Origin of the sequence: Streptomyces decoyicus (assembly GCF_019880305.1) — a bacterium.
GTDB lineage: Bacteria > Actinomycetota > Actinomycetes > Streptomycetales > Streptomycetaceae > Streptomyces > Streptomyces decoyicus.
The window spans coordinates 692060-748140 of the sequence record NZ_CP082301.1 but is presented as its reverse complement, the minus strand read 5'-3'; the positions used below and the strand labels follow the sequence as shown (position 1 = coordinate 748140).

Sequence of the window (56081 nt, the reverse complement as noted above, 5' to 3'; positions counted from 1 at the left end):
GGACGGCCACGCGTGGTGGCGATGCGGGGGCGGCGGTCGTGACGGCGGCCCCGGAAGACACGTCCTTGGACGCGGTGATGGTCTGCTCGACGGGGGAGTCCCCCAGAGCCTTGCCACCGGACCCGGTCGGGACCTGATGGCGCAGATGACAGGCCGACGCGTCGCACAGGCGACGGATGCCGCTGCCGGGGTGCTTTCCGCCGCCTCCGGTCGACGCCAGCACCGGCCCCGCGGAGAGACAGGGCGCCGCGGCCGGGCCCGGTTCGGCGGGAGCGTCGGCCCGGGGCGGGCAGCCGTGGGCATCGGGGGCCGGGCCATGGGGGGTGCTCGGGGTGAGTGCGGCGTGCAGCAGGGCCAGTAACGCGACGAACACCAGCACGCGCCAGCCGCCAGTTGCCGCGGCGCGGCCTGTGCTGACGGTGTTGCGCATGCGCATCTCCCAACCCTCTTCGAGGAGGAAATCCCCTGGAAGGTGTCGGGACACTCCCGATCCGCCGCAAGAGGCGACAAAACCACCCGTTACGGCTATCTCATCGCACACACGCTCCGGCCCTCGCACACACGCCCCAGGGGCGCGGCCCGTTCGCCGGTCGGCCCGCTCCGGCCGTCAGCGCCGCCGGGAAGTGGCACGCCCCGCGCCACCGTCGTCGTCACCGTTCGCATAACGGCCGTGGAAGTGCGAGAACCGCTCCAGCGGCTCGCCGTCCATGCCCCATGGCCAGGGGGTCGCCACGCCTCCGGTGGCGTGCAGTACGGTTCCGGCCTCGGCCGTCCGGCCGGCCTTGAGCAGGGCGTAGGCCAGCAGGTTGAGATCGGCCAGGGCCGCCGCGTGGTGGAGGAACCCCGGGCTCGGCCAGTAATGCGCGGCCTGGTCGAGGGCCCTGGCGGCGTCGGGGCGCCGCCAGATCTCGCCGGCGCCCAGGGCCGTCATCCCGCCCCCGGCGACCGCTCGCTGATGGCCGTGGACGAGCGCGGTGAGCTCCAGACCGGCGGCCGGGGCATCGGGCGGCATCAGGGAGCGGACACCGTCGAGCAGATCCAGCACCAGGGCGCTGGAGCCGCACTCGTCCGGCGACAGATAGCCCAGGGCCTGGAGGTGCGCCTCACGGTTCCACGGATCGCGGGCCTTGATCTCTCGCCAGATCGCTGCCAGCTCGGTGGAGGGGCTCCGCTCCAGGCGCAGCGTGGCCAGGTACAGGGTCCACGGCGTGGGGTCGGCGGGGAGCAGCTCGGCCGCCAGCCGGCAGGTCTCGCGGGTGGCGTGCAGATCGACGGCGGATTCCTGCTGCCGGGCCTGGATCAGGTCCGACCAGGCGTGCAGCAGCAAGGCTCCGTGGTCCTTGGGGCTGTGCTGCCGCCAGATACCGGGCAGCGACCGCCCGGCGGACCCGGCGAGCACCGCCAGGCGGTGGGCCTTGCGGTCCCAGTCCTGGCCGGCCTCGTCGATCACATCCGCCATCAGGGCCATGACGGCGGTGTCCAGGGAACCGCGGGACCAGCATGTCTCGACCCGTCGCCGGACCCGGCCCAGGGTGATGTCATCGAGCTCGGGCACCAGGCGGGGAAGGCTGCCTTTGCGGCGTCTGAAGACGGGCATGTTGTTCGGCGGCCTTCCGGTGGTGGGCTCGTGGGCGCAGGTGCGGAGCAGTGCGCGCTGGTCGGGCGGTCATGATGCCGGTGTGCCGTACGGCCAGCGGTGCAGGGCACACCGCCGACCGTACGGCACACCGTTCGGTAGCCGTTCGGCAGGTCCTCCGGTCAGCGGGAGGTGACGGCCGTCTTCTCGGCGGTGTTGCGGCCGAGCCGGTCGCGGACCAGGGAGATCGCGACCACCAGCACGGCGAGGAGCACCGACAGCAACACCTGGATGCGGCCGCCGCCCTCGCTGTCGTCGGTGAGCATGTAGACCAGCACGAACGAGATCATCGCGATCGTCGCCCAGGTCAGGTACGGGAACAGCCACATCCGGACGACCAGCTTGTCGGGGTTCTCGCGCAGGATGATCCCGCGCATCCGCAGCTGCGAGAAGCAGATGACCAGCCAGACGAAGAGCGCGACCGCGCCCGACGAGTTCAGCAGGAACTGGAAGACGGTGTCCGGCCACAGGTAGTTGAAGCCGACCGCGATGAAGCCGAAGAGGACCGAGGCGAGGATCGCGGCCTGCGGGACGCCGCGCGAGTTCGTCCGGGCGAAGGCCTTCGGAGCGTCACGGCGCTGGCCGAGGGAGAAGGCCATCCGGGAGGCGGTGTAGAGGCCGGAGTTCAGGCAGGAGAGCACGGCGGTCAGCACGATGACGTTCATGATCTGGCCGGCGTGCGGGATGCCGATGGAGTCGAGGGCCGCGACGTACGAGCCCTTCTTGGCTATCGAGGGGTCGTTCCACGGCAGCAGGGAGACGACGAGGAGGATCGAGCCGAGGTAGAAGATGCCGACTCGCCAGATGACGCTCTTGGTGGCCTTGGTGACCGCGCGCTGCGGGTCCTCGGACTCACCGGCGGCGAGGGTGACGATCTCGCTGCCCATGAAGGAGAAGACGACCATCAGCACGCCGGTGAGGATCGCGCTGGGCCCGTTCGGCAGGAAGCCGCCATGGGAGGTGAGGTTGGCGAAGCCGGTTGCCGCGTTGTCGGAGCCGGGCAGTACACCGAAGATCGCCAGACCGCCGAGGACGATGAAGGCCGCGATGGCGACGACCTTGATGCCCGCGAACCAGAACTCGAACTCGCCGAACGAGGCGACGGAGGCGAGGTTGGTGGCGGTCAGGACGACCATCACGATCAGCGCCCAGGCCCACTGCGGGACGGCCGGGACCCAGCCGGTGAGGATCGCCGCACCGGCGGTCGCCTCCACGGCGAGCACCACGACCCAGAAGAACCAGTACAGCCAGCCGATGGAGAAACCGGCCCAGCGGCCGAGCGCCCGGTCCGCGTAGGCGGAGAACGAACCGGAGGTCGGGTTGGCGGCCGCCATCTCACCGAGCATCCGCATCACGAAGACGACCAGCGCGCCCACCAGGGCGTACGACAGCAGGATGCCGGGGCCGGCCGCGGTGATACCGGAGGCGGAGCCCACGAAGAGACCGGCGCCGATGACCCCACCCACGGCGATCATGGACAGATGGCGGTTCTTGAGGCCCGACTGAAGCCCTGACTGCTCCGGAGCCTGCCCGTTCCCGGGCGGTGCGGGCGGAGCGGCCACGGGGCTGGGGGGAGGTGTAGTCATCTCGACATCCATTGAGGGTTGGAGGGGTCATGCATGTGGTGACTGCTGGGATCGCCTCGGTGGCCGGACGCACGTGGGGGCCGGGGCCGGCAGGCGGCGATCATGGCCCTGACGAGGTGCGAAGGCACGGCGAGCGGGCCGTTGCCTTCGGATGCCGTTGCGCGGGTGGGGGAGCGCTGATCGCGCCTCCGCGCTGTGGCCCGCCTCCTCGTGAGAGGTGAGCCGCATCACGTCCGGATTGGGATTTGCGTAAGCGTATGTGGCGGTGCGCGGTGGCGTATTTGTGAGAGAGGACAAATTCCCCTCCGAGAGCTGTTCGTCCGGCCAATGAAGATTGGCGGAAAAAGGGCTCGCGTTCCGAGGAAAGGAAGGTGGCGGAGGTCCGGTGGCTGCTATTCGAGCCCGTGCCGGCAGGCGTCCGGGCGGCTGCTGGTGCGGGCGGACAACGGCGTCGGCGAACCCTTGGTCACCGCGACAGATGCCTCAAGCCGTGTGCGCCCTAGCGTGAGTCCGGCCAGTTCACCGGCCGACGAGCAAGGGGACTCCATGGCCACCCTTCCCTCCGCCCGACAGACCCGTACCGCCCCGGGGCACGCTCCGCCGCCCACACCATCAGTGGCGGGCGACGGCACCGGGGCGGGGGAGGCAACACCAGGTGACGGAAGGGGTGACGCCGCGGTGGCGGATCCGCCGGAGCGTCCGGTGGACGAGGCCGAAGCAGCCGGGCTGAATCCGGCCACGGGCCCGGTACGCCAGGACGCCGGGATGGTCGTGATCGGGGCCACGACGCTGGCGCGCCGGGTCTGCGCCTCCCTGGGGGAGAGCGGGCATCCGGTCGACCACCTCGCCGCACCGGACGACCAGGACCTCCGGCGGGCCCTCGCCGCGCGGCCGGCCGGGGTGGCCGTCCTGGTGGGCGACGATCTGTCCGCGCTGCGCTATGCCCTTGCCGTACGGCATGTCTGCGACACCGTCCGGATCGTCGTCACCGTCTTCGACCGCACCGTGGCACAGCAGCTCCGGCTGCTGCTGGCCCACTGTGTGCCCGTCTCGCCCGCCGACCTCCTGGCGCCGACGCTGGCCGGCCTGTGTGTGGACCCCGACGCCCTGGCCGTATGGCACGACGGGCACGGCGCCGTGGCGGTCCGGCGGCCGGACCGCCGGCTGGAGGAGACGGCGTGGCGGGCGAGTACGGGCGCCCGGCGGCGCGCGCTGCTCGGACGGCTGCGGGGACAGTTGCAGCCGCATGACGCGGACGCCCGCCTGCTGCTCATCGGGCTGCTGGGCATCGTGGCCGTACTGGTGGCGGACTGGGTGTGGCTGGTCGGTGTGTTCCACGAGCCGGTCAGTACCGCCTTCCTGGAAGCCGCCCGGGTCGTCGCCGGGGTGGGGCCGGCCGTGCCGCACCCCGGCCACCCCGTGTACGAGGTGGTGTCCGCGGTCGCGATGCTGGTGACGGTGGGATTCACCGCGCTGCTGACCGCGGGCATCGTCGACCGGCTGTTCGGCCCCCGGCTGGTCGGCGTCCTGGGACCGCGGGTGCTGCCCCGGTCCGGTCACGTCATCGTGGTGGGGCTGGGGCAGGTGGGGCTGCGGCTGTGCCAGACGCTGCGTCAGCTGGGGGTCCCGGTCGTCGGCGTCGAGCGCGAGCCCGCCGCTCCGAATCTGCGCCTCGCCCGGTCGATGGGGATACCCGTGGTGCTGGCGCACGGTGAGGACCGGGCGGTGCTCGCGCGGCTCGGGCTGGGGCGGGCGCGGGCGCTCGCCGCCGTCGGCTCCCATGAACTGGACAACATCGCCGTCGCGGTCGCCGCCCACGGTGTGGCCCCGGACATCCGGGTGGTGCTGCGCGCCGGGGAGGACGAGGCGATCGCCGGGACCCGCTCGCTGCTTCCCCTCGGGCTGACCCGCGATATCACCAGGACCAGCGCGGCCTATGTGACCGCCCATCTGACGGCCTGCCCGTCCGGTGCGTCGCCTCGGCGCGTCGTGGCCGACACCGACTGCGACTATGTCGACCTGCCGGGACGCGGCCTCGTCGGCCGGCCCGTCGCGGCCGGGGACGACTGCGGCCATGTGCCCGGCGGGGGCGAGCGCGACAGCGTCCGGAGCGTGCTCGGGGCGGGCTGAGGCCGGTGCCCCGGAGGCGTCCGCCCGGTCCTCGTACGATCCGGGCTCAGTCCGCTCCGTCGGAGGGGCCGGTGTCGGACGGCATGCTCTGCTCGGTCCAGATGATCTTGCCGATCGGTGTGTAGCGGGTGCCCCACCGCCGGGTGAGCTGCGCGACGATGAACAGCCCGCGCCCGCCCTCGTCGGTGGTCCGGGCGTGGCGCAGCCGCGGCGAGGTGCTGCTGGCGTCGGAGACCTCGCAGATCAGGGCGTCCTGCCGGATCAGGCGCAGGGTGATCGGACCGGTGCCGTGGCGGATGGCGTTGGTGACCAGTTCGCTGACGATCAGCTCCGTGGTGAACAGCAGCTCGTCAAGGCCCCACTCCGACAGCTGCCGGCCGGCCAGGGCGCGGGCGCTGCCGACCACGGCCGGGTCGGTGGACAGGTCCCAGGAGGCGACCTGATGCGCGTCCAGGGCGTGCGTCCGGGCGAGGAGCAGCGCGGCGTCATCGGACGGCGGGCCGGTCATCAGAGCCTTGACCACATTCCCGCCGACCTCCTTGAGCGTCCGGCCGGGCACCGCGAGGGCGCCGCTCAGCCGGGACAGCCCGACACCGATGTCCCGGTCGCAGGTCTCGATCAGCCCGTTGGTGTAGAGCGCGATCAGACTGCCCTCGGCCAGTTCCAGTTCAACGGATTCAAAGGGCAGCGTCCCGAGGCCGAGCGGCGGTCCGGCAGGCACGTCGGGGCACTCCACCGCACCGCCGGGGCCGACGATCAGCGGTGGCAGATGACTGGCCCGCGCCATGCTGCACCGCCTGCTGACCGGGTCGTACACGGCGTACAGGCAGGTGGCCCCCATGAACGTCGAGGCCACGCTCGGATTCCCGGCGTCCGCCGGCGGATCGGTGCGGTGCGTCTTCACCAGGCCGATGACCAGGTCGTCCAGCCGGGCCAGCAGCTCATCGGGCGGCAGATCCAGGTTGGCCAGGGTGCGTACGGCGGTACGCAGCCGCCCCATGGTGGCCGCGGCGTTGATGCCGTGTCCGACCACGTCCCCGACGACCAGGGCGACCCGCGCCCCGGACAGCGGGATCACATCGAACCAGTCGCCGCCCACACCGCTGGGGGCATCCGCCGGGAAGTACCACGACGCCACCTCCAGCGCGGATCCGCCGGTCAGCTCGTGCGGCAGCAGGTTCTGCTGCATGACCCGGGCCGCGGTGTGCTCGCGGGTGAAGCGGCGCGCGTTGTCGACACACACCGCGGCCCGGGCGACGAGCTCTTCGGCGAGCTGGACGTCGTCCGCCACGAAGGGCCCCAGACGGCGGGAGCGGAAGAAGGTCGCCGCGCCCAGGGTGATGCCCCGGGCCTGTACCGGTGCCACCATCACCGAGCGGAATCCGAAGGCGCGGATCACGGCGGCGCGGACCGGGTCCTCGGTGACCCAGGAGCTGGTGGCGAAGTCCAGGACCGGCTCCACCAGGGACTCGCCCGTGAGCAGACAGCGGGCGATGGGCGACGACGGGGAACGCTGGACGGCTTCCCCGACGGCCAGGCCGGCCTCCGGGCAGCCCTCGTGGACCGACTGCTGACCGGAGCGGCGCATGGTGGGGGTGCTGTCGACCGGCCCGGGGACCGGCTCCGCACCCCTCAGGACCGAATCCAGCAGGTCGACGGCGACGAAGTCGGCGAGCGCCGGCACGGCGACATCGGCCAGCTCCTGGGCGGTGCGGGTGACGTCCAGCGTGCTGCCGATACGCACGCTGGCGTCGTTCAGCAGGGCCAGGCGCTCCTGGGCCCGCCAGCGTTCGGTGACGTCGATGACCATGTACCAGACGCCGATACGACGGCCCCGGGGGTCCTCCAGCACGAAGAAGGACGCCGAGTAGGCGCGCTCCTGGTGGGGGTCCGCGTAGGTGGGGCTGCGGAATTCGTAGTCCAGCACCGGATCCCCGCTCTTCAGGACCCGCTGCATCCGCTCCTCGAACGCCTCGGCCTCCAGCTTCGGCAGCACCTTCGTCACCCTCTTCCCCAGCCGCCGGTCGAGGGGGACCAGGCGCTCCAGTACGTCGTTCACCCAGACGTAGCGCAGACCGGTGTCCAGTACCGCCATGCCGACCGGCGCATGCGCCAGGAACGGTTCGAGCATCAGCTGGTTCACACCGCCGCCCGGCAGCCGCCACTCCTCCAGGGCGAGGACGGACCACCGTTCGTGGGCGGAGCCGTCGAGCAGGGGCGTGACCTGCACCGCCAGCTGGAGATCCCGGCCGTCGCGGTGGCGCGCCGCCACCGATCCGCCCCAGCCGTCCCCCGACCGGCACCACCGGGCCACGGCGGCCACCCGGGCCTCGTCGCCGGGCATCGCCAGCAGCTCCGCCGCGGGCCGGTGGAGGACCTCCTCGGCCGGATAGCCGAGCAGCCGCTCCGCCGCCCGGGTCCAGGCCACGACCAGCCCCTGTCCGTCCACTTCGGCCGTCGCGGACTGCGCCATGTCCCAAGCGCGGTCCGACCCGCCCGGCAGGGCATTCTCCGATGTCATCATCGCCAGCCCGTCAGCTCAATGGAGCAATATCGCCCAGTTTAGGAGAATCGTGGACCAACGGCGGTGCGTGCGGTCCGGGCCGCCGTTGGTCCACGGCGAGACGGCAGGGGGACGCCGTGCCCTCGGCCGATGAGGTCCGGCGGCCGCACCGTCGGGCGCCGCGCTCCGGCTCAGGGGGCGGGCGGCAGCCGCAGCTGGAGCATGGCCAGCAGCCGCTGATCCGGACGGCTGAGATCGAGACCGGTCAACTCCTCGGCCCGGCGGATCCGGTAGCGCAGCGTGTTGGGGTGCACATGCAGTTCTGCGGCGGCCGCCCGGACATCGCCGAACGAGTTCAGATAGGCGAGCACGGACTCGGCCAACTGCCCCTGGCTGCGGCTGTCGTGAGTGACCAGAGCGGTCAGCCGGGGGTCGCGCATCTCGGGGTGCGCGGAGAGCAGCGTCAGCACTTCGCTGACGAGCACCTCGGCCTGGATGTCCGGCAGCGCGGCGACCGTGGTGGTGACGCCGGCGCCCACCATGGCGTCGAGGATCCGGTCCGCCTCCCGGCGCGATTCGGGAACCTCTCCGAGCCCCGGCACGATGCAGCCGACGGACCCGCGCAACGACAGGCCCAGGTGCCGTCGGGCGGCCTCGGTGATCGCCTGCCCCCAGCCGCGCAGCGTGCCGGCGTCGATGCTGCGCGGCAGCTGCGGCAGCAGCACATAGATCCGCGAGTCGATCTGGGTGACCAGGGCGCTGCGGTGCCGGGCGGCGGTGTGCACCGAGATCAGGTTGCTGACCTCGGCGCGGGTCAGCTCCGGCAGGGTGGCCTCGGTGGCCCCGTACGAGAAGCCCAGGACGGCGGCCGGGCGGCCCGCGTCCAGGGCCAGATGGCCGGCCAGCGGCTGGGGTCCGGTGCTGCCTTCCAGCAGCCCGGCCGCGAGCGTACGGGTCAGTGTCAGGTCCGCGGAGAGCTCGCGGCGGCGGCGTACGAGGTGGAGCGCGGCGACCCGGGCCGCGCCCAGCAGCGCCTGGTCCGACTGCTCGGTCAGCGGCGCCGAGCCCTCCTGCACCCAGATGGTGCCCAGCTGCCGTTCGCCGGACCGGATGGCCACCGCGAGCCGGCGGCGGATGCCCAGCTCGGCGTGGGCCTCGATCCGGATCACCTCGTCGGAGGCGCGCAGCCGCTGGAACACGCCCCACTTCCGCAGCCGCGCCAGATAGGCCTCCGGGCCCTGCCAGCCCAGGATGGACAGCCGCCGCAGATCGTCGACCTCGTCGGAGTCGGCGGAGCGGGAGTAGGCCAGTACGCGGTTGGCGGTGTCCTCGATGCTGACGATGCCGCCGGTGAGGATCGCGGTGGTCTGGGCGAGCGAGAAGAGGTCGCCCTCCTCGGGCCCCTCGCCGGGGCGCCCCCGCGGCAGGCTCTCCAGCGCCGCGCGGGCCAGCGCGTCCACCTGCTCCCAGCGCGCCTCGCTCCGTACGGACAGCAGCGCGATGCCCGCCTCGGCAGCGGTCGCACTGAGCGCCTCGGCCTGTCCGGGAGTGTCCAGCTTGACCGCGACGGCGGCGGCTCCGTCGCGCCCGCCGGCCCGCAGCGCGGGGAATGCGGCGCGGCCGCGTGCCCCTATCGCGAGGACCAGCTCACCGGGGCGGGTGATCGGCGGATCCTCCGGGTCCAGCAGCGCGACGCTGCGGATCTCCACGTCCAGTCCGGCGGGCGCGGCCTGTAGCTCCACCAGGGGATCGCCCAGCGACAACAGCAGCTGGCGCAGGCTGATTCCGGTCGGGGGTGGCGGTGCCGCCGCAGCTGGATCCATGATCGGTGCCTCTGCCGGGTCCGGGTGGCCTGGGCTCATACGGCTGCTGGCCATCTCGCAGGCACTTCCGATCACGTCACGTCAAGCATTCGACCGGCCCAAGGTGAGCCACCACCGCGCGTATGAGCCATGCCCACAGTACTGATGCTATCCGGCAGGGCGATCGGGGCCGTGGTGGAAGCGGTGCCGCCGGAATATGTCTACACGTGGTGTAGACGGTGAGGCAGGGGTGCAGGCGTGGGGCTCCCGGTCTCCGAGCATGCCGATCCGGGCGGCGGCCGGAGTGCTGCCGCCGCCACGGCAACGGCCACGGTCACCCGAGCCCCGGTGTCGTCATGTCGCACGGCCTCGCGGCGCACCGGGGGAGGGTTCCTCTCTGAAGGCCCACTTCATCTTCGGCTCCATGGCGAAGCGCAGGGCACGTTGGACCGGTGGTGTGCACAGCAGCGTCACGATCGCCCCGGCGAGGAGCGTGATGGCGACGGCGCCCCAGGGGGTGTGGACCCAGTCGGCGTCGTACCAGTCCCACCAGCGGGAGGCCTTGGCGAGGAAGGCGTGCAGCAGATAGCCGTAGAGTGTGCCGGCGCCGAGTACGGTGCACCACGTCCGGCGGCCCGGCACCCAGGCCAGGAAACAGGCCGTGAGGACCAGCGAGCAGCCGAACATGGCCAGTTGCATCAGCACCCCGCACCACCACGGAACCCCCAGCTTCTGAGCGCTGTCGGTGTGGTAGAACCATGCGTCGTTCATGCGCGGCTCGGCCCAGTACGCGAAGGCCAGCGCGGCCGCGAGGACGGGCACCGCGGCAATGCGCGCCGCCCAGCAGCGCACGAGGTTGAAGTGCTCCGCCTTCAGGCACATGCCGAGGACGAAGAACGGCAGGAATTGCAGGACCCGTTGCATGTCCAGGTCGCTGCTGATCTCCGGGGACACGGAGGCCGCCAGGGCGATCGCGAGGGCCAGGGGCACCGGCCACCGTACGATCCGCCACAGCGGTGCGGTGAGCCGCCAGATGAACAGGGCGGCCAGGAACCAGGTGACGAACCACGGGTCCAGCAGGTCGACCGTGAAGCTCGGTATGTCGCCGGCCCAGTACCGGAACAGCGCATAGGCCGTCTGGAAGAGGATGAACGGGACGGCGACTCCGGTGACCAGCCGCTGTAGCCGGTCGCGGCGCATATCGAAACTGCGGGAGAAATAGCCGGATATGACGATGAATGCCGGCATATGGAACGCGTAGACGAAGATGTAGAGCGCGGCCGCACTGCGGCTGCCCGCGTAGAGCGGCTCCCAGGCGTGGCCCAGTGCCACCAGCACGATCGCCAGGTATTTGGCGTTGTCGAAGAACGCGTCGCGGGGTTTTACCGGGGCCGGCGGCCCCGGCTTGGCCACGGCGGCGGGGGAGCGCGCGGCGACGGCGGGCCGTTCGGCGGAGGGTGGCCGGGCGATGTCCTGCGGGGAGGCGGAGCGGAGAAGAGGTGTCACGACACGGCCTCCCAGTGGTCGGTGGGCCGCCGGGACCTTCTCCCTGTGGTGGTGGGGGCAACAACCGTGACGGTCATGGCAAGCGGCATCCTGGCTCTCCTTATGTGGATGGGGTGCGGGACGGGTGAAGGACCCTACAAGGCGTGGGGTTGACGACATGGCCCGGTGTCCAGGTGTCCGCCCCCTGTTCGTCTATACGTCGCCGGTCACGGGCACCGTTCAGCCGTGTTCATCCGTACCGAATCCCGGTGGCCCTCCGCCACCCGGGCCCGCGGCAGTTGCCGTCTCCCCGGCCCGTCTCCCCGGCCCGGCTCGCCGGGCCGAGCGCCCCGCGACGGCCGCCCACCGACCGGCCGGGCCGGTACCGCGGCGGCCCGCGAGGCCCTTCCGGCCGGCCGGCGCACCCCCAGTACAGTCGCTCACCGACCTGTGTGCCGAGGCATACGCACCGCGGCGCACCCGCGCCGCACGCCACACCGTCCGCAGAAATGGAAATTATGAGCGCGATCAGCATCGGCCAAGCCGTCGTCCTCGGAGCCGTCGAGGGGGTGACGGAGTTCCTTCCGGTGTCCTCCACCGGCCACCTCAAGATTGCCGAAGGCCTGATGGGGATCCCCGTCGACGACAGAACCGTGGTCGGCTTCTCGGCCGTCATCCAGGTCGGCGCGATCGCCGCGGCGCTCGTCTACTTCCTCAAGGACATCGTGCGCATCGTCGGCGCGTGGTTCCGTGGACTGCGCAATCGCGAGGAGCGCTACCACCACGACTACAAGTTCGCCTGGTGGGTGATCTACGCCACCATCCCGATCGTCGTCGTCGGCCTGGCCGCCAAGCCCCTGATCGAAGGCCCCCTCGCCTCCCTCTGGGTGGTGGCCGGTTCGCTGATCATCGGCAGCGGCGTGATGTGGGCGGCCGACCGGATGGGCCGCCACAAGCGCGGTGAGGACGACACCTCGCTCAAGGACGCCATGTGGGTCGGCTGCTCCCAGATCCTCGCCCTCCTCTTCCCCGGCTTCTCCCGCTCCGGCGCGACGATGTCCACCGCCCTGATCCTGGACCTGGAGCGCGTCGCGGCCACCCGCCTCTCCTTCTTCCTCGGCATCCCGGCCCTCACCGGAGCCGGTATCTACGAGCTGAAGGACGCCGTCGGCAGCGGCGCCGCCGTCGCGCCGCTGGCCATCGGCACCGTCGTCTCCTTCGCCGTCGCCTACGCCTCGATCTCCTGGCTGCTGAAGTTCGTGGCCAAGCACTCCTTCAACTCCTTTGTGATCTACCGGATCCTCGTCGGCGCACTCCTCTTCGGCCTGCTGGGCACGGGCGTACTCAGCTGACCCCCGCGGGAGGGGTCCGACGGGCCGTGGCCTCCGCCGCACGGAGGACCGGCGCCCCGGCCGCGGCGGGCCGTGAGGCTGCCGGGGGCCGGGGCGGCGGATCATGGCCGGGGCCGCACCGGAAGCGGGCCGCAGCGCCCTGGAGGTGACCTTGTCGAACCGGGATGGCTCGGATGCGGATCCGGAAGCCGATCATGCACGCCTACTGGCCCGTCTGCGCACGATGGAGGAAGCCGCCGAGCAGATCGGCACCACTTCGGACGAGCAGACCACGTGCGCCGAACTGTCCCGCTTCATGTGCCGGCACCTGTGTGACGCCGCCGCGGTGGACCTGCTCACCGAGGGCAGCGGGACCCGTCCCCCCTCCCCGGCGGCGCTGCGACGGGTGGCGACGGCGGGCCTGGTCAAGGTGCTGGAAGCACGGTTCCCTGACGAGGGTGCGGGCGGGCCGGAGGGCGGGGCCGCCGCCCTGCGGGCGCTGGACGAGGGGCTCCCCGTCGCCTCGGCGGCCACCTTGCCGGGCGGCCGCTCCGCCGGGGCACTGTCGGTGCCGCTCGTCGCGCACGACCGCCACTACGGTGTGCTGCTGGCCCTGCGCGCGGGCGGCAGTTTCACCGCGCACGAGACCGCCACCGCGCAGTACCTGGCACGTCTCGCCGCCGTCCAGCTCGCCCAGGCCCGCCGCTATGCCGCTGTACAGGGCACGGCGATGGACCTGCAACGGGCGCTCCTCGCGGAGCCCGGCCGGCCGCACCCCAACCTCGAACTCGCCACCCGCTATCTGCCCTCCGGCGGCCACGCCCTGGTCGGCGGCGACTGGTTCGAGACGGTGCGGCTCCACTACGGGCGCACCCTGCTGGTCATGGGCGACGTCATGGGACACGGGCTCGAGGCGGCGGTCGACATGAACGCCTACCGCTCCCACCTCCGCTATATCGCCTCCACCGATCTGCCGCCGCACCGTGTGCTGCGCCAACTCGACGCCGCCGTGGCCGGGGACGAGTCCCGGCGTCCGGCGGCCTGTCTGCTGGCCCGGGTCGATCCGGCGCGCGGGATCGCCGCCTTCGCCAGCGCGGGCCACCTCCCTCCGGCGGTCTTCAGCCGTGAGGGCGTCGCCGGCCTCGTCGATGTCCCCGTCGGCCCGCCCCTGGGCACCGGGGCCGGGGGCTACGAACTCGTCTCCCGCACCCTCACCCCCGCCGACACTCTGCTGATGTTCACCGACGGTCTCGTCGAGCGGCGCGGCGAAGACATCGACGCCTCGCTGGCCCGGCTGGCCGGGGTGCGGATGCCTGCCGGGGCGGGCGTGACGGAGGTGCTCGACGAGGTTCTGCTCCGCCTCGACGGCCTGCACGCCGAGGACGATGTCGCCGTCCTCGCCGCGCGTCTGCGCCACCATCCGGGGGCGGGGCCGGCCGAGCCCGGTGCGGTCTGACGCGTCGGCGCACCGTACTCCCACGAATCCGGAAACCGGCTGAATGATCCCGGGGCGCGGTCCGTACATAGGGGTGTGCCGCGGGATTTTCCCCGATTCCCGGCCTGGCCCGGCCTTCCTGTGGACCTGGGCCCGCGATCGCTCCGCCGGTGCTTCCCCTGGCCCCGGCGGAGCGGCCGCCTCACTACCGTGAGGGCTAGGTGTACGGACCCACGCCACCGGGACGCGGCCGAAGAGCGCCCCGGGGCGGGTGGCGGGCCGCCGCGGGCACGGCCCCGGCCGACGGCCCTCCGGCACCGTTGAGGTGACGGCACGTCAGTCGCTTCGGGATCGCACAAGGGGTGTGTGTCCAGGTCAGCGGCGCGATCGGTACGATTTCCTGCCGCTGCCGGCGAGCGCCGGCTCGGGCCGGTCCACGCCGACGTCTTACGGGGGTTTCCACATGTTCGGGATCGTCAGGCCATGCACGCATCGCCTGTCACAAGGACTCAAAGCGGAGTGGATGGCCCATCTGTGCGGTCTCTGTCTCGCGCTGCGCGGCGATCACGGGCAGTTCGCCCGCGTCGTCACGAACTATGACGGGTTGATCATCTCCGTGCTGACGGATGCTCAGTCCGGTCCCGCGGAGGCCCGCCGCCGCACCGCGGGGCCCTGCCCGCTGCGGGGTATGCGCACCGCCTCGGTGGCAAAGGGGGAGGGCGCCCGCCTCGCGGCATCGGTCTCCCTCGTACTCGCCTCGGCGAAGATACGCGACCATGTCGCCGACGGGAACGGAGCGCTGCGCCGCCGTCCCGTGGCCGCCGCCGCGCGCAAGGTCGCCGCGGGATGGGGCCGGGCCGGGGCGCGCACCGGCGCCACCGTCGGCTTCGACACCGCCGTACTCGTCGACGCGGTCGACCGGCAGCTGGGCATCGAGGAGTTGGCCGGGCCCGGCACACCGCTGACGGTCATCACCGAACCGACCGAGACGGCGACCGCCGCGGCCTTCGCCCACACCGCGGTGCTGGCGGGCCGCCCCGGTAACGCCGCACCGCTCGCCGAGGCCGGGCGGCTCTTCGGACGGCTGGCCCATCTTCTCGACGCCGTGGAGGACCGTGCGGCGGACGCCGCCGAGGGCGCCTGGAACCCGCTCGCCGCCACAGGTGCCACCCCCGCGCAGGCCCGCCGGCTGTGCGACGACGCACTGCACGGCATCCGCCTCGCGCTGCGCGATGTGGAGTTCGCCGACTCCACCCTGGTGCATGTGCTGCTGGTGCACGAACTGCGCCGGTCGGTGGACCGTGCCTTCGGTACGGCCGCCTGCTCCCACCAGGGGCACGGAGCGCAGGGCCCGTACGACGGCCAGGGCGGGAACCCGTACGGGAACGGATACGGGCAGCCTCCCCAGCCCGGCCAGGTACCCGCCGGTGGCCCGTACGCCCAAGGCGGGCAGTATCTGAACGGGCCCCAGAATCCGTACAACGGCGGTCCGATGGGCCCCGGCGGTCCGGGCGGCGGTCATGGTGGCGGTCATGGCGGCCATGGTGGTGGCTCCGGTGGTGATGACGGCGGGATGCCGCAGTTCCCGCACCAGCCGAAGAAGCCCCGTGGCTTCTTCGCCGGCTGCGCGGTCGCCATCGGGCTGTGCTGCACCTGCCAACTCTGCTGCGCGGAGGAGTACGAGGGCCCGTGGTCGCGCAAGAAGCGCGAAGGGTGCTGCCGGGACTGCGATTGCTGCGACTGCTGCGACAGCTGCAGCTGTTGTGATGGTTGCGACTGCTGTGACGGTTGTAGCTGCTGTGACTGCTGACCGCTGACGGTTCCTGCCGCCCGCTGACGGTTTCCTGCCGCCCCGTTCCCCGGTTCCCACCGCGCCCCGGTTGCGTGGTTTCCCGGGGCACGGGCGGCTGACCACGGCGCCGTCCCGTCGGGGAGCAGCGCCAAGGGAGCAGCGCCAAGGGAGCAGGGCCCGGGGAGCAGGGCAGCACGTAGCCTGGGCCGCGGACCGACCTCGCCGAGAGGAGCTCGACCCATGGCCGACAGCATCCCGTTCGCCTTGGTGGATGTCTTCACCGAGCAGCCGCTGGAAGGCAATCCGCTGGCTCTCGTTCCCGACGCCGATGCGCTGCCCGAAGGGCTGCTGCCCCGCATCGCCCGCGAGTTCCACCAGGCGGAGACGACGTTTCTGCTGCGGCCTGCGCAGCCCGGCGCCACCTGGCGGCTGCGCTCCTTCACCGCGGCGGGCATCGAGGTGTCCGGAGCCGGCCACAATGCCCTCGGTGCCTGGTGGTGGCTGGCGTCCACGGGCCGGCTCGGCCCCCACGGCGGCGCGGGGCGTTGGCACCAGCAGCTGGGTTCCGCGGTGCTGCCGGTCGAGATCACCGCGGACGGGAACGGCCGTATCGAGGTCACCCTGGAGCAGCGGGCGGCCGAATACGGGGCTGAGTTGACCGACCTGGCCGCCCTTGCCGAGGCACTCGGGGTCGACGGCGACGGACTGGGGGCGGCAGACGGACTTCCCGTCGCGCAGGTCGTCTCCACGGGCGCCGCCCATCTGATGGTCGGGCTCCGAAGCCGTGGCGTCGTCGAGGCCGCGCGTCCGGATGCCGCCCGGCTGCGGGCGCTGCTGCCCGAGGTCGGCGGCCAGGGTGTGTACCTGTACGCCCTCGACCCGGCCGAGCCCGACGCCGGGGTGCATGCCCGCTTCGTCAACCCGGTCGCCGGTATCACCGAGGACCCGGCCACCGGGAGCGCCGCCGGTCCGCTCGCCTGCCTCCTGCGCCGGCACGGCCGGGCAGGTGACCAACTGGCCGTCGTGCAGGGGCATGCGCTCGGCCGGCCCTCCCGCATCCGGGTCACCGTCACCGGCGACACCCCGCGCATCACCGGCCGCGCCACCCTGGCCGCGACCGGTGAACTCAACCTGCCGGGATGAGAGTTGTTGAGGACAGAGACAGCGGTCCCCGGGGTGGAGCGGCCACGGCCCGTGCCATGGCCGCCCCGGCAGTTCAGACGCCCGGTGGCACCTGTGGCGGGCGGCCGGAGCCCCGGGTGAAGCGGTAGCCGGCGAGGCCGGCCAGGGCCGCGAGCAGCCCGCCCGCAGCGGTCCAGAGCCAGCGGTCGGACCACCCGCCGGAGGACCAGCCGCCGTCCGGCTCGCCCAGGGCCGCAGGCTCCCCGGGGGCGGTGCTCTCCTGGGCCTGCGGTGTCGCGGTGGAGGCGCCGGGCACCAGGGGCGCGGCGAGTGTGCCGTCCACCGCGTGGGCGCCGCCGGTGTCGGCCGTGGTGGCGTCGACCTCGGCGTGTACCGGCAGGCCGAGGTCCTCCTTGGGCAGATCGACGACCGTCAGGCGGACGTAGTAGCTGCCCGGCAGCGGATCGTTCGACCACGGTTCCGCCCAGGCGCGGACCGTGCGCAGGGTGCAGGACAGCTCGACGGATCCCGCTTCCTGGACCGCGGTCCTGGTCCGGGCGCCGTACATGCAGGCCTGATGGCGGCGCAGCCCGTCGTAGACGTCGAGCTGCCAGGTCGCCGCACCGTGCCGGGCACTCTGTGGGAGCGTCACCTTGGCCTTGACGGTGGCGCGCTGTCCCGCGTCCACGGGCAGCACCCAGTAGAGGTAGTCGCCGGTGGACGCGTCGGCCGTGGCCCGCTGATCCGGCTTGATGGCGGTCGCCGTGCGGAAGGAGGTACCCGCCTCGGTCGGAGCGGCGGTCTCCTCCGCGCCGGCGCTCGGCCCGGGGGACGGGCTGTCGGCGACGGCAGTTCCCGCCAGGCCGAGGAGACCGGCGCCGGCCAGCACCACGGTCATCAGTGTGCGTAGGGTGCGCATCAGTTGGTCCTCCAGACGGTGACGCGCCAACGGGATATCCAGCCCCACAGCAGACCGGCGACGAGCCCGCTGAGCACCAGTGAGCCCAGCAGCCACCAGCCGTGTCCGAGGCCGAAGAAGGCCGCGTCGGAGGCGTCGTCGGGCCCGTCCACCAGGTCGACGGTCAGCTCGACGGGCAGGCCCGGGTCGGTCTTGACCGAGGCGGGTGCCGAGAAGGAGTTGCTGACCTGGAGGCAGACGGTCTCCGCCGCCGGTTTGTCGTCGTCCCCGGAGGCGACTGGCGCCTTCGGGTAGCGCAGCCCGGAGGAGATCACATCCGTACGGCCGTCGCCGGCCTCCGACCCGCGGACGATCTCCCGGCCGTGCACGGTCGAGGCCCGCAGCAGCACGCCGTAGTCGTTGTTCACGGCACGGTCCGCGGCGAGGCTCACCGAAGCACGCAGTTCCTGGCCGGGCCGGACGTTCACCCGGTACCAGCGGTGCTCGGCGAACTTCTCCCGGTCGCTGTAGAGACCGGCCTTGAGCTCGGGGGCGTCGGCGCACTGCTGCGCGCCCTCGGTCGCCACCGGAGGGGCCACGGGATGGGCGGCGCGGTCCACCAACTGGTGTACTCGGTCCCGGAGTTGCTTGGTGTGCTGTACCGAGGTGTAGGTTCCGCCGGTCGCCTCGGCGATACAGCTCAGCTGGTTGCGGGTCTTGGCGTCCGGCAGCAGCCCGAGGGTGTCGACGGTGAGATGGATCCCCTTGGCGGCGATGTCACGCGCCACCTGGCAGGGATCGAGCGGGGCGCAGGTGTCCTCGCCGTCCGTGATGAGGACGATCCGGCGGGTCGCGTCGCCGCCCTTGAGGTCGTCGGCCGCGCCCAGCAGGGCCGGTCCGATGGGCGTCCAGCCGGTGGGGGCGAGCGTGGCCACCGCGGTCTTCGCCTCGGTCCGGTTCAGCGGACCGACCGGGTAGAGCTGCCGGGTGTCCTTGCAGCCGACCTTCCGGTCCTCGCCGCGGTAGTTGGCGCCGAGGGTACGTATGCCGAGCTGGACCTCGTCCGGTACCGCGTCCAGTACCTCGTTGAACGCCTGCTTCGCCGCGGCCATCCGGCTCTGCCCGTCGATGTCACGCGCCCGCATCGAGCCGCTGACATCGAGCGTCAACTCGACCTTGGGGGAAGACTTCGCATCCGGTTCACCGGCCGCGGCAGGTGTGGGGGCCGACGCGACGGTCATCGCGGCCAGCAGGCCGCACAGCCCGGCCGCCAGCCGTTTTCTTGTGATCATCGCCGGATCGTATGGAGAAACTCCCCGCAATCCAAAAACGGCCCTCTCAACTGCGGTGTGGAGGAGGGCCGGTGGCGGGGTGGCCGGCTGCCCGGTCCGGTGGTTCCTTCCCTCGGGGGACGGAAGCCGCGAGCCCGGCCGGGCGCCCCGGTCACGTCAGCGCGACGGCCATGCGCCGTACGGCCTCGGTGAGCAGCTCGGGCGAGGTCGCCAGGTTGAGCCGGACGTGACCGGCGCCGCCGGTGCCGAAGCTGGTACCGGGGCTGAGGGCGACTCTGCCGCGTTCGAGAAAGGCCGCGGCGGGGTCGTCACCGAGACCGAGCGGGCGGCAGTCGAGCCAGGCGAGATACGTCCCGGCGGCGGGGCGGTAGCGGACCTCGGGGAGTCGCTCGGCCAGCAGGCCGGCGAGCAGCCGGCGGTTGTCGTCGACGCCGGCGCGCACCGCGTCGAGCCAGTCACCGCCGTCCCGCAGGGCGGCGGTGTGGGCGATGATGCCGAGGTGACTGGGGCCGTGGCTGACCTCCTCCGGGATGCGGGCCAGCTCGTCGGCCGCGGCGGGCCCGGCGACGGCGAGCGCCGCCTTGAGACCGGCCAGGTTCCACGCCTTGGAGGCCGACATCAGCGACAGACCGCTCTCCGCCCCGGGCACGCTCAAGTAGGGCACGAAACCGGCGTCCAGGGCCACCACGGGAGCGTGGATCTCGTCGGCGACGACCCGTACGCCATATCTGTCCGCGAGCGCCGCGACCGCGGACAGTTCCTCGGCGTCGTGCACGGTGCCGGTGGGGTTGTGCGGGCTGCACAGCAGGTAAGCGGCCCGGCCCCCGTCCGCGACCGCGTGCCGGAACGCCCGCTCCAGCGAGGCGAAATCGATCCGCCCCGCCGCTCCCAGCGGCGCTTCCACCACGCGCCGGTCCATATGCGTCACGAACTGGTAGAACGGCGGATAGACGGGGCAGTTGACGACCACCGCGTCTCCCGGGCCGGTCAGCAGCTTGAGCACCTCGACGATACCCAGCATCACATCGGGCACGATCGCCGTGCGCTCCACGGCGAGCCCGTCCCAGTCCCATCGCGCCCGTGCGAAGTCGGCCAGCGCCCGCGCGTACGCCGTCCCGGCCGGATAGCCCGTGTCGCCGAGCGCCACCGCAGCCGTGATGGCCTCGGCGACCGGTACGGCGAGCGGCACGTCCATCTCCGCCACCCACAGCGGCAGCACATCGTCCGGGTAGGTACGCCACTTCATGCTCGTACGCAGCCGCAGGTCGTCCAGGGAGAGCCGGCGCAGCGGGTTGGTGTCGTCGGGGGTGGCACGCGGCACGGGGTCCATGAAGCCAAAATAGGCACGTGGCCCGGGGAAGGGCAGAGGGAGCGCGGCCTTCGTCACCGGCCGGGGCCCTGTGCCCCGGTCCGGGACCCGTGGCCGGGCGGTGTGCGGACCGGCCGGAGCGGTGTCCGTCGGTGGGCGCCGGGCCGGCTGTCAGGTGGCGGTGAGGACCAGAGCGGCCTGGTCATCGGGGGTGGAACGACCCGCGAAAGCGGTCACCGCGGTATGGATGGCCTCGATGAGAGCGCCCGCACCGGAGAGCGGGGTCGGGAGGGCGAGGAGGGCCTCGGCCAGACGGCGTTCGTCGAAGAACTCGCCGGCGGCGGAGCGGGCCTCGGTGATGCCGTCGGTGACCAGCACCAGACTGTCGCCCGGATAGAGGTCGAGCCGGCAGACGGCGCCGTCGAAGGCGGGGGCGATCCCCAGGAGCAGGCCCGACTGGACGAGTTGTTCGACCGTCCCGTCGGTGCGGCGCACGAGCGGCGGGACGTGGCCGGCGCGGATCAGCTCCAGCGCGAGGTGGGACGGGGTGTGCCGCAGCTCGCCGTAGACGAGTGAGACGAAGTAGTCCTCGTCGAGAGCGTTCCCGGTCAGTGCGGTGTTGATGGCGGCGACCACGGCAGCCGGGTCGTGCAGCAGCCGGGCGGCGGCGCGTGCGGTGTGACGGACCATGCCGGTGGTGGTCGCGGCCAGGGCACCGCGCCCGCACACATCCCCGATCATGAACGCCCAGCGGTCGTCCGGGAGCGGGAACACGTCGTAGAAGTCGCCGCCGACGTCGAGCCCTTCCCCGGCGGGGTAGTAGGACGCCGCCAGATCGGCGCCCGGGATCCTTGGCAGCTCCGGAGGCAGCAGCCCGGCCTGGAGGTCGCGGGCCAGCTGGACGCGGTCGCTGAACTGGTGGGCGTTGTCGGCGCTGGAAGCGGCCCGGCGGGCCAGCTCCTCGGCGAGGGCGATGACATGGCCGTCCAGGGGCCGGTCGGTGGCCAGCAGGGTCAGAGCGCCGAAGGTGCGGCCGCGGGTGGCCAGCGGGGCGCAGACGTAACCGGTGACGCCGGGCAGCACGGGGCCGCCGCCGGACGAGGAGCCGGCGTGGTCCGACTCCGTGGTGCCCGAGGCCAGGACGCGGGCAACCGCCTTGTCGACCTGGTCCCGCAGGACGGGGGAGGCGAGGAGGTCCTCCTCGGCCCGGGAGGCGGCGGCCACGGCGATCCGCCGGGTCCGCCCGTCCTCGATGACATGGACGCTGCACAGCGGGGCCAAGGTCGGCACGGTCAGCCGGGCCAGGCACTGGAGACAGTCGGCGTAGTGCAGCTCGCGGGTGATGGCCGTACTGGCGTCCAGGACGAAGGCCAGGTCCTCACGGGCCTCCTTCTCCCGCTTCTGGGCCGCGCGGCGGGCCTCCATGGCCTGATGACGCTCGATGGCCAGCGCGGCGATACGGGCGAACGCGGCGCTGAGGGCCAGATCCTTGTCCTCGGGGGCCTTGGGAGCGCGGTGATACATCGCGAAGGTGCCCAGCAGCCGGTCGTCCGTCGCCAGGATCGGGGTGGACCAGCACGCCGCGACCCCGGCCCGCGCGGCCAGGTCGTGGTAGCCGTCCCACCGGTGATCGGTGGCGATATCGGTGACGATCACCGGCACCCGCAGATACGCGGCGGTGCCGCACGAGCCGACGTCCGGACCGATGGCTATCCCGTCGATCGCCTCGTTGTAGAAGTCCGGCAGGCCCGGGCCGGTGCCGTGCCACAGATGCCGGCCCTCGGGATCGGCCAGCAGCACCGAGACGATCAGTTCCGGTGACAGCTCCTCGATGGCCCGCGCCATGCCGGTCAGGATGTCGCCCAGCGGGGCGTCGCGGGCGATCTGCTCCAGCAGGATGCGCTGTTCGGCCGCGAGGAGCTGGGCGTGGTGGTACACGGTGGTCTCCACCGCGATCACGACCACCCCGTCGACCTCGCCGACCGCGTCCCGGCGGGGCTCGTAGGTGAAGTCGAAGAACCCCTCCCGCTCCGTCCCCGGCGCACCGAGCACCAGCCGTCCGCCGCGGGCCCGGTACGGGGTGCCGGTGCGGTACACCGCATCGAGCCGGTCGATGACGCCCTGTGGCGCCAGCTCCGGAACCAGGTCGGCGAGCGGCGCGCCGGTCCCGTTGCGGTCGCCGCCGAATGCCTCGAAGAAAGCCGGATTCGCCGCCTCCAGCAGATGCGACGGGCCGCTCAGCGCAGCGAAGATCACCGGAGCCTGATCGAACAGGTCCTCGTACTCCGCGCTCCGCCGGGGCGTGGACCTGGGATATGTGGTGATCGCGCCGGGGCGATCCGACTGTAGGGACATGACAGGCCGCCCTCTCTCGCACGCATCGACCGCGGCGCCCGTCCACCTCCCACTCTGGCACACCACCACAAGGTTTCCGGGCCACGCTCCTGGACGCTCACCGAGCGGATCCGCCCGGCGACACGCTGAACTCTCCGGCCGTCTTTGTGCCGCGGTACGTCGCAGGCACGGACCTGACGGGTCCGTTCGGCGTACCCGTTCCCGTCCCTGGAAGGGATAACGCGAGACTTGCCCGGTTCCTCCCGTACTGTCCTCGTGGCCGGTGGGCCTCCGGCACCGGCCCCCGGTCCGTCCGACAGCCCGCCGAGCGCGGCGCCACCGCCCTGGCGCACGGCCGCACCGGCACCGAGGCGGCAGGCCGCGACCACCCGAGGAACCCTTGTGATCGAACTCGCCCCGGACCAACTCCCCCCGCTCGCCCGCTGGTTCGCCGCCGGAGCCCCCGGGACGGCGGCGCTGGCCGAACACGTACGGGCCGGTGGCGCCGGCCGCTGGTGGGCCGACCGCGCCGCCGGCCCACGTGCCCTGGCCGTGGCGTGCGCGGACCATGTACTCCTCCGCGGCGACCCGGGCGCCCTGGCCCCGGACGCCCTCGCCGTCTTCGGCGCGCACTATGTGCAGGCCCCCGCCCGCTTCCTGCCGGCGCTGGGCGGCGCCTTCGACCTGGTCGTGCCGTGGGAGCGGATGCTGTATCTGCACCGGGAACCCGTACCGGCGCCGCGCACCCCGGACGGTGTGACGGTGCGCCGGCTGGCACCAGGGGACGCCACGGCGCTGGCCGGCCTCCCTCCGGACGCGGCGTGGGTGCACGCCAGCTGGGGCGGCGCGGCCGGTCTCGCCGCGTCCGGACTCGGCTGGGCCGTCGTCCGGACGGACGAGGTACTCGCCGTGGCCTGCACCTACTTCCGCGGCACCCGATACGAGGACATCGCCTGCTTCACCCTCCCCGGACACCGTCGTCAGCACTTGGCCCTGGCCTGTGTGACCGCCCTGTGCCGGGACATCGCCGCTCGCGGCCACACCCCGAGCTGGACCTGCTCCCGCGACAACCGCCCCAGCCGGCTCCTCGCCTGGACCGCGGGATTCCGGCTGGAGGACGAGTACGTGCACCACCTCACCGGAAAGCCGGCCCGCCGGGGCGCGGGGCTCCCCGTCTGAACACCCGGCTGCCGCCGCGGCGCCGGGACACGAACGCGCCACAGGGCCGAGCACCACGGTCACGACGTCCGCACTACGTACGCTGACGTGGCCGTCTCCCCGATGGCCGGATGCTTTCGCGGTACGACAGGAGCACACGATGGCCGCCTCCGCCGGATCTCCTCCCGGGGACGCAGCACGGCATCGCCTGCGCGCGTGGATGCTGGAGGGCCTGGCCGACATGGCCAAGCACCACCCGGGGCCGCACGCCGCGCCGGAAGGCGCCCACCGCGGCCAGCGGTGGTGGCGGGTGATGTGCCTGACCGGAGTGGACTACTTCTCGACACTCGGCTATCAGCCGGGCATCGCCGCACTGGCCGCAGGCGCCCTGTCACCGATCGCCACCCTGGTCCTCGTCCTGGTGACGCTGGCCGGCGCGCTGCCGGTGTACCGGCGGGTGGCGAGGGAGAGCCCGCACGGTCAGGGCTCGATCGCGATGCTGGAGCGGCTGCTGTCCTTCTGGCAGGGCAAGCTGTTCGTGCTGACCCTGCTGGGTTTCGCCGCCACCGACTTCCTCATCACCATCACCCTGTCGGCGGCCGACGCCGCCACCCACCTGGTGGAGAACCCCCACCTCACCAGCGCCCTGCACAACGGTCAGCTGGTCATCACGCTGATCCTGGTCGCCCTGCTCGGTGCGGTGTTCCTCAAGGGTTTCCTGGAGGCCATCGGGGTGGCGATCGTCCTGGTGGGCCTCTACCTGGGGCTCAATGCGGTCGTGGTCGTCGTCGGGCTGTGGCATGTGGCCACCACGGCGCAGGTCGTCACCGACTGGTCCCATGCGCTGACCGCCGAGCACGGCAGCGTGCCGGCGATGATCGGTGTGGCGCTGCTGGTCTTCCCGAAGCTGGCACTGGGCCTGTCCGGCTTCGAGACCGGTGTGGCCGTCATGCCCCATATCGAGGGCGACCCCGACGACACCGAGGAGCGCCCCAAAGGCCGGATCCGGGGTGCGAAGAAGCTGCTCACCACCGCCGCCGTGATCATGAGTGTCTTCCTCATCATCACCAGCTTCATCACGACCCTGCTCATCCCCGCGGGCGCATTCAAGCCCGGCGGAGCGGCCAACGGGCGCGCCCTGGCCTATCTGGCCCACGAGTACCTGGGCTCCCTCTTCGGCACGGTCTACGACGTCTCCACCATCGCCATCCTCTGGTTCGCCGGCGCCTCGGCCATGGCCGGTCTGCTGAATCTGATGCCGCAATACCTGCCGCGTTACGGGATGGCACCCCACTGGGCGCGGGCGGTCCGCCCGATGGTGCTGGTCTTCACCCTGGTCGCCTTCCTGGTGACCTGGCTCTTCGACGCCGATGTGGACGCCCAGGGCGGCGCCTACGCCACCGGCGTCCTGGTCCTGATCAGCTCCGCCGCGATCGCCGTGACCATCACCGCCCGGCGCGCCCGCGAGCACGGCTGGACGATCGGCTTCGCCGTCATCTCCGTGGTGTTCCTCTACACCACCGTGGCGAATGTGATCGAGCGCCCCGACGGCGTGAAGATCGGTGCCTGCTTCATCGCCGGCATCATCCTCGTCTCGTTCCTCTCCCGCCTCGCCCGCGCCTTCGAACTGCGCGTCACCAGCGTCGTGCTCGACGAGAAGGCCGAGCGGTTCATCCGCGACACCGCCCACCGCAAGATCCGCTTCATCGCCAACGAGCCCGACCAGCGCGATCTGTCCGAGTACCGCGACAAGCTCCAGCAGATCCGTACGGACAACGACCTCCCGGTCGACGACGACTTCATCTTCGTCGAGGTCACCGTCGGCGACCCGTCCGAATTCGAGAGCGAACTACGCGTACGCGGCGAGGTGCTGCACGGCCGTTTCCGGGTGCTCGTCATGGACAGCTCCACCGTCTCCAACGCGCTGGCGGCTCTGCTGCTGCATGCCCGCGATCTCACCGGTGCGCGGCCGCACATCTACTTCGAGTGGACCGAGGGCAACCCCTTCGCCCAGTTCCTCCGCTTCTTCCTCTTCGGCCAGGGCGAAGTCGCCCCCGTCACCCGGGAGGTCCTGCGCGAGGCCGAACCCGACCGCGACCGCCGCCCCCGCGTCCACGTCGGCTGACCGGGCGCCACCGCGCACGCCCTATCGGCGTACGAGGACGCAATCGCCGCACACGGCGCCCGCGGCGTCCGGTGCGGCCCGGTAGATCAGACAGCAACTCCTGCGCCGGAAGCGCCCGTTGCGCGGATCCAGGGTGTGGGCGTCGCGGAGCTGCGGTTGGCGCAGCATCAGCAGGGCCGCGGTGCGGGCGGGCCGCGCCAGGGCCGGTGCTGCCGACACGATGCCCGCGGTCGCGCCGTTCACCGCCGAGGCCACATTGCCCCACAGAATGCGCCGGGACACCGAGAAGGCCGCGACGGCGTCCACCAGATCGCGGCCCGGCCCCGCCAGCAGGGCCGCGGCAGCACGGGCACCGGCGACGGATCCGGCGTCATCCGTGGCGACGGCGTCACCCGCGGCAACGGCGGCCACCGTCTCCCGCGGCAGCGACAGGGCGAACGCGCCACCGAGGCCGGAGTGCCACCGCAGTTCGTCCAGCGTGGGCGGCCGCGGCGGCAGGCGGTGCAGCGCGGCCAGGCCGAGCATCGGTGACACGACCCGCGCCACCAGCCCCAGATGCGCCACCGACGCGGCCACGCGCAGCTCGACGGCCTCGGCCGGTCGCCCACCCCCGGCGGCGAGAGCGGCCCGCACCGAGGCGACCCGCTCCTCCAGGACCCCGCTCTCCACCCGCGCCACCTCGCTCAACTTCCGCCAGGGAGACACGAGTTCCGACCCCGCGGCGTGCGTCTCGAAGGTGAAGAACGGCCCGAGAGCCGAGACCTGTTCCTGCAAGGCGGTGGTGGGTTCCGTCATGACGTGCCCGTCCGTTTCCGGTGGTGCGGGGAAGAGGGGGTGACGGGAGGCCCGGCTGATCGGTACCGGACGCTGCCGGGGGAGTGGTATGAAGCCCGGCGCAGTCGGTCACTTCCGCTGTCCGTAGAGGTCGGTGAGCAGCGCGACGGCAGCGTGGGTCGCCGGATGCGGGTCATGGCGTCGCCAGATGAGGTGCACCGCGATGGGTGCCGCGTCCCGCAGCCGCCGGAAGACGATTCCGTCGCGCCGGTACTGGTTGACGGTGCTCTCCGGCGTGATGCCGACGGTGCGGCCGGTGGCGATCAGCGCGAGCCAGTCGTCGATGTCCTGGGTGTGCTCGACGACGGGGCGCGCTGATGCGGGCCACAGGTCGGCCGTGGTGGTGCCGGTGCGCCGGTCGATGAGCAAGGTGCGTTCGCGGATGTCGCACAGGGCGATGGAACGGCGCCTGGCCCAGGGGTCGTCGGCGGCCATGGCGCAGTAGCGGCGTTCGTGGCCGACGACGGCGCTGGCGAAGCGGGCGTCATCGAAGGCGGTGCGGACCACGGCGAGGTCGCACAGGCCCTCCGCCAGGCCACCGGTGGCGGAGTTGGTGCGGATCAGGTGCAGCTCGACGTCGGGGTAGCGGGCGGCCCAACGGCGCTGGTACTCGGCGGTGTGCCGGCCCATGGCCGACCATGCGTGGCCGATGCGCAGCCGCGTATGACCGGTGGTGGCTTCCCGGATGAGGTTGTCGGCCTCGGTCAGCACTTTCCGGGCGCGCGCCAGCACCTGAACGCCTGCCGTGGTGGGGATGACATTCCGGCTCGTGCGGTGCAACAGCCGTACCCCCAGGGCGTCTTCGAGCGAACCGAGCGTGCGGGACACCGCCGCCTGCGAGACACCGAGGTCGATGGCGGCATCGGTGAAGCCACCGGCATCGACGATCGCCACCAGACAGCGCAGATGCCGCAGTTCCATAGGCAGAGCCATTTTGCAGATCCATAACCACAGCGCATCGATGAGTACGTGCATGCATTTTACGTATGGATCTGCGCGGAGGGATGCTGCCCTGCATGCGAAGGAGCACTCAAGGCCGGCCGTACCCCGAGGCCGCTCACGGGGGATCGGCGGCGCACCCGGGCCGTGCGGCAGGCGTGGCGATGATGTGCGGCAGCGGACTCTCCAACCAGATCGGTGCCGCCACCGGAGCACTGGCGTTTCCGGTGATCGGGCCGGCCGGTGTGGTGGCCGTACGGCAGTGGGTGGCCGGCCTCGTCCTCGTGGCGGTGGGCCGGCCGCGGCTGCGCTCGTTCACCTGGCGGCAGTGGTGGCCGGTGCTGTGCCTGGCGGCGGTGTTCGCCACGATGAACCTGTCCCTTTACACGGCGATCGACCGCATCGGCCTGGGCCTGGCGGTGACACTGGAGTTCCTCGGGCCGCTGGCCGTGGCCCTGGCAGCCTCCCGCCGCCTGGCCGACCTGCTGTGCGCCCTCGTCGCGGGGGCTGCCGTCGTCCTGCTGGCCCGCCCGCAGCCGAGCACCGACTACGCCGGCATCGCGCTGGGCCTGCTCGCCGCCGTGTGCTGGGCGTGCTACATCCTGCTCAACCGCCTCGTCGGCGCCCGCCTGCCGGGCACCGAAGGATCGGCCGCCGCTGCCGGCATCTCCGCCCTGCTGTACCTACCCGTCGGCCTCACCGTGCTCGCCCACCACCCGCCGACCGCGAGCGCCGTGGGATATGCGGCGGCCGCCGGCATCCTCTCCTCGGCCGTCCCCTTCCTCGCCGACCTGCTCGCCCTGCGCCGGGTCCCCGCCCGCTTCTTCGGCGTCTTCATGAGCGTCAACCCCGTCCTCGCGGCACTGGTCGGCCTCGTCGTCCTGGACCAGACCCTGCACGCGATCGATTGGCTGGCCATCGCGGCCATCGTGACGGCCAACACCGTCAGCATCCTGGCCGCCGGTTCCCGCACCGCGGCCCCGCCCGGCGGACGGGGCACGGCGCTCCCTGTCGCCCCGGGTGCTCCGGTCACGGCGACGGACCCCGTGGCGCTTGATCCGGTCGCGTCGCACAGCCGGCAGACCGGCCCGGTGCCGCGGTGTGAAGTCTGCTGAGTGGCGCACTGCTGCCTGCGTCACGTCGCTACATCTCCACATGGGTACGTCGCCACATCGCTACATCGCTCCGCCTCCACGTCGCTACGCCGGGTCTCCACGACCCTGAAGCCTCGACGCAGCCGCGTAACCGTGCAGCTCGGAGGCGCGGAGAACAGCCTGGCGGCCGGGGGGAAACGGGACGTCTCCTGGCGTGAGGCGCCGCCGGGCGGAGCGCGGGCCGCCGCGACGCGAAACCTCCGGCAACGGGCTCTAACCTGGGGGAATGGGTAGTGACTTGCTCACCCTGTTCCTCTGCGGCGATGTCATGCTCGGCCGTGGCGTCGACCAGGTCCTTCCGTGCCCGGGAGACCCGGAGCTGCGGGAGGGCTACGTGCGGGACGCCCGGGCCTATGCCGAGCTGGCGGAGGCGGCGAACGGCTCCATTCCCCGTCCGGTCGGCTTCGCCTGGCCCTGGGGGGACGCACTGCGGGTGCTCGATATCGCCGCGCCCGCCGCCCGGGTGGTCAATCTGGAAACCAGCGTCACGGCGGACGGTGAATTCGCCCCCGGCAAGGGGATCCACTACCGGATGCACCCGGCGAACCTTCCGTGCCTGACCGCCGTCCGCCCCGACGTCTGCGTGCTGGCCAACAACCACGTCCTGGACTTCGGGCGCCAAGGACTGGCGGACACCCTCGACGCCTTGGCGGGGGCGGGGCTGCGGACGGCCGGGGCGGGCGCGGACGCCGACGCGGCGCGCCGGCCGGCGGTCATTCCCCTCGAAGGCGGCCGCCGGATCCTGGTCTTCTCCTTCGGCATGCCGTCCAGCGGCGTCCCCGGAACATGGGCCGCGACCGGGGACCGCGCCGGCGTCGACTTCGTGGCCAGGCCCTCGTCTGCCGCCGCGACCGGGATCGTCGGCCGGGTACGGCAGGTGAAGCGGCCGGGCGATGTCGCGGTCGTTTCCGTCCACTGGGGTGCCAACTGGGGCTACCACGTGCCACGTGACGAGGCCGCCTTCGCGCACGCACTTCTCGACGGCGGCGTGGATGTCGTCCACGGACACTCCTCGCACCATCCCCGCGCCCTGGAGGCGTACCGGGGGAAGCTCGTGATCTACGGGTGCGGCGACTTCATCGATGACTACGAGGGCATCACCGGCTACGAGCGATATCGGGACGACCTGCGGCTGCTCTGCCTCGTCTCGGTGGACCCGGACACCGGCAGACTCCACGAGGTGCGGATCACCCCTCTTCAGGCCCGGCGCATGCGGCTGTGGCACGCCTCGCGCCAGGACACCCGATGGCTGCGAGCGCTCCTCGACCGGATCGGTTCCGGCTTCCACCCCTGCGTCCTCTGTGCCCCGGAGGGCACGCTCACCCTCCGTCCTTCCGGCCCTTCATGACGGTCATGACGGTCATGACGGTCATGACGGCGTCATCAGCCATGGCGAGGGCGACGTGGCGAGGACGAGGCGGGAGAACGAGGCGGGGAGAACGACTTTCACCGGCCGCCCTCTTCCGCCGCACTGCCGTCCGGGAGCGGGACCTCCCGGAATCGCTTGACCTCCCGGTCCCGCAGGCCGAGGCCGAGCTCGTACGAGCCCCAGCCGTGCAGTGCCTCGGCCAGCGGCACCTTGCGGGCGTACAACCGGAACAGGGCGAGCGGCTCTTCGTCGCCCGGCATCATGCGGCGCAGTACGGCGGCGGCCTCGGGGGAGCAGGGGGCTTCGACGGGCGGGATGCGTGCACTCATGACCACTCTGACCACTCCCTTCACCGCTTCGGATTTCGAAGCGGTGAAGGGAGTGTAGTGGTTCGGAAATCGAAGCGCTGCTCTCCTCGGGAAAGATGCCTGCGACGAGAGGCGGGGTCTGCACCGGTGGTCCGAACGGTGGGCCGCCGCACTCGGCCGGGCGCCGCCCGGCTCCTCGGGCCCGGCGGCGTAAGCGCTTTTTGGCCGCAGGGGGACTCCGATCAGGTCGGGGCTCCGCTCAGGGCAGCAGAGTGTCGAGGAAGGCGTTGGAGAACACCCGTGCCGGGTCATGGCGGTTCAGCGTGTCCCGGGCGGTGCGCCAGTCCTCGAACGCGGCCGGGACGGTGCCGCCCAGGGTGGCAGGGTCCGTCCACGGCCCGCCGTCCGTGTAGGCCCAGCCCTTGGACCACTCGGGGCGCACGGTCGCATACGAGCCGGTGTAGGTCTGCCAGATCCACTGTTCCAGCTCGCGGAAGAAGGGGGCCGCACCGGGCGTGCCGGGATAGGTGGCGAAGTCGAGCCACACGACGGTGTCCCACTCGGGGTGGTCGGCGCGGGCACGCGCCGGGGACAGCAGCGGACCGTCGAGGGGGTCCGTACCGGTGATACGCAGCTCGATCGGTCCGTTGACCGGGTACGAGCCCCGATTCTGATGCGCCGTCAGCACGCTCTGGTAGCGGGAGTGGAAGTCCCCCACCACGCGCTGCACATTCGCCCGGGACGTCAGTACCGCCCACCCCGCTTCGACGATCCGCAGTGTCGACGGCTCGACGTAGAGCAGGCTGTTTCTCGACCAGCCCCAGACGTCCCAGGTACCGGTGACGATCAGCCCGGACCCGACGATGGACATGGCGAGCTTGGTGAACGCGGGCGTCTTGTCGCCGCCGCCCGCGGCGATCTCCCCGAGCAGCCCCGACATCTCCTCGGTGACACGGTTGGCAAAGGTGTAGGCGTACGGGACGTCGATCTGCTTGGCGAGCAGCGGCTTGGACGGTGCCGGGCTCCACACCTTCAGCCAGGGCACGTCGGTGAACGGGAACCAGATCGCTTCGATGCGTCCGGTGCGCTCCAGGTAGGAGCTGATCGTGCGGCCGCCTGTACCGGGCGGACCGAAGACGGTGCCCACGTTCACATCGAACCAATTCTGGCAGCGCAGCCGGGTGTTGGCCGCCGCGGTCATCGTCACCTCGGTGAGGAACGCGCGGCCCAGATGGACCAGGAACGCGCGGATGTCCGGGTCGGAGCGGGTGAAGGTCTTGAGCACATAGCGGCCCGCCGTCGCGCTCCACACCACGGCGGTGAGGGAGGTGACCAGGGAGCTCAGGGTGCCGAAGCCGGACCCCGCGGGCGGGTGTTCGGTGGCGGTGGGCAGTCCCGTGCCGTGGCCGCCGATGGCGAGCACCCCGCCGATGGTGAGGTCGCCGGGCGCGGTGGTGGTGGCGAGCCCGAGCCCTGCCTCCTCCAGGCGGGCGAGGATGGTGTCGAGGGTCGCCCCCGTCTGCGCGGTGACGCTCCCGGGTCCGCCGCCGTGCACACTGACCGCGGTGAGGTGGGACGTGGTGTCGACGATGACCGTGCGGTTGGTGTCGGCCCCGGCGGGCAGCACCAGCGGCGACCAGGTGTGCCCCTTGCCCCGGGCCCGTAGCCGGTAGCCGTGCTCATGGGCCCAGTTGGCGAGAGCGACCACGTCGTCGGGGGTGCGCGCAGAGGCGGTCCAGACCCCCTCGACGATGATCTCCAACGACCAGTTGCGGAAGGCTTGCTGGGAGAGCGGGATGCCCGCGGGAAAGCCGGGCGGAGGGGTGAGGGTGGTCGCGGCACTGCCTGCGGGAATGCGGTGAGCGGGCTGCAATCCGGCTGCCGCGGCGAGCCCCGCGGCGGCGGCCCCGGTCAGCAGCGTGCGGCGGGTGAAGGATGCTCTTCGAGCGCTGTCGTCGGACATGGCTGTCCCTCCGGCGCGCGGCGCGCCGGCCCCGCGGCACCGCGCACGGATCGTAGGGGTGAGACCGTACGAGCGCCCCGGTGCGGTGGGGGTGTGCCGGAAGAGTAGGGTGACGGCCCATCAGTTGCAATGGCCGCCGGAAAATACCGTTCCCCGGCGGGCCGAAGGGGATCGGCCCGCCGGGGACGTCGAGTGGATCGGGGCCGGCGTCTACCAGCGGTACCAGCGGCCGCGCCGGCCGCCGGCGCCGGTCGAACGCATGAGGAAGCCGAGCAGCCAGAATGCCAGCACGACCACGGCGACGATCCACAGCGCCTTGAGCGCGAATCCGGCGCCGAAGAGAAGCAGCGCGAGAAGCAGAACCAGAAGCAGCGGAACCATAACCCTGCACCTCCGTGTAGGTAGGACGGGAGAGCGCATGGAAGAAACCATGACGCCGATCTGATGACGAGTGCGGGACCGACGCCCCCGGTACGACGACCCCGGTCCGCCCGGCACCGGCCGGGCGTCGACTGCGCGCTTGCGCCCTTGGCGGCGGTCCGGACGATGTCCGGCCTTTCCGCAGCGGCCCTTGCCAACGCGCTGCGGATTACCGCGGGGGAGCGACGGAACCTGGTGTGCTCTGCGGCCCTGGTAATGCGTGTTGCCGTTCAACCACCGTTGAAACATCGGCGTCGGGCGATAGCGGTCAGGTATGCGCCACCGATCAGGAATTCAGCGGGGACGCTCGACGAGGGCGACGTTGCTGAGCCGGTCAGCCGACGTCATCGCGCGGCAACAGGGAGCCAAGGGGACCGAGATCGAGATTGAGGTCCTCCATCGTGAGCCCGTAGCGCTCACAGAGTTCCGTCATACGGTCCTGGAGAATCATCAGCGTCATCCCGACTCGCTCTTCCTGCTCCTCGCTCAGATCGCCCTGGTCGACGCGGTGCAGTGCGGTGCGCTCCATGAGCTGCCGCAAGAGCTCCACGATGGTCAGCACCAATTTCATGAGATCGCGTTCGACCGTCTCCGGGTCGGTCTTCAGCCGTTGGGCGATGCTGCTGTCCTGCCCGTGCCGACGCTCCTCGGCCCCGGCCGGCACCAGGTCGAATGCCCGTGCCGCCGCCTGCGCCACCTCCGCGAAGGCGGGCTTCACGGGCGCGGCCGGATTCACCGGTTCCTGCGTCATGGCGTATCCCTCGTCACTTGGGAATTTCTCCTCGGGGAGGCGGGGTGGAGCCCGGATGCGTCAACACGGAGCTTCACCACGGGGCCGGACTGTCGGGTGTGATCGAGCGAATCACCGCGCGCAGATTGATATGGACAAGATCCACCTCGGCAATGGACAGCACCACATCTCCGGTCAGGACCGCGCCGCCGTTCAGGAGACGGTCCAAGAGATCGATCAGAGCAATCTGCCGCCCGGCGAGAGATTCCTCCTCGGAGTGGTCCGCCACGAACGAGGCGTCCGAGAACGCGGCCTCAAGGTCATTCCCTTTCACGGGCTCCCGCTTTCCGCGGGCGGCGTCGCGAAGGAGTACGGGGCCCACGGACCGGTGATCTCGACACGTACGCCGGGGACACCATCGGCCAGTCCCTTCAGGGCCCGGTGGAACTCCCCGATGCGGTCCGTGGGGACCAGATACGCCTCGTTGGCGATGTTCTCGCCGGTACCGGACGCCAGCTCACCTTGCTGCGGGCGGTGCGCGACCATGTCCCGTGCCAAGTCGGCCACCCGGACCCGCACATCGGCGGCGACGGCTCCCGCCGCGCGGTAGGCATCACGATGCGTACGCCGTTGGGCCCGCCGCTGCTGCAGGTAGGCCCGGCCGGGGCTGACCGCGGACGCGGCGGGGGCCGGGCTGCCGGGCGCGGGAGATCCCGAGGCGCCGGTCGCGGCCGCGGGGGCTTCGGCCGCGGCCGCCGCGCGTGCGTCCGCGTACACCTTCACCCCCACTTCGGCATGGCCTTCGAGCCGGGAGAGCAGCGCGTCGAACTCGGTGCCGCGCTCGTCCAGCATCGACCGCACCCGGGCATCGTCCAGATACACCGTGGCCAGGCGCATGGGCAGCACCATGGCCCCGGCACAGGCGGCCTCGACGACGGCATGGTGCGTCCGCGCGATCGCCTCCAGCTGTGTCAGGTCCTCCAGCTGCGCCTTCATGCCCTCCGCGCTGAAGGCGTCGGCGGGGACGGAGGAAACCAGGGCCGTGAGGCGGCCGGAGGTGACCGTCCGGAGGGGGCCGTCCCGCAGGCCGGTCAGCTGAGAAGCCGACGCCTCGAGGGCGGTGCCGGTGCGGCCGATGACGTAGACGTACGAGATCCGGGAGCGGTCGGATTCTTGCTGTTCAGGGGGCTGGTCAGCGGGATGGGCGAGGGTGCGCGGCGAGGCGGCAGTCTCCTCGGCTCCTGGCATGGGGCAGTTCACTGCTCCTCCTTACGGTCTGCCTGGTGTGCGCCGGAGCCCTCGGGGGAGCCGATGGCCGCGCGCAGTGCGGCGAGTTCGGCGCGCAGCTGCTGGTTCTCCTCGGCCAGCGAGTCACCGCCGACGGCCGGCGTACGCCCGTCGGGGACCTGCTGCGGCGGGCGGGCGCGGGACGAGAGGGAGGGGTCGTGTTCCCACCAGTCGATGCCCATTTCCTTGGCCTTGTCGACGGAGGCGACGAGCAGCCGGAGCTTGATGGTCAGCAGCTCGATGTCGAGCAGATTGATCTGGATGTCGCCCGCGATGACGACGCCCTTGTCGAGGACGCGCTCCAGGATGTCGGCCAGGTTGGCGGAAGCCCCCTGCCGGCCGTACGGGGACGGACCGGAGGAAGGTCCCATACGGCCGGCCAGTGAATCGGACATGATCAGCCTCGTCTGTGCGGTCGGGACGGGTCAGCGGGCAACGGCGGCACGGCGGCCCCGGCGGGGTGCCGGCGGCTCGTCCTCGTCGTACGGGTCCCGCTCGTCCGCCGGGTCGTCGTCCTCGTCGAGCGGCTCCCCGCGGTCGTCGTCCTCGTCGACGGGCTCTTCGAGGTCGTCTTCGTCGGCATCGGCATCGGCTTCCGGCGCGAGATCGTCGTGGTCGTCCACGTCGTGGTGGTCCACGCCCTCGTCGTCGGCGTCCTCAAGGTCCTCGGCGTCTTCGTCGTCCTCGAGGTCCTCGTCCTCCGCGTCGGCATCCTCGTCGGCCTCGTCGTCCCCGGGGGGCACGTCATCGGAGCCGCGCTCGCCGTCCTCCCGGTCCTCCTCCTCCGCCGCGACGGCGTCATCGTGCTCGACCACGACCTCGCCGTCCTGGATCTCACCGCGCCAGCCATCGGTGGCCTCGCCGCGCATCATGATGAATTTGCGGTAGAGCTTGAGGTCCAGCCGGGCCCGGCGGCCCTGGGCGCGCCAGATGTTGCCCGTCTTCTCGAACAGGCCCTTGGGGAAGTACTCGAGAACCAACAGCACCCGCGTCAGGTTGTCGGTCAGGCGGTGGAAGGTCACCACACCCTTGACCGTGCCCTTCGCACCTTCGGTGGTCCAGGTGATCCGCTCGTCGGGCACCTGCTCGGTCACATTGGCCCGCCAACTACGCGTGGACTTGGCGACCTTCACCTTCCAGTTGCTGCTGGTGTCATCGGATTTCTCGACGCTGACGACGCCCTTGGCGAAGGTGCTGAATTCCTGGAACTGCGTCCACTGGTCGTACGCCTCGCGCACGGGGACACCCACATCGATGTCCTCGACGATGGTCACGCTCTTGGACTTGCCGCCGCCGCCCTTGCGGCCCTTGCCGAACAGGCTCTTCATCTTGTCCTTGACGGTGTCCTTGAGGTGGGAGGCGCCCGCGGTCAGCGCCGCCTGCTGCGGCGACTTGCCCTCGCCGAGAGCCTTGCCGCCCTTCGCCAGACTGTTCACCAGGCCGCCGGGTCCCTGGCCGGGTTCGGCGAGCTTGCCGACGCTCTCGCCCAGCTTGTGGCCGAGTTGGGTGACCGCGTGTTCCGCCCGGGCCTGGAGGTAGTGCTGTAGCTCTTCCTTGAGCTGGTCGGCCGCCGGGCTCTTGGTCACCTCGTCCTTGATCTTGCTGAAGGTGGACTCAGCCATTGCTGCCCCCACGGTCGGCAACCGTGCGCGCCGCGCCGGAAGCCTTGTTCGAGGCCTTGTTGCGGGCACCGGAGGCGGCCTTCCGCCCCGGGGCGGTGGAGGTGCGTCCCCGGGAGGACGCGGCCGCCGCCTTACCCGAGTTCTTGGAGGTGCTCGACGCCGAGCGCCGCGGCTTGGACGACCGGTCGGTGGCGGTCGACTTCTTGGCCGACGCCGACTTCGTGGCGGTCTTCGCCGCCGTCTTCGTGGCCGAGTTCGCGGACGACTTGGCAGGTGCCTTACGGCGCGGGGCGGGCTTCTCGCTCTCGGATTCCGCGGCGTCCGAGGCGTCGTCGACGTCCTCGGCGTCGTCCCGTGGCTCGTCCTCGGGTTCCTGATCCGCATCGCCCGCCGCGCGTCCCGCACCGCCGCTCCCGCCCTCGTCGAGGGCCAGGGTCCGCTCGTGCAGGGAGTCGGCGAGACCGTTCATCCGCTGGGTGAGCGCGGCGCCGGCGGCCGACTTCGTGGCGTCCACCAGCTCCTTGCGCACCTGGTCGTTGAGGGGGCCGAGAACCGGTGAGTTGGCCACCAGTGTGCCCAGCTGCCGGGGATCCAGGTTCAGTTTCTTGCCGGCCAGGAACATGCCCAGGCCGATGGCCAGCTTGGCTTTCTTCGTGCGCCCCAGAAGGTAGCCCCCTACGAGGGCCACACCTATCTTGGCGTTGTTCATCATCTCTCGTACACCTCGTTCTCCCCGTGCTCAGGAGTCGGTATGCAGTCGACGCTGCTGGGCCTCCAGCCACTCCAGCCGGTCCAGGAGCTCGTCCTCGCGGGAGTCGAACTCGTCGGCTCCGAGGGTGCCGTCCAGCAACTGCTGTTCCAGCGCGGCCAGTTCCTCGTGGACCGGCGCCGGGTCGTAGTACTCGCGCTCGGCGGTGAGCACCACTTGGTCAAGGACCCAGACCGTGCCCCGCACCGGGGCCAGCGGCAGGGTCAGGATCTGTGTGATGAGGCCCATGACAACGGATCTCCGCTCGCGAGGTCAGACGAAGCTGTACGGCGGCAGCGGGCCGTGCAGATCGAAGGTGTAGGCGTCACCGCGCTTCTCGGCCTCCGCATGGACCGTCTCGGCGAAGGCCGCTGCCTTCTCCCGCTCCACGAGGAACGACACGCTGAGGAAGTGACGCTTCGTCGGTTCGACGGCCGCGGTGCGTACCGCGGCCGGAGTCAGAAGGGCCACGATGTCCGTACGCGCACGGTCCTGGCGGGCCTGGACCTCCTGCGAGATCAGCTCGCCCAGGGCCACCTTGTCGTCGTACGCGTCCGGGTTCTGCCGGGTGCGCTCGTTGAGCCGTCGTACCTCGGCGGATTCCTGGACGATCTCCCGCAGCAGATCGTCCTCCTCGCGTGCGACCTTGAGGTGGTACTCGCGGCAGCCGGCGATCTCTGCGAGGCGCTGGGTGTAGGCGTCGCGGTGTTCCTCCAGGACGGAGGCCACCTGATCGTCGTCGGGGCCGACCAGCCCGAAGCGCATCGGCAGGGCGGCACCGTCGGCCAGCAGACGTTCCTGAACGTCCTGGTGGGCCACCACATCGCGGCGCTTGGCCCGTAGTTCCGCCGGTGCGTCGCTGACCACGGCACACAGGTCCTTCGTCTTGACGGTGCGCAGTTGCGCTGCCGGGTCACCGACCCCGGCGACGTCGTTCAGCCGCAAGGGGTGGTCGGCACCGGTGATGGCGTAGAGGTAGGTGGCCATGGTTCAGTCCTCCCGACGGCGGGCCGTGCGGCGGTTGGTGGAGCTGGAAGACTTCCGTGCCGGACGCTCTTCCGCCTCCTCCTCGGATCCCTCCTGGCCCTTCTGCAGGGATTCGCTGAATGCCTCAACGGCTCCTGTCAGCGCGCCTTTCGACTTTCCTTTGGCGCCGCTTTCCGTTGCCTCCCCGACCAGGTCGGTGAGCTGACTCGGCGCCTTGCGGCCCGATTCCAGGTCCAGACGGTTGCACGCCTCGGCGAAGCGCAGATAGGTATCCACGCTCGCCACGACGACGCGCACGTCAATCTTGAGAATTTCGATTCCGACGAGGGAGACCCGCACAAAGGCGTCAATGACAAGCCCTCGGTCGAGAATCAGCTCGAGAACATCGTAAAGATTTCCCGAACCACTTCCGCTGGTCGATGCGTTGGTTTGCTGAACGGCAGTCACGGTCGATCATCCCTTCCAGTTGACTGGAGCGGGTCATGGGGGCGCGTGATGTCGTGGGCGGCCGAGCCCGAGCCGGATCACCTGTCGATCTGGCCGCGCCCATATCGGCGCGTGCGCTCGTAGCCCATAAGTTGGCCCTGTTCATCGAGGTAAACGCGGTAGGAAGCCATCACGCTCGCGGTGTCCGGGACCCTTTCGATCTCCACCACTTCCACATCCGCCAACCACCCGTCATCGGTGGCCTTGAGCGCCGACACCGAGCCGGGCTCGCATTGGAGCATCTGTGCAAGTTGCCCGGAGGCGTGGCGCATTGCCGTGGGCGCGGCGACCCGTTCCGGCCGTCCGTTGTGCACTTCCTTGTGTTCCGTGTTTTCCTCGGTCGCCATGATCCCGCCTGTCGTGCGTCGTAGGGTTTTTGTCGAAGTACGGTGGATGTCTGGTGGCGATAGAGGACCGCGTGCCCCGGGGGCTCGAACATATGCGTAGCCGCACGCATGAGCGGTTATTCCGCCTTACGGAAGGCGATCTCCGTGGTTCAACTCACCGGTTACGCCGGTCAACTCACCGGTCAACTCACCGGTCAACTCGCCGGTCAACTCAGCGATCAGCTCAACGATCAGCTCAACGATCGGCCCACGGTCGATCTCGCGGATCACTTGTCCGTCAGCGCACGGATCCCGACGGCATCCGGTACGGAAGAGCTGTCCGTCTCCGAGCCCGTTCCTGGCCGCGTTCACCGTCGCCGGCTCCGGCCTGCGGGGGAAGGCGGCAAGGCAGTAGGGAGGCGAGGGGGTAAGTGCGGGAAAGAGGCCGCGAGAACGGGGGGAGGGCAGCGCGATGAATTCCATGACGCGGCACGGGAATTCAGGGGTGCATTTATCCAGGACGGGCCGAGCCCCGACAGCAAGACCCCACCCGTCACCGTGACAAGAAACGCCGGCTGCGGCGCTGTGCCGCTTCGAGAAGCGGCACAGCTAGGGCAGCCGACGCCACGACGTTGCGTACGACGGAATCAGGGTGGCCAGGTCCGGGGCGCTCCTTACGGGCCGGCGGGCGGTTCGCCGGCGACGATCACCTGAGCGGGGCGCAGCAGACGGTCGCCGACGCGGTAGCCCTGGCGGAGCACCGCGGTGCAGGTGGCTTGCTCCAACCGGTCGTCGGGGGTGTAGGTGATGGCCTCATGGATCAGCGGGTCGAAGGGGGCGCCCACCGTCCCGAAGGGCTGGAGGCCCAGTGCCCCCAGTTCGTTGTGCAGAGCCTCGGCGACGCGCTGGAAACCACCGGTGACCTCGCCCTGCTCCCTGGCCTCGGCGAGGGAATCGAGCACCGGCAGCAGCCGGCTCAGTACATTGGCCACGGCGATCTCGCCGACCGCGAGGCGGTCCCGGTGGACCCGCTTGCGGTAGTTGTCATACTCGGCCTTCAGCCGCTGAAGATCGGCCGTACGCTCCCGGAGCTCGGCGCGCAGCACCGCTTCCTGCGGCGCCGACCGCGCCGGGGCCTGGTCGCGGCCGGCCGTCCCGTCGAAGTCCCGGCCTTCACCCGACGGCCTTCCCGTGCTCTGCCCGGTGCCCTCCTCCGCCGGGGTGGCGCGGGGCGGGACCGCGGCGGGGCTTTCCCCCGGCCCGTGTCCGACGATGGCCAGCGGCGGCTGCGCGGGGCCACGCACGTTGGTCGGACGGTTCATCGTGCGCCTCCCTCCTGCTTGTCGTCATCGACGATCTCCGCATCGACGACATCGTCCTGATCGCCGGCAGCTGTGCCCGATCCGCCCTCGCCGGCGGCCGCGTCGGAGCCCTGGGCCTGAGCCTGCGACTGGGTGTCGGCGTACATGGCCTGGCCCAGCTTCTGCGAGACGGTCGCCAGCTTCTCGGTGGCGGTACGGAGCTCCGCGGTGTCGCCGCCTTCGCCGGAGTCGGCCTTGAGCTTCTCCTTCACCTCGCCGATGGCCGTCTCGACCTCGGTCTTGATGTCACCGGGGACCTTTTCCTCGTTGTCCTTGAGGAACTTCTCGGTCTGGTAGACGAGCTGCTCGGCCTGGTTGCGGGTCTCCGCGGTCTCCCGCCTGCGGCGGTCCTCCTCGGCGTGGTGCTCGGCGTCGCGGACCATCCGGTCGATGTCGTCCTTCGGCAGCGAGGAGCCGCCGGTGACGGTCATCTTCTGTTCCTTGCCGGTGCCCAGGTCCTTCGCGGTCACGTGCATGATGCCGTTGGCGTCGATGTCGAAGGAGACCTCGATCTGCGGGACCCCGCGCGGGGCCGGCGGCAGACCGGTCAGCTGGAACATTCCGAGCTTCTTGTTGTAGGCCGCGATCTCGCGCTCGCCCTGGTAGACCTGGATCTGCACGGACGGCTGGTTGTCCTCGGCCGTCGTGAAGATCTCGGAGCGCTTGGTCGGGATCGTGGTGTTGCGTTCGAGGAGCTTGGTCATGATGCCGCCCTTGGTCTCGATACCGAGGGACAGCGGGGTGACGTCCAGCAGGAGGACGTCCTTGACCTCGCCCTTGAGCACACCGGCCTGGAGGGCGGCGCCGATGGCGACGACCTCGTCCGGGTTGACGCCCTTGTGCGGGTCCTTGCCGGTCAGCTCCTTGACCAGCTCGGTCACTGCGGGCATCCGGGTCGAGCCGCCGACCAGGATCACGTGATTGATGTCGGCGACCTTGATCCCGGCGTCGTTCACCGCATTGTGGAACGGGGTCTTGCACCGTTCGAGCAGGTCGGCGGTCAGCTGCTCGAACTGTGAGCGGGTGAGCTTCTCGTCCAGGTGCAGCGGCCCGTCGGCCGACGCGCTCAGATACGGCAGATTGATCGTGGTCTCGGTCGCCGCCGACAGTTCGATCTTCGCCTTCTCGGCGGCCTCCCGCAGCCGCTGGGTGGCCATCTTGTCCTGGGAGAGATCGATGCCGTACGCGTTCTTGAACTGCTTGGTCAGGTGATCGACGATGCGCTGGTCCCAGTCGTCGCCGCCCAGGTGGGTGTCGCCGTTGGTCGCCTTCACCTCGACGACGCCGTCGCCGATGTCCAGCAGCGAGACGTCGAAGGTGCCGCCACCGAGGTCGAAGACCAGGATGGTCTGGTCGTTCTCCTTGTCGAGGCCGTACGCCAGGGCGGCGGCGGTCGGCTCATTGACGATCCGCAGCACCTTGAGGCCCGCGATCTCCCCGGCCTCCTTGGTCGCGGTGCGCTGGGCGTCGTTGAAGTACGCCGGAACGGTGACCACGGCATCCGTGACGTCCTCGCCCAGGTATTCCTCGGCATCGCGCTTGAGCTTCTGCAGCACCCGCGCGGAGATCTCCTGCGCGGTGTACTGCTTGCCGTCGATGTCGCCGCTCTCCGGGAAACGCCACTGCGCCTCACCCATGTGGCGCTTGACCGACCGCGCGGTGCGGTCGACGTTGGTCACGGCCTGCCGCTTGGCGATCTCACCCACCAGCACATCGCCGCCCTTGGCGAAGCCGACCACCGACGGGGTGGTCCGGGCGCCCTCGGCGTTGCTGATGACCGTGGGCTCACCGCCCTCCAGCACGCTGACCACCGAGTTCGTCGTACCAAGGTCAATACCCACTGCACGTGCCATGGTCTTCTCCTCGTCTTGCGGCCGACTCCCGGAGCGGCACCGTCCGGCACCGGCACCCGACGCCCGCAGGCCACCTGGCGGAGGCCGGACCGGGTGCCCGGGTGGCCCCGAAGCTCGCCCCGTAGGCCCTCTCACCTGCTGTTATGGAGAGCGGGCCGGCCTGCGTCGCCGGTATACAACGTGCATAAAACGTGCCGACACATCTGTCAAGATATTCCTTTTCACGGCATATACACCGTATGCACCAACCGCGGTCGCGTTCCCGCTGGCCGTTGCAGTCGGGTGGCCCTGCGGCGCCCCTGGCCCTGCCGGCCCCAGGTGTGACTGTCGGGTCTGCCGGTATCTCCCCGGACTGCATGGCCATGGGCCTGCCAGTGGGCCCCAGGCCCCGCGGATCCCGGAAGGCCGGGCGTTGGACGGCGAAACAGGCGGGAACCCCGCTCGGTGCGCCCGGCGGTTCACCGCGGACGCACCGAGCGGGGCGAGTCAGGCCGCTGTCACGGGAGTTGAGGTCCAGGTGCCGAGGGCCATCTCGGCGGTGATGCCGGGGCCGAAGCCGGCCAGCAGACCGCGCTGGCCGTCGAGGGCCGTTGCTTCGTCGAACATGCGCGCCAGCGCGTCGAGTACCACCGCACTGGCGATGTTGCCGTACTCGGTCAGTGTCGCGCGGCTGAACCGGAAGGCCTCCGGCGGCACGTCGAGGAAGCGGCACAGGTCGTCCAGGATGCGCGGACCGCCCGCATGAACGATGTAGAAGTCCAGTCGGCCCGCGTCCCATTGGTGCTGCTCGGCGACGGCGCGCAAGGCGGGGGCGAGCGGTTCCATGGTTCCGGGGACGCGCTTGTCCAACTGGAAGTGGAAGCCCGTGGACCGGATCGCGTAGGAGATCCAGTCCTCCGTGTTCGGGATGAGGTACGAGCTGTTGCGCTCCAGCTGGACGCCGGTGCCGCCGCTGCCGCGGACCACGGCCGCGGCCACCGCGTCACCGAAGAGGCCGTTCGACAGCAGCGACCCCACACCCAGGTCCGTGGGCTGGTAGCACAGCGAGCAGAACTCACACGCGACGATCAGCACGTTGGCTTCGGGGTACGCCCGGCAGAAGTCATGTGCCCGGTTGATCGCGGCGCCCCCCGCGGCGCAGCCGAGCTGGGCTATCGGTATCTGCCGTGTCTCCGACCGGAAGCCCAGGGTGTTGATGAGCCAGGCGGTCAGCGCCGGCATCATGAATCCGGTGCAGGACACGTAGACGATGAGGTCGATCTGCCGGGGTTCCAGTTCGGCCTGGTCGAGCGCCTTGCGGACCACGGCGGGGACGCGGGCCTTGGACTCCTCTTCGTAGACCGCGCTACGGGCGTCCAGCCCCGGATGCTTGAGCACCTTGTCGATCGGCTGTATCAGATGTCGTTTGAGTACACCCGTGTTCTCGATCAGCCGCAGTATCAGTCTCAGCTGCGAATGATCCTTGTGCAGCCGTCGCGCGAGTTCGAGGGTGTCGTCTTGGGTGATGACGTATTCAGGGACCGCGATTGCAGGTTTGCACAGAACCGCCATGGGATGCACTCCTTGCAGACTGTGGCCCGCCCAGTGAATTCCCTTCTCTGAAATTCAAGTCGCTATCGGCCGACGGTATCCGTCGCGGTAACTCGCCCGATGAGAGCGGGCAGAGAAACCAGGAGCGGATCCGGCGGCCCGAAATCGGCGACTCTGGGAGGGAATCGAGCGGGCCAGCCGTCGAAGAATGAACTCTCCCCGTGCTGGTGGAACGATCTTTCCGAGTAGTAACCGTACGCCAGGCAGGTGCAATCTGCATGTCGCTGCCGTGACTTACGGTCACCAAGTGACGGGCAGCTCCAGGGGATAGCGCCAGATCGAGTTGGTGTTCCAGCGGATCTCCTCGGCCGGCTGTGCCAGCTTCAGGTCCGGGAAGCGCTCCAGGAGGGTTTTGAGGGCGACTTCCAGCTCCGTGAAAGCGAGCGGGGCACCCAGGCAGTGGTGTCCGCCCCAGCCGAAGGTCATGTGGGAGGTCCGGTCCTCGCGCTCCAGATCCAGCTCGTCGGGCCGGTCGAACTTCCGGCTGTCCCGGTTGGCCGTCAGATAGGAGACGTGCACGATGTCCCCGGCCCGGATCAACACCCCGCTCAACTCCACGTCCTCCGTGGCGACGCGGGGGATACCCACGCCCTTGCGGAAGGGGATGAACCGCAGCATCTCCTCCATCGCCTGGGGGAGCATCTCGGGGCGGGAGCGCAGCATCGCGAGATCCTTGGGCCGAGTGAGCAGCGTGTAGGCGAGGTTGCCGATCTCGTAGGTGGTGGTGTCCTGGCCGGTGATGAGCAGCACCATGGCCATGACGGTGAGTTCCTGGTCGTTGAGGATCTCGTCCCCGTCGCGAGCGGTGGCCAGGGCGCTGATCAGGTCGTCGCCCGGGTGCTGGCGACGCTTCGCCGTCAGCGTCTTGAAGTAGGCGCGCATATCGGCCTTGGCCTGCACGGCGCGGTCCCGGTTTTCGACGGTGACGTTCATCATCGTCCGGGCGTGCCCGCGCAGCTGGGCCCGGTCGGGCTCGGGGATGTCGAGGACCTCGCAGATCGTGGTCAGCGGCAGGGGGGACGCCAGGCTCTCCATCAGGTCGGCAGGAGAGCCGTGCTCGGTCATCCGGTCCAGCAGTTCGTCCACGACATGCTGGGTGCGGGTCCGCATCCGCTCCACGTGCCGCGGGGCGAACGCCTTGGAGACCAGGCTCCGCAAGCGGCTGCTGGCGGGCGGGTCCATCACGTTGATCGCCTCGTCCTGGACGATCGGCTCGGGGGTCATGCGGGGGAAGTCCCGGCCGATGACGGCGCTGCGGCTGAAGCGCCGGTCCGTCGTCACCGTGCGTACGTCGTCGTACTTGGTGACGAGCCATGCCTCGCCTTCCCCGTGGGGCAGCCGGATACGGGCGACCGGTTCTTCGGTCAGCAGGCGCTTGAGCGTCGGATCGAATTCCAGGGCCTCGGCATAGTCGAATGGACAGTTCCAGACTTTAGAGCCGGATTCCATGGTGAGCTCCCGAAGTGAGATGTGACGAGCGGATTCACCGCCTGCGAAGGGAAAGAACCAAGCGCACGCATGCGGTCGTACCAGGCCGTCAGCCGGAAAGGCGCTCATTCATTTCCGGTCCCCGTCGACGCGGAGATATTAAGAGGTCCTTTTCTGCCCCGTTCGGCCGGCGGACTGGCGGGTGTGGTTGCCCTGCAGGTCCACAGTGACTTACGGATATCGGTGAGTGGGCGGTGAGATGCGCCGATCGGGTGATCTCTCGGCCGGGTTCAGAGGTGCCGCACTGCGTATTTCGCTAGGGGGAGCCGGGCCGCGGCTCATCGGAATCCGGAGAGCGAAGTCCGGCCCCCGCCCGCTTGACAAAAGCTGTTGCCAGGACGGCAAATAGAGCCATGGTGGACGACGACATTCCCGGCGTACTGAACGCGGTCGGCCCGCGGCTGCGGGCGCTGCGGCGACAGCGCGGAGCGACCTTGGCGCAGCTGAGCGAGGTCACCGGCATCTCGCTCAGCACCCTCTCGCGCTTGGAGTCCGGGCAGCGCAAACCGACCCTCGAACTCCTGCTTCCGCTGGCCAAGGCCCATGGAGTGCAGCTGGACGAGCTGGTCGGGGCACCGGCCACCGGCGACCCCCGTGTCCATCCGCGCCCCTTCACCCGCGACGGGCAGACCTTTGTGCCACTGACCCGGCACCTCGGCGGCCTGCACGCCTACAAGCAGATCCTCCCCGCCAAGAAAGTCACCGGCACTCGCCCCGAGTTGCGTACTCACGAGGGCTATGAGTGGCTCTACGTCCTTTCCGGCAGGCTGCGGCTGGCTCTCGGTGAGCACGATCTCGTCCTCACTTCCGGGGAGGCCGCCGAATTCGACACCCACATCCCGCACGGCTTCGCCAATGCCGGGCCGCATCCCGTCGAGTTCCTCAGCCTCTTCGGGGCCCAGGGCGAGCGGATGCACGTCCGCGCCTCGCCACCGGCGCCTCAGCCCGGCCAGGCCTGAACCCTGGGCACGGGTACCACACGGCACCGGGCACAAGCCGTCCCCGGCAGCGGCACGCTCCGCCGGCCATCGGCAGCACAGCTCGGCAGCACAGGCCGATAAAGAATTGCCTTGGACGAAAAGGCAGTTGAGGATCGACAGCAGTAAGGGAGACGGTTCTGCCTACCGGCACGTGGCGCAGTTCCGTGGCCGGCGCACCACCACGTGAGGACACCCATGCGAGCAGCGGACCCGGACTTCGTCACTCCCACCGGAGAGGTATTCACCAGAACGCACGTGGGTGTGCCGCAGGTGGACGCCGCGACCTGGTCTCTGACGGTGGAAGGGCTCGTCGCGCATCCGCTGCGACTGGACCTGGAATCGCTGCACGCACTCCCCGCGACACGGCTCACCGCCTTCCACGAATGTTTCGGCAGCCCGTTCGCCCCTGATGTCCCGGTGCGTGCGGTGGCGAACGTGCGATGGCTCGGCGTCCCCCTCGCGCGGCTGCTGGACGACGCGGCCCCGCACGCCGACGCCGCGCACATCTGGTTCGAGGGCGTGGACCACGGCACTTTCCACGGCACACCGGATGTCAGGTATCTCAAGGACCTGCCGCTGGAGACCGCCTACCGTGACGTCCTCCTCGCCTACGCGATGAACGGTGCACCGCTGGAGCCCGTACACGGCTTCCCGGTGCGCGCCGTGGTGCCGCGGATGTTCGGCACCAATTCGGTGAAATGGCTCCGCCGCATCGTCGTCTCGGACACCAGGCCCGATCACCTCTTCACCACCCAGCTCTACAACAGGCGGCAGCCCGGCAGCGAACGCCTGCAACCGGTCCGGGAAGTGGATGTCAACAGTGTCCTCGTCGCACCACGCGAAGAGGGTGAACTGGCGGCGGGGGTGCTGGAGATGAGCGGCTGGGCGTGGAGCGTGACCGAGGTCGTCGCCGTGGAGATCGCCGTGAACGAGGGCCCGTGGGAGGCCGCCCGGCTCGATGAACGGGGTCCGGAACCCACCTGGCAGCGCTTCACCCTGTCCCGGCGGTTCGAACCGGGGCGGCACCGGATCAGATGCCGGGCCCATGACCGCGCGGGCCGCGTGCAGCCCGGACCGGGCTCGCGCAACTCGGTCCAGGAGATCGTCGTGCAGGTCCGCGACCGGGCTCCGCGGGGCAGCAGTGCACGGACCGATGCCGGTCCCCGCTGATCCTCTACCGGTCCGGTACCGGTCCGGCTGCCCGGCGCATCACCCAGCGCGGTGAGCCGTCGGGCAGCGCCCTCCGCAGTCGTCGTGCGCCCGGCGAGGCGCGGCGGAGCCGCCAGGAAGGGCGTACGGGGCGAGCAGTCGGCTGTCCGGGATCAGGCGAGCCAGCTGTACGGCAGGCGGAGGAGGGCGGCAACACGTGCGGCGACGACCGACGCGTGCGGCGGAGCGCCTCCGTCGGCAAGGCCGCGGGTCAGATGGAGATGCAGGGACTGGAGCGTGGCAAAGGTGTTGAAGGCCCAGGGCGGGACGGGGCCGGGGCCTCCACCGTCGAGGGCGTCCGCCACCGCGTTCAACCAGCCGGTGGCCTGTTCGGCCGTCAGGCCGGGAGCGAGCAGGATGCGGCTGACCGCATGGGCCAGGCGCGCATCCTCCAGCTGTGCATAGCGGTAGTCGGCGTGTGCGGCCGTCATCCGGTGGGCACACAGCTCCAGCAGTGCGGCGCGGTGGGCGGGCAGCGCCCGGGCGAACGCCGCGGCCGCATCGGCGCCATGGGCGACGGCGTGGAGCCAGCCCAGCGAGTCGTCCCAGCCGCGGGTGTCGCGCTCGGACGGGTACCAGGAGGAGAAAGCGGCGTACCAGCGCTCCGCGGCCGCGCCCGGGACGGCGCCGGGGACGGCGTGCCCCCGCGTCAGCACACACCGGAGAACGAGCGGAGCGAAGGTGCGGGCCTGAATCTCCGGATGGGTGAATCGTTCCGCGGCAGTGTCACCGAGGTCCTCCAGGACCTCGTCGAGGTGCCCTTCCCGTATCCAGCGCGCGGCGGCGGTATAGGCCTGCGCGTCACGGACCTCGGGGTCGGGAGACACCAGCATGGCCGACAGCTCGTCCCGCAGCCGGGAAACCGGTACCGCGTCAGGGAAGGGAAAGCCCTGGGCGGCGATCGTCGGCCAGCGGACAAGATCGGTACTCATCGCGGCAGCCTTCCACGCGCCGCGGGGAGCGACAAGAGGCTCCCGTGGACCGGAGCTCGCCCGGCAGCCTCACTGCGCGCGGCGAGGGAAGCCCCGGCGGGGGAGGCCCCCGCGAGGGAAGCCCCCGCGAGGGAAGTCCCGGCAAGGCGATTACCGGCAAGGGGAGCCCTGCCGTCACGAAACGTGACGGGTGTCTGCGTTCCGCGTTCGGGGAGGGGCGGCGGACAACGGGGCGATGCCCGACCGGCCCCCTGTGGCACCAGGGCTGAGATGCGGATGATCCCGTCGGCCCTCAGGCTGGACGTGGGGGAGTCTTCGGCCCATGGGTCATGGCGGCATGGGCATGGCGCATGGGTCGGAGGCGTGCAGGAAGCGAGGGCTTGCCGCCCACTGCGCAGGTTTGTCGGAAACCTCGCAGGAGGGCGCAAGCCGGCGCCACCCGCTCGGTGGTGGGGCCAACAAAGGAGCAGACATGACAAAGGACCGGAAGTCTTCGCACCCGAAGATGGGCGAGGGCCCCAGCACGCACAAGGGAACGGAGCAACACGGCTGGTCGCCCGATGTCGACCAGACCGAGCAGCAGAAGAACGAGAGTGCGCACAAATCGTTCCACCCCGAGCGCCACGCGCCGGAGAAGGACAGCAGCAAGGAGTCGGCCGAGCGGCAGGAGAAGGTGCCGCCGGCGAGCGAGGTGAAGAGCGAGACGCGCAGCGGCGAAAAGCACGCCGCAGAGACCGATGAGAAGGGCATGCGGGACATGGGGCCGAAGGGGCCTTCACGCCGGCCCAGCGGGGGCAGGGACGCCGAAGCGCACACGGGTGTCGACCCGCAGAACCCTTGAGCGTGAGAGCCGTGAGCACCACCGCAACAGCTCCGACGTTTTCCCCGTAGCCGTTCGTGCATGCCGCGCGGGCCGGGCACCCGAAAGAGGGACCCGGCCCGCGGCCCGTCGACTGCTCGCCCAGATCGCCTGCCGGGTGTCCTGCGGGGGACGAGGAAGTGCAGTGGTGCCTGCGGCGAGTGGTCGGGCCGGGGTCAACTGGGCGGCGGTGCACGGCGGTCACGCCGTATCGCGGGGTGGGGCGAGGGCAAACGGGCCCGTGCGAGAGCCGTACGGGTGCCAGGAGAGTGTCACGGGGCGCCTGTCCGGCGCCGGGTGTGGTGCCCAGGGCCGGTCGCGGCAGTAAAATCTGCTCCCATGTCGAAGCCCGACGAGCTGCTTGTCGACATCGCCACCATGGTGGAGTCGGAGCAGAGCAATCAGATGTCTCTCACTGTTGTCGTCCAAGGCGCTGTCCTCACAGGACGGTTGGCGCCCGAGAGCGTGTGGCGGCAACGCGTGGCCGAGGTCCTGGAGGAGTCGGAGCGGCTGGGCCCGTTTTCCGCGCTCTTCTCCTCGGCCGGCACGGATTCCCGCCCGCCCGGCCGGAACGGTCCACCCACGCATCTGCACTTCCACGTGGCGAGGATCCTCCAGGGAAGCATCGGCATTCCCGAGACCGGCGGGATGTACCGCGTGGCGATCGAGGATGTGGGCGCCTGGACGGTGGGCGACTTCCGCTACTCCGACCACTGAGCCCCTGACCCTGACCCATATCCCCGGCCCCGGTCCCGGGTACTACTGAACAGGGGTGTGGGCTCCGACCGCAGCGGTCGGAGCCCACACCCCTGTCGGGTTTCAGCTCTCGGAATCCCACTCAGGGGCTGCCGGCGCCTGGAGCATGGCCGACGCCTCCTCGAGCGGGGTGCGGGTGGCGGGGGGCGCGGAGCGGCAGGTGAATCCGAGCCGGGTCAGCGCCCGGGTCACCTCGCCGGCGCTGAAGTCACGGCGGTCCTGCCGGGTGATGACCTCCCCGACCTGTTTGACGGGGTAGTGACGGCTGCCGATGAGCACGGACTCACCCGTGATGGGTTCGGGTTTGATGCCCTTCATCGCATCCTGCACCTCGGTCTTGATCAGGTCGAAGGGGAAGCGGGCGATGACGACGCGCATAGTGCCTCTACAGGGTCGAAGAGAAGCCGGAAACGGACGGGTGACGCGGACGGTTCAGCATGCGAGGGAGATCACTCCCAAAGTGTGCCCGTCCTCGTCCACCACGGGCGAGGCGCGCAGCGCGCGACCTCGCATGGCGTGCTCCGCGTCGTGCACCGACGTCACGGACGACGTGAACGGTCCTCGGTCGTAGACGATGTCCCGCAACCGGGTTTCCTCGGTGTACCAGGAATCGCGCTGGTGGGCGGTCAGCTGGGTCCGAGTGATCAGGCCCGTGCACCGGCCGTCCTCGTCACGGACGAGGAGGTGGTCGGCGCGGGCACCGTTGAGGATGGACAGAGCCAGGTCGACGATCATGTCGTCGCCGACCTGCGGCCCCGGCGGGGTCATGGCGTTGCCGGCCGTCCTGTCGGAGCAGCGCGGATGCCGGGGGTGGAGCTGAAGCAGCGTCAACGGAAGCCTCCGTGGTGTGGTGATCCAGCGAGCCGGGCGTGACCGTGGGCGCCGGATCAGGACGCCTTGCCGACGGAGCGCTGCCGCTGCGATGTCCCTGTCGTGCTCCGGGGCGTTCCGCCGGTCCGACGGGCCTGGGCGGAGCGGCTGCGACGGCCGCGCGTGGAGGACCCGCTGCGCTTGGGACGCTCGACGACCGGCGCGGCGATGGTGACGGGAATGCCGGAGGGCGTCTGGGCGCCGGTGATCCGGTTCAGCTCGGCCTCGCCGGCACGGACCTGGGTGGACTGCGGGGTGATGCCCGCGTCCGCCATCAGGCGGTCCATCTCGCGGCGCTGGCTGGGCAGGACCAGGGTGACGACGCTGCCCGACTCGCCCGCACGGGCGGTGCGACCGCCGCGGTGCAGGTAGTCCTTGTGGTCCGTGGGCGGGTCGACATTGACGACGAGGTCGAGGTTGTCGACGTGGATACCGCGGGCCGCGACGTTGGTGGCCACCAGGACGGTGACATCGCCGGTCTTGAACTGGGCCAGGGTGCGGGTGCGCTGGGGCTGGGACTTGCCGCCGTGCAGGGCAGCGGCGCGCACGCCGCTGCTCAGCAGGTGCTTCGTGAGCTTGTCCACGGCGCGCTTGGTGTCCAGGAACATGATCGACCGGCCTTCGCGGGCGGCGATCTCCGTGGTGGTGGCGTGCTTGTCGGCGTCGCGGACATGCAGCAGGTGGTGCTCCATCGTGGTCACGGCGCCCGCCGAGGGGTCGACCGAGTGGACCACGGGGTCCGTCAGATAGCGCCGGACCAGGAGGTCGACGTTGCGGTCCAGGGTGGCCGAGAAGAGCATCCGCTGCCCCTCGGGCCGGACCTGGTCGAGCAGGGCGGTGACCTGGGGCATGAAGCCCATGTCCGCCATCTGGTCGGCCTCGTCCAGCACGGTGATGGCGACCTGGTTCAGCCGGCAGTCACCGCGGCCGATGAGGTCCTTGAGCCGTCCGGGCGTCGCGACGACGACCTCGGCCCCGCCGCGCAGGGCGCTGGCCTGGCGGCCGATCGACATACCGCCGACGACGGTTGCCAACCGCAGCGACAGCGACCGGGCATAGGGCGTGAGTGCGTCGGTGACCTGCTGGGCCAGCTCCCGGGTGGGGACCAGGACCAGGGCCAGCGGCTGGCGGGGCTCGGCGCGCTGTCCGGCGGTGCGGGCCAGCAGGGCCAGACCGAAGGCCAGCGTCTTGCCCGAGCCGGTGCGCCCGCGGCCCAGGACGTCGCGTCCGGCCAGCGAGTTCGGCAGCGTGGCGGCCTGGATCGGGAACGGGGCCGTCATCCCTTCCGCGGTCAGCGAGGCCAACAGTGCGGACGGCATGTCCAGTTCCGCGAAGGTCTCGGCCGCGGGCAGGGCGGGGGTGTGGGTGACGGGCAGCGCGAACTCCGCGGGCCGGGCGGCGGGACGACGTCCCTTGCCACCGGAGCGGTTCGACCCCTGCGAGCGATAGCCGCCGCGGCCGGAGCCGGCGGAACCGGCGGAACGGGTGCGGGAGGAGCGGTCGTTCGGGCGAGCTGTGCGGTTCATGGAGAACCTTCCTCGATGCGGTACGTCGAAGAATTCCCGGCAGCTTTCAGCCACACACAAAAGAATCGCAGAACGGACCGGAGAAAACAGATGGAACGTGGCGGGGCGGAATCGACCGCCGGCGCGTGAAGAAATGTCGCCGCAAAGGGAGGCGAGCACGGTGCCGGAGCAGAGAGCTGGGCGGACTGCCGTTCTGCCGCAGCACGCTGCGGTTCGGCACCGAACAGGCTGCCCCTTGTCGCCGGTGCGGCCGTGAGGGCACGCACAGCGCATTCCGCAAAGGGCAACGCGCTGGGGCCCGCACCCAAGGTGCGGGCCCCAGCTGCAGTCTGACGCGTCAGTGTCAGGCGGGGACGATGTTCTCGGCCTGCGGGCCCTTCTGGCCCTGCGTGACGTCGAAGGTCACCTTCTGGCCTTCCTGGAGCTCGCGGAAGCCCTGGGTGGCGATGTTCGAGTAGTGGGCGAAGACGTCGGCGCCGCCACCCTCCTGCTCGATGAAGCCGAAGCCCTTTTCCGCGTTGAACCACTTCACGGTGCCAGTAGCCATGTCATATCTCCTTCGGGGCAGTGCCCGGAGCCGCACTGTGCGGGCCCCGCGTCGCCGCGATGATTGCCCCTCCGGAAAACCCGGAAATACAAAAGCACTCCAACCGGCCTGGAAAGCCGATGAGGTAGCGAGAAGTCTTTGGGAACCACAACTGCAACTGAGATCGACAGTAGCACGGCACCAGCGGCCCTGCGCTGCTGTTGCTCCCGCCATTTCAGGAGGGCAAAAACCCCCACTGACCTGGCAGGTATTTCTGTAGTTGCGGCGCGAGATATTCACTACCGGCGCACCGACCATCCGGCCGGGAAACGCGGCTCACTGCCCGCTTCGGTCCTGGCGTCTCCTGCACTCCGGCGGTCAGCCCGCCGCACTGCCGCACGTCCGGCCGCTCCTCCACCGGCGAGCCGCCCGGCGCTGGCGGGACGAAGGTGCGGTGAGGGGGCGCATCAGGCCCCTGCCTCGACCTCTCGCCAGGCCCGTCTCGTCGTCCCGCCCCGATCGATGCGACGCAAGAAATCTATGCCGGTGATGATAGATATTCGGGCTTAGTAGACCCGAGGTTTTGCTCCTCATCGGCGAGATCTCATGTCGCCGCGCCAGGTCACCCGAAACCGCCGCCGGACCGCACGCATGGCCGGTTCTGGGCTATCTCCGTGAGCTCAGTGATTTCGTTCGTCCGCCCCTCCCGTTGCGCGGCGAGGTCGGGCCCTCGGCGGGAAAAGGGGTCGGGCTGATCAGGTGTCGGTGCGCTCCGGAGAGGGCGTGTGTGCCCTCCGGGACATGATGGTGATCACCGGGCTACCGCACCGAGCCGGCGGATGGCGGCAGCGGTGCGATGACGGCCACGACGGCGGTCGGCGCCACGTCCGGAGCGGCCTCGCGTGCCCCTGAGGGCTGTCCCGTACGGCCTGGCAGGCTCATGCGATCGGGGCCACGATGGGGACAGTGGAGCGGAGAGGTCGTACCCCGTCGGAGGGGCGTCATGAGCGACGCAGCCGGCTGCGCACCGCGACGGCAGATCCGGGTGTACCTGCTCGATGATCATGAGGTCGTCCGGCGCGGTGCGGTGGAGCCGCTCGATGCCGAGCCCGTGGCGCAGCCGCCCCTCCCACTCGCCGGCCGGATTCGGGGTGCCTCGGTCCCTCCAGTCGGCGGCCGTCCCTGCCGCACAGGCCGCCTCGGCGCCTGGCGTGGGCGTGGGCCCGCACCGGTACTGACTTTCAGGGCGCTGGGGTGGCCGGTCCGGTCCCCTTCTCCGATCCCGAAAGGAGAACACCATGGAGCCGGAAGTCATCACCGTCGGGCTCGACGGCTCGCCGGAGAGCCTGGCAGCCGCGCTGTGGGCCGCCGACGAAGCGGACCGGCGGCAGTCGGTGCTGCGACTTCTCCATGCGTGGATACTGCTGGCCGCCGAGGCGCCGGACACACCCCCGGACCGGGACCAGAACGCCGGCGCCCGGCAGATCGTGCACCAGGCTCTGGAAGAGGTACGCGAACGTCATCCGCGTCTTGAGATCATCGAGGACTTGGTGGGTGCGGAGGCCGAACCGGCGCTGTTGGGCGCGGCGGCCGAGGCGCAGATGATCGTGCTCGGATCGCGGGCCCTCGCGCCGTGGGAGAGCTATGTGCTCGGCGATGTGAGCCTGAATGTCGTGGGCCGGGCCAAGGGGCCGGTCGTGCTCGTCCGCCGGGACGGGCGCGCGAAGGCGCCGCGCCACGAACCGCCGGACAACCCGCCACCCGCCCCCGACGCGCGGGTCGTCGCCGGCCTCAGCCTCAACGGCCCCTGCGATCGGCTGCTCGACTTCGCCTTCGACGCCGCGGCGAGCCGGGGTGTTCCGCTTCAGGCCGTGCACGGGCGTCCGCTCCCCGTGCACGCTTACACCCCGTGGGGCCTGGACCCCGATGCCGCGACGGAACTCACCAAGGAAGCGGCCGTCGAGCTCGGGGACGCCCTCCTCCCGTGGTGTGAGCGGTTCCCCGACGTGCTGGTCCAGCAGACCGTGCTGCCGGAGAGCCCGACCCGGGCCCTGGTCCAGACGGTCTTCGGGGCCGAGCTTCTGGTGGTCGGCCGCAAGCTGCACCGTCCGCCGCTCGCGCCACGCGTCGGCCCGGTGGCGCATGCCGCCATCCACCATGTGGCCTGCCCGGTAGCCGTGATCCCGCACGAATGACGAGGTGGTGGGGGAGGACGCGCCCAGCCCAGCCGTTCCTGCGCACGAACCGCGGGCGCGATGCAGGCTTGTCGGTACCGGATTCCCCGCCCATGAGGCGGATGAGATCCGGCACCTGCACACCCGGAGGGACCGGCCGAAGATGAGCCACCGCAGAGTTGCCGACCTGATGACGCCGCACGCCGTCGTCGTCCAACGGGGCACTCCGTTCAAGGAGATCGCGCACCTGCTCGACGAGTACGACATCACCGCCGTCCCGGTCCTCGACGAGGACGAGCGGCCGGTGGGAGTGGTGTCCGAAGCCGATCTGCTGCGCCGGCAGATCGCCAAGCTCGGGGCGAGCACCGCCGAAGGGATCATGACGAGCCCCGTGGTGGTGGCACGACCCGAGTGGAGTGTCGTCGAAGCGGCCAGGACGATGGATAAGCACAAGGTCAAGCGGCTGCCCGTGGTCGACGACGCCGGCCGCCTCATCGGCGTGATCAGCCGCAGCGACCTCGTGCGGCTGTTCCTGCGCCGCGACCGCGCCATTCAGGAGGAGGTGCTGGAAGAGGTGCTGACGCGGACGCTCGGGGTGTCACCGTCCGCGGTCACGGTCGAGGTCGCCGACGGCACCGTGACGCTCACCGGCACCCTGGAGCACGTAAGCCTTGCCCCGATTGCGGTGCGGCTGTGTGAAAGCGTCGACGGGGTGGTCGAGGTGGTCGACCGGCTCACCTGCCCGGGGAACGGCGCCACCACGCCCGGGCAGGAAGCGCCGGAGTAGCACGCACACGGCAAGCGGCGCCGCCGGACAAGCGGCGCAGGGGCATGGTGTTGGTGTGC

The 56081-nt window shown here is 70.8% G+C and carries 50 protein-coding genes (1 of these 50 cut by a window edge); 15 read left to right on the top strand and 35 right to left on the bottom strand.

Annotated elements, in window-relative coordinates:
• The 3 genes from K7C20_RS03075 to K7C20_RS03065 form a co-directional block, all read right to left on the bottom strand.
• Window positions 1-430, bottom strand: the 5' portion of a protein-coding gene (locus K7C20_RS03075; protein ID WP_053209097.1) for a hypothetical protein. It extends 11 nt beyond the left edge of the window; 430 of the gene's 441 nt are visible here — the first part of the coding sequence; it begins with the start codon at window positions 428-430; its stop codon lies off the left edge, out of view.
• 177 nt (window positions 431-607) lie between these two features.
• A complete protein-coding gene (locus K7C20_RS03070) occupies window positions 608-1555 on the bottom strand; it encodes a hypothetical protein (protein ID WP_245171068.1) in 948 nt (315 codons plus the stop codon).
• Between the two features lie 203 nt (window positions 1556-1758).
• Window positions 1759-3222, bottom strand: a complete 1464-nt coding sequence (locus tag K7C20_RS03065; RefSeq protein WP_053209096.1) for an amino acid permease — start codon at window positions 3220-3222, stop codon at window positions 1759-1761.
• A 678-nt stretch (window positions 3223-3900) separates the two neighbouring features.
• On the opposite strand from K7C20_RS03065, the gene K7C20_RS03060 reads away from it, so the two are divergent.
• The gene (locus K7C20_RS03060; RefSeq protein WP_246655288.1) at window positions 3901-5352 is read left to right on the top strand and encodes an NAD-binding protein; all 1452 of its coding nucleotides are present in this window, start codon (window positions 3901-3903) and stop codon (window positions 5350-5352) included.
• A 46-nt stretch (window positions 5353-5398) separates the two neighbouring features.
• Here the strand turns inward: K7C20_RS03060 and K7C20_RS03055 are convergent, their stop codons facing one another.
• The 3 genes from K7C20_RS03055 to K7C20_RS03045 all read right to left on the bottom strand — a co-directional run bounded on the left by K7C20_RS03055 (window position 5399) and on the right by K7C20_RS03045 (window position 11163).
• Entirely contained in the window at window positions 5399-7876 is a 2478-nt protein-coding gene (locus K7C20_RS03055; RefSeq protein ID WP_030076630.1) for a SpoIIE family protein phosphatase, read from the bottom strand.
• Window positions 7877-8046: 170 nt separating this feature from the next.
• Window positions 8047-9678, bottom strand: coding sequence for a helix-turn-helix domain-containing protein (locus K7C20_RS03050; protein ID WP_053209039.1), 1632 nt, complete (start codon window positions 9676-9678; stop codon window positions 8047-8049).
• A 333-nt stretch (window positions 9679-10011) separates the two neighbouring features.
• Window positions 10012-11163 (bottom strand): acyltransferase family protein, encoded by a 1152-nt coding sequence (locus K7C20_RS03045; RefSeq protein ID WP_030076624.1) that lies wholly within the window; start codon window positions 11161-11163, stop codon window positions 10012-10014.
• Window positions 11164-11660: 497 nt separating this feature from the next.
• On the opposite strand from K7C20_RS03045, the gene K7C20_RS03040 reads away from it, so the two are divergent.
• The 4 genes from K7C20_RS03040 (at window position 11661) to K7C20_RS03025 (ending at window position 16843) form a co-directional block, all read left to right on the top strand.
• Window positions 11661-12494: an undecaprenyl-diphosphate phosphatase gene (locus tag K7C20_RS03040; RefSeq protein ID WP_030076622.1), complete on the top strand. Its 834-nt coding sequence runs from the start codon at window positions 11661-11663 to the stop codon at window positions 12492-12494.
• A gap of 223 nt (window positions 12495-12717) precedes the next feature.
• Window positions 12718-13929 (top strand): PP2C family protein-serine/threonine phosphatase, encoded by a 1212-nt coding sequence (locus tag K7C20_RS03035; protein WP_048828812.1) that lies wholly within the window; start codon window positions 12718-12720, stop codon window positions 13927-13929.
• Window positions 13930-14371: 442 nt separating this feature from the next.
• Entirely contained in the window at window positions 14372-15718 is a 1347-nt protein-coding gene (locus K7C20_RS03030) for a DUF5685 family protein (protein ID WP_053209038.1), read from the top strand.
• 222 nt (window positions 15719-15940) lie between these two features.
• Window positions 15941-16843: a PhzF family phenazine biosynthesis protein gene (locus K7C20_RS03025; RefSeq protein ID WP_030076614.1), complete on the top strand. Its 903-nt coding sequence runs from the start codon at window positions 15941-15943 to the stop codon at window positions 16841-16843.
• A gap of 73 nt (window positions 16844-16916) precedes the next feature.
• On the opposite strand, the gene K7C20_RS03020 is transcribed toward K7C20_RS03025, so the two are convergent.
• The 4 genes from K7C20_RS03020 to K7C20_RS03005 all read right to left on the bottom strand — a co-directional run bounded on the left by K7C20_RS03020 (window position 16917) and on the right by K7C20_RS03005 (window position 22676).
• Complete coding sequence (locus K7C20_RS03020) at window positions 16917-17741, bottom strand: hypothetical protein (protein ID WP_030076613.1); 825 nt, start codon at window positions 17739-17741, stop codon at window positions 16917-16919.
• A complete protein-coding gene (locus K7C20_RS03015) occupies window positions 17741-19012 on the bottom strand; it encodes a VWA domain-containing protein (RefSeq protein ID WP_030076610.1) in 1272 nt (423 codons plus the stop codon). The genes K7C20_RS03020 and K7C20_RS03015 overlap by 1 nt, the downstream gene beginning before the upstream one ends.
• 151 nt (window positions 19013-19163) lie before the next feature.
• Window positions 19164-20342: a MalY/PatB family protein gene (locus tag K7C20_RS03010; RefSeq protein ID WP_030076609.1), complete on the bottom strand. Its 1179-nt coding sequence runs from the start codon at window positions 20340-20342 to the stop codon at window positions 19164-19166.
• 150 nt (window positions 20343-20492) lie between these two features.
• Window positions 20493-22676 (bottom strand): GAF domain-containing SpoIIE family protein phosphatase, encoded by a 2184-nt coding sequence (locus K7C20_RS03005; protein ID WP_030076607.1) that lies wholly within the window; start codon window positions 22674-22676, stop codon window positions 20493-20495.
• Between the two features lie 381 nt (window positions 22677-23057).
• Between K7C20_RS03005 and K7C20_RS03000 the strand changes: the two genes are divergently transcribed.
• Entirely contained in the window at window positions 23058-23834 is a 777-nt protein-coding gene (locus K7C20_RS03000) for a GNAT family N-acetyltransferase (protein ID WP_053209037.1), read from the top strand.
• A 139-nt stretch (window positions 23835-23973) separates the two neighbouring features.
• Complete coding sequence (locus tag K7C20_RS02995; protein ID WP_030076605.1) at window positions 23974-25938, top strand: APC family permease; 1965 nt, start codon at window positions 23974-23976, stop codon at window positions 25936-25938.
• A 21-nt stretch (window positions 25939-25959) separates the two neighbouring features.
• Here K7C20_RS02995 and K7C20_RS02990 read toward each other — a convergent pair whose 3' ends face one another.
• Entirely contained in the window at window positions 25960-26733 is a 774-nt protein-coding gene (locus K7C20_RS02990; RefSeq protein ID WP_030076602.1) for a (2Fe-2S)-binding protein, read from the bottom strand.
• Window positions 26734-26841: 108 nt separating this feature from the next.
• Window positions 26842-27705 (bottom strand): LysR family transcriptional regulator, encoded by an 864-nt coding sequence (locus K7C20_RS02985; protein ID WP_245171063.1) that lies wholly within the window; start codon window positions 27703-27705, stop codon window positions 26842-26844.
• 83 nt (window positions 27706-27788) lie between these two features.
• Here K7C20_RS02985 and K7C20_RS02980 point away from each other — a divergent pair, with 83 nt between their 5' ends.
• A complete protein-coding gene (locus K7C20_RS02980; protein WP_209443887.1) occupies window positions 27789-28826 on the top strand; it encodes an EamA family transporter in 1038 nt (345 codons plus the stop codon).
• Between the two features lie 265 nt (window positions 28827-29091).
• Complete coding sequence (locus K7C20_RS02975; RefSeq protein WP_030076595.1) at window positions 29092-30213, top strand: CapA family protein; 1122 nt, start codon at window positions 29092-29094, stop codon at window positions 30211-30213.
• 98 nt (window positions 30214-30311) lie between these two features.
• Here the strand turns inward: K7C20_RS02975 and K7C20_RS02970 are convergent, their stop codons facing one another.
• The 18 genes from K7C20_RS02970 to K7C20_RS02885 all read right to left on the bottom strand — a co-directional run bounded on the left by K7C20_RS02970 (window position 30312) and on the right by K7C20_RS02885 (window position 45364).
• Window positions 30312-30563 carry a hypothetical protein gene (locus K7C20_RS02970; protein ID WP_030076593.1) on the bottom strand — a complete coding sequence of 84 codons (252 nt, stop codon included), beginning with the start codon at window positions 30561-30563 and terminating at the stop codon, window positions 30312-30314.
• A gap of 238 nt (window positions 30564-30801) precedes the next feature.
• Window positions 30802-32505 carry a cholesterol oxidase substrate-binding domain-containing protein gene (locus K7C20_RS02965; RefSeq protein ID WP_030076591.1) on the bottom strand — a complete coding sequence of 568 codons (1704 nt, stop codon included), beginning with the start codon at window positions 32503-32505 and terminating at the stop codon, window positions 30802-30804.
• Between the two features lie 210 nt (window positions 32506-32715).
• Complete coding sequence (locus K7C20_RS02960) at window positions 32716-32886, bottom strand: hypothetical protein (RefSeq protein WP_053209035.1); 171 nt, start codon at window positions 32884-32886, stop codon at window positions 32716-32718.
• Between the two features lie 373 nt (window positions 32887-33259).
• Window positions 33260-33676, bottom strand: coding sequence for a gas vesicle protein K (locus K7C20_RS02955; protein WP_030076588.1), 417 nt, complete (start codon window positions 33674-33676; stop codon window positions 33260-33262).
• Between the two features lie 73 nt (window positions 33677-33749).
• Window positions 33750-33944 (bottom strand): gas vesicle protein, encoded by a 195-nt coding sequence (locus K7C20_RS02950; protein ID WP_030076586.1) that lies wholly within the window; start codon window positions 33942-33944, stop codon window positions 33750-33752.
• A 41-nt stretch (window positions 33945-33985) separates the two neighbouring features.
• The gene (locus tag K7C20_RS02945; protein WP_245171062.1) at window positions 33986-34915 is read right to left on the bottom strand and encodes a GvpL/GvpF family gas vesicle protein; all 930 of its coding nucleotides are present in this window, start codon (window positions 34913-34915) and stop codon (window positions 33986-33988) included.
• The gene (locus K7C20_RS02940) at window positions 34912-35337 is read right to left on the bottom strand and encodes a gas vesicle protein (RefSeq protein WP_030076584.1); all 426 of its coding nucleotides are present in this window, start codon (window positions 35335-35337) and stop codon (window positions 34912-34914) included. The genes K7C20_RS02945 and K7C20_RS02940 overlap by 4 nt, the downstream gene beginning before the upstream one ends.
• A 30-nt stretch (window positions 35338-35367) precedes the next feature.
• Entirely contained in the window at window positions 35368-36564 is a 1197-nt protein-coding gene (locus K7C20_RS02935) for an SRPBCC family protein (RefSeq protein ID WP_030076582.1), read from the bottom strand.
• A complete protein-coding gene (locus K7C20_RS02930; protein WP_063753849.1) occupies window positions 36557-37276 on the bottom strand; it encodes a hypothetical protein in 720 nt (239 codons plus the stop codon). Before K7C20_RS02930 ends, K7C20_RS02935 begins: the two co-directional genes overlap by 8 nt.
• 27 nt (window positions 37277-37303) lie before the next feature.
• Complete coding sequence (locus K7C20_RS02925) at window positions 37304-37561, bottom strand: gas vesicle protein GvpG (RefSeq protein WP_030076578.1); 258 nt, start codon at window positions 37559-37561, stop codon at window positions 37304-37306.
• Window positions 37562-37585: 24 nt separating this feature from the next.
• The gene (locus K7C20_RS02920) at window positions 37586-38299 is read right to left on the bottom strand and encodes a GvpL/GvpF family gas vesicle protein (protein WP_030076576.1); all 714 of its coding nucleotides are present in this window, start codon (window positions 38297-38299) and stop codon (window positions 37586-37588) included.
• 3 nt (window positions 38300-38302) lie between these two features.
• Entirely contained in the window at window positions 38303-38746 is a 444-nt protein-coding gene (locus K7C20_RS02915; RefSeq protein ID WP_030076574.1) for a gas vesicle structural protein GvpA, read from the bottom strand.
• 77 nt (window positions 38747-38823) lie between these two features.
• Window positions 38824-39132: a gas vesicle protein GvpO gene (locus K7C20_RS02910; protein ID WP_078953097.1), complete on the bottom strand. Its 309-nt coding sequence runs from the start codon at window positions 39130-39132 to the stop codon at window positions 38824-38826.
• Between the two features lie 126 nt (window positions 39133-39258).
• Complete coding sequence (locus tag K7C20_RS02905; protein WP_160328705.1) at window positions 39259-39402, bottom strand: hypothetical protein; 144 nt, start codon at window positions 39400-39402, stop codon at window positions 39259-39261.
• 383 nt (window positions 39403-39785) lie between these two features.
• Window positions 39786-40433: a nucleotide exchange factor GrpE gene (grpE, locus tag K7C20_RS02900; protein ID WP_030076569.1), complete on the bottom strand. Its 648-nt coding sequence runs from the start codon at window positions 40431-40433 to the stop codon at window positions 39786-39788.
• Window positions 40430-42325, bottom strand: coding sequence for a molecular chaperone DnaK (gene dnaK, locus K7C20_RS02895; protein WP_222892561.1), 1896 nt, complete (start codon window positions 42323-42325; stop codon window positions 40430-40432). Before dnaK ends, grpE begins: the two co-directional genes overlap by 4 nt.
• Window positions 42326-42811: 486 nt before the next feature.
• Window positions 42812-43876, bottom strand: a complete 1065-nt coding sequence (locus tag K7C20_RS02890; RefSeq protein WP_030076564.1) for a type III polyketide synthase — start codon at window positions 43874-43876, stop codon at window positions 42812-42814.
• A gap of 279 nt (window positions 43877-44155) precedes the next feature.
• Window positions 44156-45364, bottom strand: a complete 1209-nt coding sequence (locus tag K7C20_RS02885) for a cytochrome P450 (RefSeq protein WP_030076562.1) — start codon at window positions 45362-45364, stop codon at window positions 44156-44158.
• A 392-nt stretch (window positions 45365-45756) separates the two neighbouring features.
• On the opposite strand from K7C20_RS02885, the gene K7C20_RS02880 reads away from it, so the two are divergent.
• Window positions 45757-46362: a helix-turn-helix domain-containing protein gene (locus K7C20_RS02880; protein WP_030076560.1), complete on the top strand. Its 606-nt coding sequence runs from the start codon at window positions 45757-45759 to the stop codon at window positions 46360-46362.
• A gap of 216 nt (window positions 46363-46578) precedes the next feature.
• Window positions 46579-47553: a molybdopterin-dependent oxidoreductase gene (locus K7C20_RS02875; RefSeq protein WP_048828792.1), complete on the top strand. Its 975-nt coding sequence runs from the start codon at window positions 46579-46581 to the stop codon at window positions 47551-47553.
• Window positions 47554-47705: 152 nt separating this feature from the next.
• Here the strand turns inward: K7C20_RS02875 and K7C20_RS02870 are convergent, their stop codons facing one another.
• Window positions 47706-48524 carry a DUF2785 domain-containing protein gene (locus tag K7C20_RS02870; protein WP_052414247.1) on the bottom strand — a complete coding sequence of 273 codons (819 nt, stop codon included), beginning with the start codon at window positions 48522-48524 and terminating at the stop codon, window positions 47706-47708.
• Between the two features lie 472 nt (window positions 48525-48996).
• On the opposite strand from K7C20_RS02870, the gene K7C20_RS02865 reads away from it, so the two are divergent.
• Complete coding sequence (locus tag K7C20_RS02865) at window positions 48997-49365, top strand: hypothetical protein (RefSeq protein WP_030076554.1); 369 nt, start codon at window positions 48997-48999, stop codon at window positions 49363-49365.
• 357 nt (window positions 49366-49722) lie between these two features.
• Complete coding sequence (locus K7C20_RS02860) at window positions 49723-50100, top strand: hypothetical protein (protein ID WP_030076552.1); 378 nt, start codon at window positions 49723-49725, stop codon at window positions 50098-50100.
• 102 nt (window positions 50101-50202) lie between these two features.
• Here the strand turns inward: K7C20_RS02860 and K7C20_RS02855 are convergent, their stop codons facing one another.
• The 4 genes from K7C20_RS02855 to K7C20_RS02840 all read right to left on the bottom strand — a co-directional run bounded on the left by K7C20_RS02855 (window position 50203) and on the right by K7C20_RS02840 (window position 53082).
• Window positions 50203-50517 carry an SCO5918 family protein gene (locus K7C20_RS02855; RefSeq protein ID WP_053210390.1) on the bottom strand — a complete coding sequence of 105 codons (315 nt, stop codon included), beginning with the start codon at window positions 50515-50517 and terminating at the stop codon, window positions 50203-50205.
• Between the two features lie 54 nt (window positions 50518-50571).
• Window positions 50572-50970, bottom strand: coding sequence for a CBS domain-containing protein (locus K7C20_RS02850; RefSeq protein WP_030076550.1), 399 nt, complete (start codon window positions 50968-50970; stop codon window positions 50572-50574).
• Window positions 50971-51026: 56 nt separating this feature from the next.
• Window positions 51027-52535 carry a DEAD/DEAH box helicase gene (locus K7C20_RS02845; RefSeq protein ID WP_222892560.1) on the bottom strand — a complete coding sequence of 503 codons (1509 nt, stop codon included), beginning with the start codon at window positions 52533-52535 and terminating at the stop codon, window positions 51027-51029.
• A gap of 343 nt (window positions 52536-52878) precedes the next feature.
• A complete protein-coding gene (locus K7C20_RS02840; RefSeq protein WP_030788646.1) occupies window positions 52879-53082 on the bottom strand; it encodes a cold-shock protein in 204 nt (67 codons plus the stop codon).
• Between the two features lie 1277 nt (window positions 53083-54359).
• Here K7C20_RS02840 and K7C20_RS02835 point away from each other — a divergent pair.
• Both K7C20_RS02835 and K7C20_RS02830 read left to right on the top strand, forming a co-directional pair.
• Window positions 54360-55256: a universal stress protein gene (locus K7C20_RS02835; protein WP_030078045.1), complete on the top strand. Its 897-nt coding sequence runs from the start codon at window positions 54360-54362 to the stop codon at window positions 55254-55256.
• Window positions 55257-55398: 142 nt separating this feature from the next.
• Complete coding sequence (locus K7C20_RS02830; RefSeq protein ID WP_030078043.1) at window positions 55399-56022, top strand: CBS domain-containing protein; 624 nt, start codon at window positions 55399-55401, stop codon at window positions 56020-56022.
• Window positions 56023-56081: the final 59 nt, after the last annotated feature.

Bases quoted from the DNA above. Each gene is read 5' to 3' on its own strand.
- K7C20_RS03065 (WP_053209096.1), bottom strand. From the start codon at position 3,222: ATGACTACACCTCCCCCCAGCCCCGTGGCCGCTCCGCCCGCACCGCCC.
- K7C20_RS03055 (WP_030076630.1), bottom strand. From the start codon at position 7,876: ATGATGACATCGGAGAATGCCCTGCCGGGCGGGTCGGACCGCGCTTGG.
- K7C20_RS03050 (WP_053209039.1), bottom strand. From the start codon at position 9,678: ATGGATCCAGCTGCGGCGGCACCGCCACCCCCGACCGGAATCAGCCTG.
- K7C20_RS03040 (WP_030076622.1), top strand. From the start codon at position 11,661: ATGAGCGCGATCAGCATCGGCCAAGCCGTCGTCCTCGGAGCCGTCGAG.
- K7C20_RS03035 (WP_048828812.1), top strand. From the start codon at position 12,718: ATGGAGGAAGCCGCCGAGCAGATCGGCACCACTTCGGACGAGCAGACC.
- K7C20_RS03030 (WP_053209038.1), top strand. From the start codon at position 14,372: ATGTTCGGGATCGTCAGGCCATGCACGCATCGCCTGTCACAAGGACTC.
- K7C20_RS03025 (WP_030076614.1), top strand. From the start codon at position 15,941: ATGGCCGACAGCATCCCGTTCGCCTTGGTGGATGTCTTCACCGAGCAG.
- K7C20_RS03020 (WP_030076613.1), bottom strand. From the start codon at position 17,741: ATGCGCACCCTACGCACACTGATGACCGTGGTGCTGGCCGGCGCCGGT.
- K7C20_RS03015 (WP_030076610.1), bottom strand. From the start codon at position 19,012: ATGATCACAAGAAAACGGCTGGCGGCCGGGCTGTGCGGCCTGCTGGCC.
- K7C20_RS03010 (WP_030076609.1), bottom strand. From the start codon at position 20,342: ATGGACCCCGTGCCGCGTGCCACCCCCGACGACACCAACCCGCTGCGC.
- K7C20_RS03005 (WP_030076607.1), bottom strand. From the start codon at position 22,676: ATGTCCCTACAGTCGGATCGCCCCGGCGCGATCACCACATATCCCAGG.
- K7C20_RS02995 (WP_030076605.1), top strand. From the start codon at position 23,974: ATGGCCGCCTCCGCCGGATCTCCTCCCGGGGACGCAGCACGGCATCGC.
- K7C20_RS02990 (WP_030076602.1), bottom strand. From the start codon at position 26,733: ATGACGGAACCCACCACCGCCTTGCAGGAACAGGTCTCGGCTCTCGGG.
- K7C20_RS02985 (WP_245171063.1), bottom strand. From the start codon at position 27,705: ATGGCTCTGCCTATGGAACTGCGGCATCTGCGCTGTCTGGTGGCGATC.
- K7C20_RS02980 (WP_209443887.1), top strand. From the start codon at position 27,789: ATGCGAAGGAGCACTCAAGGCCGGCCGTACCCCGAGGCCGCTCACGGG.
- K7C20_RS02975 (WP_030076595.1), top strand. From the start codon at position 29,092: ATGGGTAGTGACTTGCTCACCCTGTTCCTCTGCGGCGATGTCATGCTC.
- K7C20_RS02970 (WP_030076593.1), bottom strand. From the start codon at position 30,563: ATGAGTGCACGCATCCCGCCCGTCGAAGCCCCCTGCTCCCCCGAGGCC.
- K7C20_RS02965 (WP_030076591.1), bottom strand. From the start codon at position 32,505: ATGTCCGACGACAGCGCTCGAAGAGCATCCTTCACCCGCCGCACGCTG.
- K7C20_RS02960 (WP_053209035.1), bottom strand. From the start codon at position 32,886: ATGGTTCCGCTGCTTCTGGTTCTGCTTCTCGCGCTGCTTCTCTTCGGC.
- K7C20_RS02955 (WP_030076588.1), bottom strand. From the start codon at position 33,676: ATGACGCAGGAACCGGTGAATCCGGCCGCGCCCGTGAAGCCCGCCTTC.
- K7C20_RS02940 (WP_030076584.1), bottom strand. From the start codon at position 35,337: ATGTCCGATTCACTGGCCGGCCGTATGGGACCTTCCTCCGGTCCGTCC.
- K7C20_RS02935 (WP_030076582.1), bottom strand. From the start codon at position 36,564: ATGGCTGAGTCCACCTTCAGCAAGATCAAGGACGAGGTGACCAAGAGC.
- K7C20_RS02930 (WP_063753849.1), bottom strand. From the start codon at position 37,276: ATGATGAACAACGCCAAGATAGGTGTGGCCCTCGTAGGGGGCTACCTT.
- K7C20_RS02925 (WP_030076578.1), bottom strand. From the start codon at position 37,561: ATGGGCCTCATCACACAGATCCTGACCCTGCCGCTGGCCCCGGTGCGG.
- K7C20_RS02920 (WP_030076576.1), bottom strand. From the start codon at position 38,299: ATGGCCACCTACCTCTACGCCATCACCGGTGCCGACCACCCCTTGCGG.
- K7C20_RS02910 (WP_078953097.1), bottom strand. From the start codon at position 39,132: ATGGCGACCGAGGAAAACACGGAACACAAGGAAGTGCACAACGGACGG.
- grpE (WP_030076569.1), bottom strand. From the start codon at position 40,433: ATGAACCGTCCGACCAACGTGCGTGGCCCCGCGCAGCCGCCGCTGGCC.
- dnaK (WP_222892561.1), bottom strand. From the start codon at position 42,325: ATGGCACGTGCAGTGGGTATTGACCTTGGTACGACGAACTCGGTGGTC.
- K7C20_RS02890 (WP_030076564.1), bottom strand. From the start codon at position 43,876: ATGGCGGTTCTGTGCAAACCTGCAATCGCGGTCCCTGAATACGTCATC.
- K7C20_RS02885 (WP_030076562.1), bottom strand. From the start codon at position 45,364: ATGGAATCCGGCTCTAAAGTCTGGAACTGTCCATTCGACTATGCCGAG.
- K7C20_RS02880 (WP_030076560.1), top strand. From the start codon at position 45,757: ATGGTGGACGACGACATTCCCGGCGTACTGAACGCGGTCGGCCCGCGG.
- K7C20_RS02875 (WP_048828792.1), top strand. From the start codon at position 46,579: ATGCGAGCAGCGGACCCGGACTTCGTCACTCCCACCGGAGAGGTATTC.
- K7C20_RS02870 (WP_052414247.1), bottom strand. From the start codon at position 48,524: ATGAGTACCGATCTTGTCCGCTGGCCGACGATCGCCGCCCAGGGCTTT.
- K7C20_RS02865 (WP_030076554.1), top strand. From the start codon at position 48,997: ATGACAAAGGACCGGAAGTCTTCGCACCCGAAGATGGGCGAGGGCCCC.
- K7C20_RS02860 (WP_030076552.1), top strand. From the start codon at position 49,723: ATGTCGAAGCCCGACGAGCTGCTTGTCGACATCGCCACCATGGTGGAG.
- K7C20_RS02855 (WP_053210390.1), bottom strand. From the start codon at position 50,517: ATGCGCGTCGTCATCGCCCGCTTCCCCTTCGACCTGATCAAGACCGAG.
- K7C20_RS02845 (WP_222892560.1), bottom strand. From the start codon at position 52,535: ATGAACCGCACAGCTCGCCCGAACGACCGCTCCTCCCGCACCCGTTCC.
- K7C20_RS02840 (WP_030788646.1), bottom strand. From the start codon at position 53,082: ATGGCTACTGGCACCGTGAAGTGGTTCAACGCGGAAAAGGGCTTCGGC.
- K7C20_RS02835 (WP_030078045.1), top strand. From the start codon at position 54,360: ATGGAGCCGGAAGTCATCACCGTCGGGCTCGACGGCTCGCCGGAGAGC.
- K7C20_RS02830 (WP_030078043.1), top strand. From the start codon at position 55,399: ATGAGCCACCGCAGAGTTGCCGACCTGATGACGCCGCACGCCGTCGTC.